The following is a 57,671-nucleotide window of genomic DNA, read 5'->3' as shown; positions in this document are numbered from 1 at the left end:
TCCTTGGCCAATTCAATGGCGTGCCGGCGCCCAAGCTCGCTGCCGCCGCTATCGAGGGCGCGCTGGCGCAATCAGGGATCGCATCAGCCGACATTTCAGAAGTCATCGTCGGCTGCGTGCTGCCGGCCAACCTCGGCCAAGCGCCTGCACGTCAGGCCGCGATTGCAGCAGGCATTCCCACTTCCACCGGCGCCACCACCATCAACAAGGTGTGCGGCTCGGGCATGAAGGCGATCATGTTCGGACACGATCTGATCAAGGCCGGCTCGGCCAGCATCGTGGTCGCCGGCGGCATGGAGTCGATGAGCAACGCGCCGCATCTGCTGCCCAACTCGCGCACCGGCAATCGCTACGGCAACTTCCAGGCAGTCGATCACATGGCCTGGGATGGTCTGACCAATCCGTACGACGGCCAGGCGATGGGCGTGTTCGGCGAAGCCACTGCGGAGAAGTTCGATTTCAGCCGCGCCGATCAGGATGCCTTCGCGATCGCCTCGGTCGAGCGTGCGCAGGCGGCGCAGCGCAGCGGCGCGTTCGTCGATGAAATCGTTCCGGTCACCGTGGCAACGCGCAAGGGCGAGGTCGTCGTGGACAGCGACGAGCAGCCCGGCAAATCCGATGTGGCCAAGATCCCGACCCTGAAGCCGGCCTTCAAGAAGGACGGCACCGTCACCGCCGCCAGTTCGTCGAGCATTTCCGACGGGGCGGCAATCACCATCCTGATGCGCGCAGACGATGCGCAACGTCGCGGCATCACGCCGCTGGCGCGCATCGTGGGACATGTCACCCACTCGCAGGAACCTGAGTGGTTCACCACCGCGCCGGTGGCCGCGATCCAGACCCTGGTCGGCAAGATCGGCTGGCATCTGGACCAGGTGGATCTGTTCGAAATCAACGAAGCGTTCGCGGTGGTACCGATGGTGCCGATCAAGGAACTGGGCATCGCGCACGACAAGGTCAACGTGCATGGCGGCGCCTGCGCACTCGGTCATCCGATCGGCGCATCCGGTGCGCGCTTGGTGGTGACATTGGTGAACGCGTTGCGCACGCGCGGCGGCAAGCGCGGGATCGCGACGCTGTGCATCGGCGGCGGCGAAGCGACTGCCATCGCTATCGAATTGATTTGATTGTTTTTAACGGCGATTTTGCAAAACTGAATGCGCGCACGCTTGACACTAGTCTTGTGGCCGTCATCATGTCGGGGGCGCGCAATAGCGCGTTGCCTAATCTAACGACGAGGATTGAAACAATGACCATTAACAAGCTGCTGATCGCAATGGCTCTGGGCCTGGCCCTGACCGCTTGCTCGAAGCCGGAACAGGCTCAGGACGCTGCTGCTTCGGCTAACGAAGCTGCTGCCGACGCTCAGACCGCTGCTGACCAGGCTGCTGCCTCGGGCTCGCAGTCGGCTGACGCCGCTCAGGCTGCTGCCAACACCGCTGCTGCTTCGGCTGACACCGCTGCTGACGCTGCCCAGGCTGCTTCCGGCGCCGCGACCGACGCTGCTGCTGATCAGGCTGCCGACGCTGCCAAGACGGCTGAAAACACCGCCGAAGCTGCTAAGGACACCGCCGAAGAAGCCAAGAAGTAATCACTTCTTAGCTCCAAGCGAGTTCGGAGAAAGCCGCTGGTTTCCAGCGGCTTTTTCTTTGCCTGAAATTTCTCCCGGAATCCGCCCCTGATCCGCCTGCACTGGATGCATCACGCGTCGCCCTTAGACAAATGACTCGCCATCGCGTAGCGGCATGCCCGCCCGGCGGCTGAATGGCCAGTACGGCATTGACGCGCACTGCATTGGCTCCTGCATAAGCTCCGCGTTCCAACACCGGAACAGGAACAGGACCCACCCATGAAGACGATCCGTATGCTGTCGTTGAGCGCCATTGCCGCCCTCTCGCTCGCCGCCTGCCAAGGCCCTGATGCAGAGCAGGCGCGCCGCGATGCCGCATCCGCCGCCAAGCACGCTGCCGCTGCCACCGAGCAGGCCGCCGATCGCGCTGCCGTGCAGGCCAAGGCTGCCACTGCCGACGCACGCGTTGCCGCTCGCGAACTGGCGGCCGATGCCAGCCGCGCAACCGCCAATGCCGCCGACGCCACCGCAGACAAGACCCGCGAGATGGCCAACAAGGCCGAGCAGAACGCCGACAAGCACGACGCAGAGCATCCGGAACACTAAGAGCGCCTGTCACAACGACTGCGCTCCCCGTTAGGCGGCCACGGTCGGTGCTCGGAAGGCCATGTATCACGTACACGCCGGCTCCTCTGCGCCGTTCGTACCACCAAGGACCGCTCGCCGCGCTTGTCAGCCACTCTGAAACACCGCGTGACCCCGTTTGCACTTTGCGCACGCGCCGGCTTTATCGAGCCGGCGCGTGAGTTTGTCGGCGGCAGAAAGCGCATGTTGTCGAGCACGGCAGGCTAGCATCGGCGCATGCCCTCCTCATTTTACCTCGCGCCGCAGTAATCAGCTTGCACTGGCCTTTTCTGCGCTGATTTTATCGCCATCGGCATCGGCATCTTCGTCGGTGCGCGCCGCTCGCTGGCCGATGCCGCGTGGGTGGCACACACGCATGAAGTGATCGGCCGGATCGACGAGATCCAGGCGCGCATGCTGGATGCCGAATCGGCGCAGCGCGGCTTTTTGCTCACCGGCAACGATGGATATTTGCTCGACTATCAGACCAGCGTCGAACGCCTGCCGATTCTGCTCGGCAACCTGCGAAGGCTGATTACCGACAACACCACCCAGGAACAGCATCTGGACCGCTTGCAGCAGTTGGTGGAGACGCGCCTGCAACAGATCCAGCATACGCTCGACCTCTATACGCAAAGCGGTCTGGAACCGGCGCGCGCAAGCATCCGGCAAAGCGCTTTCTGCACCACCAGTGCGATCCGCGAGCAGTCGCTGAGCATGGTGCAGCGCGAACAGGAACTGTTGGTGGAGCGCGCCGACAGCAGCCGGCAAAGTGCGACCTTGCTGCTGGTGCTGGCGCTGGCCGGCATTCCATTCGGGCTGGTCGTCGTCGGCACCGTCTACGGGTTGTTGATGCGCGAATTGCGCCATCGCGCGCAGGCCGAGCGGCTGGCAGCGCAGGCCAATCGCGAGCTGGGCGACAGTGTAGACGCGTTGCAACGCAGTACCGCCGATCTCAATCTGCTCAGCCGTTATACCGGCCTGCTGCAGAGTTGCATCAGCGCCGAAGAGGCATTGGTGGTGACCAGCCGCACCCTGGCCGGCCTGCTGCCCGGCGTGGCCGGAAGCGTGTATCTGCTGCGCGCGTCGCAGGATCGCGCCGAAGCGATCAGCCACTGGGGCGAACCGCTGCTGCAAAGCGCGCCGCATCTGCTGCCGGAAGAGTGCTGGGCGCTGCGCCGGGGTCAGCCGCACATCATCGAAGACCTGCACCGGGATGCGCTGTGTGCGCATATCGCCGTGCCCGACACCACCGCGCCGATCACTACCGCCTGCCTACCGATGTCGGCGCAAGGCACACAACTCGGCTTTCTGTTTCTGTCCTCGCCCGGCCCTGGCCCGATGCCGCGCCTGGAAATCGCCGAGGCCGCGGCCGAGCAGTTGTCGTTGGCGCTGAGCAATCTGCGTCTGCGCGAATCGCTGCGGCGGCAATCCATTCGCGATGCGCTGACCGGGCTGTACAACCGGCGCTATCTGGAAGAATCGCTCAGCCATGAGCTGGCGCGTTGCGCACGGCGTGACCTGCCGTTGTCGGTGTTGATGCTGGATGTGGACCACTTCAAACAGTTCAACGACAGCCAGGGCCATGCCGGCGGCGATCTGCTGCTGGCAGCGGTGGGCGAGCTGCTGCTGACCCGCCTGCGCGCCGAAGATGTGGCCTGCCGTTATGGTGGCGAAGAATTCACTGTGATCCTGCCCGAGACCGATGTCGCCGAAGCCATGCGCGTGGCCGAGCAGATCCGTGGCTTTATCGCCGCATTGGCGGTCACCGATGGGCAGCGCTCGTTGCCGCGCGTGACCGCCTCGATCGGCGTGGCCAGCTTCCCGGTCGATGGCGAATTGGGATCGAGCCTGATCCAGAAAGCCGATGCGGCGCTGTATATCGCCAAACATCGCGGACGTAACCGGGTCGAGCAGCACGGCGCCGCCACGCTCCCACTGGATTGAGCACGCACGCCGTCGATGTTGGATTGCGCAATTCGTCACACAAAAGATCCATCGACGCGGCGATAGTCGGCCTTGACCCCCAAGCGAGGCAATCCGATGTCGATGTGGCGCGATCAAGGTCCCAACAAGAAAGACGGCGTTCCGGCCGCACCCGAAGTTCCCCCCGCCGCCGATGGCCGGTTGTTCACCGCCGAGGCCAGCCCCGCTCCGCCGGTGCCTGCTACCGCCCCGACCAGTGTTGCGCCGGTGACGCCGGCAACCAGCACTGCGGCCCCGCAGCGCCAAAGTGATGCAAAAGAATCGCTGATCGCCGCCGACATCAGCATCGAAGGCAAGATCGAAGGTGCCGGGCACGTGCGTCTGGCCGGCCGCTTCAAGGGCGACGTCAACGTCAAGGGCGATCTCACCATCGAACGTGGCGCCAAGCTCAATGGCGGCGTGCGCGCCAACAAGGTGATCATCGCCGGCGAACTGGAGGGCAATATCGAATCCGCCGCGCAAGTGGAATTGCAGACCTCCGGCGTGCTGGTTGGCGACGTCAAAGCCGGTAGCCTCACCGTGGCGTCGGGCGCCCGCATGCGCGGCCAGGCCGATTTCGGCTGGGGCGAAGACACCGGCAAGCCTGTTGGCACGAGCAAGGCAATCGTGAGCGGAGACAGCGACGCCACATGAGTGCACCCCGCCCGGGCACGCCCGGTGCCACACGCAGCTGCCCGCACTGCAAGGCGACGATTCTGGAAAGCGCCAGCGTCTGCCCTGCGTGCAAGCACCACCTGCGCTTCGACTCGGCAGCTGTGCAACATGCGCAGCCCGCCCCGATCGTGCCGCTCAAGGTCGACGGCACCATCCGTCATCCTGCCGATGGCGATCCATGGGAATACACCGTGGTGGTGTCGGTGCGTAACGGCAAGGGCGAAGAGATTCGCCGCCAGGTCGTGGATGTCGGCGCAATGCAGGGCGGCGAAGAGCGTGGATTTACGCTGGCCGTGGAAGCGACTGCGGTGCGCTCACCCGGGCGGCGTACCCGGCATTAGGCCGTAAGACGGCAAGCGCCAGGAAGACATGCGGGAGATCGGGCGTGCTGGGCATCATGATCGGAGCGGGATCAACGCGGAGGATGCCGATCACTCCTCGCTTTTGATGTTCGTTTGTCAGGCTTTATTTGCGTTCTCGATGCAGTAAAAGGCAACGTCCTAGCGTCCCAGCGACGTTGAAGGCGCACGTCTTGCCACACGAAACGCTCGACCGCGTCGCGCTAGAGGCTTTCACTCCCCCGCTCGAACCTCGCCGTGCAAGCACGTGTCGAGGCGCCACGCCGATGCATGCCATTCCCATTCTCAGGATCTGCACACCGGCTTGGCCAGAGTTGCCGCATGCGCAACGGCAACGATAAACCTGGCGATCTGGTGGTGCTTGGGCCCGAGGGTCTGTATTGCCCGCAGGGCGACTTCCATATCGATCCCTGGCGGCCAGTGCCGCGTGCGGTGATCACCCACGGGCATGGCGACCACGCGCGCAGTGGCATGGGCGAATATCACTGCACGCACGAGAGCCTGCCGATCCTGCAGTGGCGCCTCGGCGAGCAGGTCTATCACACGCATGCCGATGGTGAAGCGTTTTGCCTGGGACGCGCGCGGGTGTCTTTGCATCCGGCCGGCCACGTGCTCGGCTCGGCGCAGGTGCGCATCGAAGTCGATGGCGAGGTCTGGGTCGCCTCCGGCGATTACAAACGCCAGCACGATCCCACCTGCAAGCCGTTCGAAGTGGTGCCGTGCGACACCTTCATCACCGAAGCGACCTTCGGGCTGCCGGTGTATCGCTGGCCGGATACTTCAGACGTCGCAGCCGATATCGTCGCCTGGCGCCACGAATGCGCCGAGCGCGGCGAAGCGGCCATTCTGTATTGCTATGCATTGGGCAAGGCGCAACGGGTGTTGGCGGAACTGCGCGCCTGGGACACGCAACCGGCGTTGTTGCATGGCGCGATCGCGGTGGGCGTGGAGGTGTATCGCCAGGCCGGCATCGCGATGCTGGACACCCAACCGGTCAGCGAACATGCGCGCGGCGCCGACTATGCCGGGCAATTGGTGTTGGCGCCGCCCTCGGCGGCCGGCAGCGCCTGGATCCGTCGCTTCCGGCATGCGCAACAGGGCTTTGCATCGGGCTGGATGCGCATTCGCGGCAATCGCCGTCGGCGCAATTACGACCGCGGTTTTGTGGTGTCCGATCATGCCGATTGGCCGGACCTGTTGCGCACCATCGAAGAGACCGGCGCGCGCCGCGTGATCGCCACCCACGGCAACACCGATGCCTTGATCCAGCATCTGCTGGAACGCGGCGTCGCAGCCGAAGCCTTCCGCACCGATTTCGGAGCCGAGGAATGAACCCACTGCCCGCACGTCGTTATGTTCGCGCACGTCCCCGCATTCGCCTGAGCGGCGCGCTTGCGTTTCGTCGGCACGCCTTGGCGTTTCGCATTCATCGCGCTGCGCCCGCCGCCATTGTCGGACCGCCGCAGCCGCAGCGTCGCGTACGCAGCTTGAGTGCGTTTACGCAACGCGCAATGAAACTGCGCGCCGCAGACAAATGCGCAACTGCGCAGGCACTGCTGTGAAGCGTTTTGCCGCGTTGTACCGCACCCTGGATCGCAGTACCGGCACGCTCGACAAGCGTGCCGCGTTGGTGCGTTATTTCGGCAGCGCGCCGCCGCTTGATGCGGCGTGGGCGTTGTATTTACTGGCCGGCGGCAAGGTGGCCAGCACACGCATGCGCATCGCCAGCAGCGGCGAGCTGCGCGAATGGATCACCGAAACCGCCGGCATTGCCGATTGGTTGGTTGCAGATAGCTACGACCACGTCGGCGATCTGGCTGAAACGCTGGCCTTGCTATTGGATGATCCGGCCACCGAATCGGCCGATTTACCGCTTGCAGAATGGATCGAACAGCGGCTGCTGCAGATCGCCAATCAAGACGTCGATGTACGCAAGGCCTGCATCGTGCAGGCGTGGCGCAGCCTGGCCTTCGACGAGCGTCTGGTATTCAACAAGCTGCTGACCGGCGCGCTGCGCGTCGGCGTGTCGCAGCGACTGGTGCAACAGGCCTTGGCCGAGATGTCCGGGATAGAGATCGCGCGCATCGCGCAGCGCATGCTGGGCAGCTGGCGGCCGCATCCGACCTATCTGGCCAACTTGCTGACCGCCGAAGAATTGCCTGGCGATCGGCAGCAGCCCTACCCGTTCTTTCTCGCCTCGCCACTGGAAGCCGAGGTCGAAACGCTAGGCGCGGTCGATGCCTGGCTGCTGGAATGGAAGTGGGACGGCATTCGGCTGCAGCTGATTCGACGCGCTGGCGAAGCGGCGTTGTGGTCGCGCGGCGAAGAACGTCTGGATGGCCGTTTTCCGGAAATCGAACAAGCTGCGATGCAGTTGCCCGAGGGAACCGTGATCGATGGCGAGCTGCTGGCCTGGCAAGCCGAGCAGCCATTGCCGATGCCGTTCACCGCCTTGCAGACGCGCATCCAGCGGCTCAAGCCCGGGCCAAAGACGTTGGCGGCAGCGCCAGCACGTGTGGTCGCCTACGATCTGCTTGAGCTGGACGGCGAGGATTTACGCGAACGTCCATTGCAGGAGCGTCGCGCGCTGCTGGAAGGCGTGCTGGCCACACTCGCCGATCCACGCATCGTTGCCTCGCCATTGGTGAAGGTGAGCGATTGGCAGGCCGCCGCGCAAGTACGCCTGGATGCACGCGAGCGCGGCGTGGAAGGGCTGATGCTCAAGCGCGCCAACTCGATCTACCAGTCCGGTCGCCGACGCGGCGATTGGTGGAAATGGAAGATCGACCCGCTCACCATCGATGCGGTGCTGCTGTATGCGCAAGCCGGTCATGGCCGGCGCAGCACGCTGTACACCGACTACACGTTCGGGCTGTGGCACGAGGGCCAGTTGGTGCCGATCGCCAAGGCCTACTCCGGTCTGGACGACAAGGAAATTCTGCAACTGGATCGCTGGATCCGCGCCAACACCACCGAGCGCTTCGGCCCGGTGCGTGCGGTCACCGCGCATCATGTGTTCGAGCTGGGATTCGAAGCGGTCAATCGCAGCGCGCGGCACAAGTCCGGCATTGCGGTGCGTTTTCCACGGATTTTGCGCTGGCGCCAGGACAAACCGATGGCCGAGGCCGATCACCTGAGCAGCTTGCAGGCGCTGGCACGGTGAGCGACGCGCAGCAGACACGCGGCACGCCGTTGCAGCAATGGCGTGCCTGGTTCGCGCAGCGCGGTTGGGCGCCGTTACCGTTTCAACGCGATGTGTGGAAGCGCTATCTCGATGGCGAATCCGGCTTGTTGCATACGCCAACCGGTAGCGGCAAGACGCTCGCAGCCTTCGGCGGGCCGCTGCTGGAGGCCTTGTCCACACGTGGACGCAAGCCGGCGACCAAACCCGCCACGACTGCACGACGCCAACAGCAACGCACGTTGCAGGTGCTATGGATCACGCCCTTGCGCGCACTCGCCGCCGATACCGCACGCGCCCTGCGTGAGCCGGTGGAAGCACTGGGGCTGGATTGGCAGGTGGGCTTGCGTACCGGCGATGCCAGTGCGCGCGACAAGCGGCTCGCGCGCAGCGGCAAGCTCGATGTGCTGGTCACCACGCCCGAATCGTTGGCCTTGTTGCTGTCGTACCCCGACACCGCGCCGCAGTTGTCGGCGCTGCGCTGCGTGATCGTCGACGAATGGCATGAGCTACTAGGCAACAAGCGCGGCGTGCTGCTGCAACTGTGCTTGGCGCGCCTGCGCGGCTGGGCGCCGGCACTACGCATCTGGGGCTTGTCGGCGACGCTGGGTAACCTGGCGCAGGCACGCGATGTGCTGTTGCCGCATCGCCCGGAGGCTGCGCTGGTCTCAGGCGTCAAACCACGCGTAATGACGTTGGAGACCTTGTTGCCAGAGAGCGGCGAACGCTTTCCGTGGGCCGGGCATCTCGGCCTGGCGCAGCTGGCGCGCGTGCTGCAGAAGATCATGCAGCAACGTACCAGCCTGGTGTTTACCAACACGCGCGCGCAGGCCGAGTTGTGGCATCAGGCATTGAACGCGGTATGGCCGGACGATCCGGCCACGCTCGCGTTGCATCACGGCTCGCTGGACCCCTCCCTGCGCGCAGCGGCCGAACTCGGCCTGCGCGACGGCAGCCTGCGTTGCGTGGTGGCAACCTCCAGTCTGGATCTGGGCGTGGATTTTCCGGCGGTGGATCAGGTGCTGCAGGTCGGCAGCCCGAAAGGCATTGCCCGCTTGCTGCAGCGTGCGGGCCGCGCGCGTCATCGCCCGGGCGAATCCGGACACGTGGTGTGCGTGCCCTCGCATGCGCTGGAACTGGTGGAATACGCCGCTGCGCGGCGCGCGATCGTGCATGGCCATATCGAAGCGCGCCCACCGCCACGCCTGTCGCTGGATGTGTTGGCGCAGCACTGCGTCACGCTCGCACTCGGCGGCGGTTTCCACGCCGATGCAGTGTTTGAAGAAGTGCGCGGCACCGATGCATTTGCGGCACTAGACCACGCCACCTGGCAGGCGGTACTCGACTTCATCGTGCAAGGCGGCAGCGCGCTGGCGCATTACCCGGATTTCCATAAAGTCGTGCGCGACGAAGAGGGCGTATATCGCGTCATCGATCGGCGCGTCGCGCTACGGCATCGCTTGTCCATCGGCACCATCACCAGCGATGGCAGCGTGCGCGTGCAGTTTTTGCGCGGCGGGCGCCTGGGTGCGGTGGAAGAACAATTCGTCGGCCGTCTGCGCCGTGGCGATCGTTTTCAATTCGCCGGCCGTTTGCTGGAGCTGGTGCGGCTGGAAGACATGACCGCTTATGTGCGCGTGGCCAAGGGCGGCAGTGGCGTGGTACCGAAATGGATGGGCGGGCGCATGCCGTTGTCGTCGGCATTGGGCCGTGAAGTGGAAGCGGTGTTTGCCGATCCCGGCGATGCGCCGGAAATGCAGGCGCTTGCACCGTTATTGCGCCTGCAGTCGTCGCTGTCCTCGCTGCCCGGCCCGGACCATCTGCTGGTGGAAAGCATCAAAGCGCGCGATGGCCGGCATGTATTCGTGTATCCGTTCGCCGGGCGTCAGGTCAATGAAGGGCTGGCTGCACTGCTTGCCGCACGCTGGGGTCGGCGTCAGCGCAACACCTTCAGTTTTGCCGCCAACGATTATGGCTTTGTGCTGTCGCCCGCGCAGGATGTGGAACTCGATGCGAGCGTGCTGCAGAGCTTGCTGTCGCCAGCCGGGTTGCTCGACGATCTGCGCGACAGCCTCAATCTGGGCGAACTGGCACGCCGGCAATTCCGCGAGATCGCCCGCGTTGCCGGGTTGCTGTCGCCAGCGCTGCCTGGCCGTGCACCACGCAGCCTGCGTCAGCTGCAGGCCTCCAGCGGCTTGCTCTACGACGTGTTGCAGCGCTTCGATCCCGAGCATCTGCTGCTGGCCCAGGCCGAGCGCGAGGTGTTCGAAGGCCAACTCGAACTGGCGCGGCTTGCGCATGCATTGGAAGATTGCGCACGCCGCGAACTACGCCTGTGCAAACCGCGCAGTCTGACTCCCCTGTCGTTTCCGTTATGGGCCGAACGCGTGCGCGGCCAACTGAGTACCGAAGACTGGAAGGCCCGCGTGCTGCGCGCTGCCGAACAACTGGAGCGTAAACATGGGCGATAGCGTGCAACTGCAGCTGGCCGGCGAAACAGTGGAATTGCTCGGCGAGCGTGCGCTGTATCGGCCGGCGCAACGCGCCTTGTTGATCGCTGACCTGCACCTGGGCAAGGCCGATGTGTTCCGTCGCGCCGGCATCGGGATGCCGGCCGGCGGCACTGCGCACGATCTGGATCGGCTGGATGCGTTGCTGGAACAACGCGACGTGGGTGCGCTATGGATCCTCGGCGATCTGCTGCACGGGCCTGCTCCGCGCGCGGCCTGGCATCGCCGCTGGAGCGCATGGCGCGAGCGTCATTGCGCGTTGCGCGTGATCGCCATCCGCGGCAACCACGACCGCGCCCTGGCCGGTGCGGATCTGCATATCGAAGCGGCCGGCGAGCAGGTCGAAGACGGCCCGTTCGTGCTGCGCCACGATCCTTTGCCGCATCCTACCGGGCACGTGCTGTGCGGGCATCTGCATCCGCTGGCCGCGCTGCCTGGCATGTCGCGTCGCTGGCCGGCATTCTGGCTGCGCGAGCGCGTCACCATCCTGCCGGCGTTCTCGCATTTCACCGCCGGCATCGTGCCAACGCTGATCGAAGGCGAGCGCCTGGTCGCCTGTGTGGAAGGCGATGCGGTGGCATTGCCGGTGCGCTAGCGACACAGCAGTGCGACTGCGATCACGCCAGTACGCCAGTACGCATCAGATAGATCACGCGTGTGGCCGACAACAACCCACACGCGCTACATCACGGCTCTAACGCCATCGTCCTCAGCAGGTGTTTGCAGCTGCGGCGACAGCTGCGGTTGCGGCACTGGTTGCGACAACGCCTCCACAAACTCCGGCGCCAACGCCAGCTTGCCGAACCAACCCTGCTGGGTGCCACTGAGCACGCGCAGCATATGTCCGCGCCCGCCAGGCACGCGTCCCATCGGGCGCATCAGCAAGTCGCGTCCGTGCGCCCATAGGTCGCGCTCGGACTGGAACAGCGGCGTCAACCAACGGCTCCAGCGGTGGTAGATCGCCACATGCGCCTGGCGTTCGCGCTGATAGTGCTGCAAGGCGGCATCCAGATCGGTGCCAACCCGCAACGCATCGCGCATCGCCAACGCGTCCAGCAATGCCATATTGACGCCCTGCCCCAGCTGCGGACTCATCGCATGCGCGGCATCGCCGGCCAGCACAAAACGGCCGCGATGCCAGCGCGTCACCACCGCGTCGCGGTAACTGGCACGCGCCAGTGCGCCATGCACTTGCACGGTTTCCAGGCGGGCGTGTGCATCCGGCCACATCTGCGCCACTTCATCGCGCCATGCCGTGATGCCGCGCTGTTCCCACGCGGCAAAATCGCTGCACGGCAGGCTCCAGAAAAAACTCAGCCGCGGCGTGTCGTCGCCGGGCCGCGTGCCCACCGGCAGCAGGCCGATCATCTTGCGCGCACCGATATACCGCTGCCGCAGCTCATCGACGAACGGCCAATCCTCGCGTGGCAACAGGCACCACAGCGCGCCCCACGGATAGACCCGATCCAGCTGCGTGCCCTGCGCCTGCGCGCGTAGCGTGGAGGCCGAGCCATCGGCGGCGATGATCAGATCGTACGGACCATGCCAGTGCCCGCGCTGGTCCTGCACACGCACGCCGTCGTGATCGATCGCGGTGATCTGCGTATCCACATGCAGCTGCGCCTGCTCCGGCCATGCATCGCGCAACAGCGCGAACAAGGCGCCGCGCTGCATGCCCAAGCCCATCAACCCCGTATCCAGATCGCGATACTGCATATCCATCACCGCGCGCCCGCACGGCGTCTCGCCATACAGCCGCCGCACCGGCGCGCCATGCGCAAGCGCCTGCGGCAGCAATCCCATCTTCCACAACACCTGCAGGCCGCTGGGCTGCAGCAGAAATCCTGCGCCCACCGGCCCGGGCGCGGCGGCGCGCTCGAACACGTCCAGTCGATGCCCATCGGCGCCCAGCAGCACGGCCAGTGCCTGCCCCGCCGTGCCATAGCCCACTACCGCAATCCGTAATGCTCGTTGCATCGTCCCTGCTCTGTTTCGCTAACACCGATCCCGCATGGACCGGTGCAAAAAAAACCCCGCCGTGGCGGGGTTCTTCAACCGCACAATCGAGTCACATCACTCGACCGGCGTGATGTTCGAAGCCTGGGCACCCTTGGGGCCCTGGGTCACGTCATAACTGACGCGCTGGCCTTCCTGCAGGCTGCGAAAGCCCTTGGAGTTGATCGCGGAGAAGTGCGCGAAGACATCGGCGCTGCCGTCCTCCGGTGAGATGAAGCCAAATCCCTTGGCGTCGTTGAACCACTTGACGGTACCGTTCGGCATGGTGATGCGAGACCTTTGCAATAATTAATGGGTGGTGTACGGCGATGCGTACGCGCCGAGTATGCAAAGCTTATGCCCCAATGACAATCACCCGCGTGCAAGTTCGCCAATCAGCTCCGGCAATCCGGACGAGGCCGCATCGACGTTACTCAGCACCTCGGCCATGGTGATTTCCTGCGCGTCGCCGCAGCCGGCCGCCCAGTTCGCAACGATCGCCAAACAGGCATATTCCAGGCCTTTTTCGCGTGCAAGCCCCGCTTCGGGCATGCCGGTCATGCCGACCAGATCGCAGCCGTCGCGACGCATGCGGGCGATCTCTGCAATCGTTTCCAGTCGTGGTCCTTGCGTAGTTCCGTAACATCCGTCGGCAACCAGCGTGACACCCGTCACCTTGGCTGCGGCAATGACCTTGCTGCGAAACATCGGCGAATACGGATGACCGAAATCCACGTGCTGCACCTCGCTTCCCGGCTCTTCGCAGAAGGTGGACACGCGGCCCCAGGTGTAATCGATCAACTGATCCGGGCACGCCAATACGCGCGGGCCGAAGCGCTCGGTGATGCCGCCCACGGTGTTGAGTGCCAGTACGCGCGAAGCGCCGATTTGCTGCAGCGCAGCGATGTTTGCGCGGTAATTCACCTTGTGCGGCGGCAGCGAATGGCCTTCACCATGACGCGCCAGAAACGCCACGCGGTGACCCAGCAACATGCCGACGCGAATCGGCCCGGAGGGCGCGCCGTACGGTGTTTCGATCTGGTGCGTCTGCACCTCGTCCAGCTGCGCGAGCTTGTAGACACCAGTGCCGCCGATAACGGCCAATGCGATGGAATTTGGGGACACAACCGACCTCTGCTACAAAAAGACATGACGGCGCGCGCATGCGTGCGCGCCTGGCTGCCCGCAGCGATGCGGGCACACTGCGGGACTTACTGCTTCATCGCATAGATGGCGGGAATGCCGCGCAGCTGCTCGTTGACGTCCATGCCGAAGCCGAACACGTAGCGGTCGGCCACTTCCACGCCCACATAATCGGCAGCCACGCCGGGCACGCAGCGGTCGTGACGCTTGACGGTCAACACCGCCACACGCACGTCGGTAGCGCCCTGCTCCAGGCACCACTGGCGCACGCCCTGCAGCGTGTAACCCTCATCGAGAATGTCGTCGACCAGAATCACCCGGCGGCCGAACAACGCGGTGGCCGGGCGGTGCTTCCACACCAGCTCGCCGCCGGTGGTTTCGCCGCGATAACGGGTGGCATGCAGATAATCGAACTGCAGGTCCTGGCCGCGTGCGCCCAGCTCCAGCGCGAGCTGGCCGGAGAACGGCAGCGCGCCATGCATGATGGTGAGATACACCGGCACTTCGCCGGCATAGTCGCGCGCGATCGCATCGGCAATGGTGCCGACGGCCGCGTCGATGGCGGGGCGGTCGACCAGCAGATCGGCTTGGGCCAGGGCCTGGGAAATGGTGAGCGTGGACATCAGGCAGTTGTTCCGAAAGGGGCGGAAGGGGAAGTGGTGAACGAGGCGTCGGTGCCGGCGAGCAGGCCATCCCAGCCCAGCGCGCCGCGGCCGATCAGGCCGATCAATGCTGCGGTATTGAGGCTGCGGCCTTGCACGGCGTGCAGCGATTCGTCGACCAGTTCCGGGTGGCAGACCAGCACCACGTCGCAGCCGGCATCCAGGTGCGCATGCACCCGGCCCGCCACGCCGCCGGCACTGAACGAGGCCGCCATACCGATGTCGTCGGAGAACACCACACCGCGGAAGCCCAGTTGCCCGCGCAGGATCTGCTCGATCCAGCGCTGCGAATAACCGGCCGGTTCCGGCGCAACCTGCGGGTAGACCACGTGCGCCATCATCACCGCATCGGCGCCGGCCTCGATGCCGGCCACGAATGGCACCAGGTCCTCGGCCAGCAGCACCTCGAACGGCCGTGGGTCGCTGGCGTGATCGACATGGGTGTCTTCCAGCACGGTGCCATGGCCGGGGAAATGCTTGAGCGTGGCGGCCATGCCGGCGCCGTGCAGCGCCTGCACGTAGGCGCGGGTGAAGCTGGCCACGATCTGCGGGTCGTCGCTGAAGGCGCGATCGCCGATGGCGCGGTTGCCGCGGCCCAGATCCACCACCGGCGCAAAGCTCAGATCCACGCCGCTGGCACGTACTTCGCTGGCCATCAGCTGCGCATGCGCGCGAGCCGCAGCAAGGGCGGCCTCGGGGTCCTGCGCATACTGCGCGCCGAAGCTCTGCAGGGGCGCCAGGGCGCTGTAACCGTCGCGAAACCGCTGCACGCGCCCACCTTCCTGGTCCACGCAGATCAACACCGGGCGCGGTGCCGCGGCGCGGATGGACGCGGACAGCTCGGCCACTTGCGTGCGCGAGGCGAAGTTGCGTTTGAACAGCACCACGCCGGCGACCGCGTCGTGCTGCAGCCAGTCGCGCTCCTGTGCACTGAGTTCGGTACCGGCAACGCCGATCAGAAGCATGTTGGGGGACTCCCGGGCCAGGCGCCACGTTGGCGCAGCGCGGCATTGTCGCAGATGCGCGTTGCAGCGTCAGATCGCGCATTCAGGCAGGGGCCGGACCTGTACGTCTACGCGCCTGATTACCCGGGCGATGTTCTGCACTCACCAACGTCGGCTGGCTGGTTTCGCCCAAGGCCCGCAGCCGCCCTGCCCCTGCGGACTGAGCCGTGTCCAGGCCGCTCGGGACGTCATTAGAGCCGCCCTGATCCAGCGCACGTCAGAGCACCTCAAGATTCGCCCGCCAATGCGCTGCCTGCGCCTGCACCTGGGCCAGTATCTCCGGCGCCATGTCGTCGAGCTGCCGGTACGGCATCGCCAGCCGCTCGTTGGCGTGCAGCAGCGTGCGCTGCCGCGCCAGGAAATCCCAGTACAGCGCGTTGTACGGGCAGGCCTGCGCGCCCACCCGCGCCTTGCGCTGGTACTTGCAGCCGCCGCAGTAATCGCTCATGCGATCGATATAGGCCGCGCCACTGATATACGGCTTGCTGCCGAGCAGGCCGCCGTCGGCGAACTGGCTCATGCCGATCGTATTGGGCAACTCCACCCACTCGAAGGCGTCGATGTAGACGCCCAGGTACCAGCGATGCAGTGCCTGCGGATCCAGCCCCGCCAGCAGCGCGAAATTGCCGATCACCATCAGCCGCTGGATATGGTGCGCATGCGCGTTGGCCAGCGAATTGCCGATGGCATCGGCCAGGCAACGCATGCCGATCTGCCCGTCCCAGAACCAGTGCGGTAGCGGCGCATGCTGTGCCAGCTGATTGGACTGCGCATAGCCCGGCATCTGTGACCAATACACCCCGCGCACGTATTCGCGCCAGCCCAGAATCTGCCGGATGAAACCTTCCACCGATGCCAGCGGCGCATGTCCGTCATGCAAGGCCGCCTCCGCGCGCGCGATCACCTCGCGTGGATGCAGCAGCTTGACGTTGAGCGCGAACGACAACAGCGAATGAAACAGCCGCGGGCTGCGCGTGCTCATTGCATCTTCATAGCGACCGAAGTGCGGCAGCGCGTGCGTTATGAACGCATCCAGATGTTGCAGCGCTTCGTCGCGGTCCAGCGGCCATGGCAGCGCGTCGGCATTCGGCGCACCGAAGCTGCGCACGCCGGCCGCTTCGATGCAGCTCCACAGCGCGCGGTGATCGTGCGCTGTGCGCCACTCCTGCGGTGCCGGCGGGTCGCCCGGCCACGGCGCGCGGTTGTCGTGATCGAAATTCCAGCGCCCACCTTCCGGCTCGCCGGATGCATCGAGCAGGACCCGATGGCGACGGCGCATCTTTCGATAGAACACTTCCATGCGCCATTGGCTGCCGGGGCGGAAACACGCGGCCACCTCATCGCGTTCGGTCAGAAAATGCTCGCTGTCGACCATGCGTGTGGCGAATGGCTGGCGCGCGCACCAGTCTCGCAACGCTTCATCCAGCCGCCATTCGTCCGGCGCCTGATAGTCCAGATGGGTAGCGTGGTAATGCGCCATCAACGCGCCCAGATTGGCGGGAATCGACTGCCGATTGCTGGGGTTGTCGATGGCCACGTAACGCACACGATGACCGGCCTGCCGCAAGCGCGCAGCGAACGCGCGCATCGCCGTGAAGATCGCCAGAATCTTCTGCGCGTGATGCAGCACGTAGTCGGTTTCTTCGCGCACTTCCATCAGCACGTAGACCACGCCCGCATCGGTCGCATCGAACCAGCTGTGTTGCGGATTGAGCTGATCGCCCAGAATCAGGCGCAGCGTGTGTGCGGATGCCTGTGGGTTGAGGTCGGCTACGTGTGCCACGGCATTAATCGCGATCGCTGCGTACGGCATCGCTGGCGCGCACACGCTCCGCCAGCGCCACGCCGCTTTGCCAGGCGCCTTCCACCTTGCCGCCGGCCAACCAGTCGCCACACAGACCGATACGCAATTGCGCGTCCCAGGCACAGCCGATCTGCAAGGGCGGATCGGTGCTGGCCGCAGTCCAGCGATAGGCATCGCAGGACTGCGGTAATGGCAAACCGAGCGCAGCCAACGTTGGCATCACCGTGGCGATCACTTCTTCAGGTGTTGCATCAAGATGCGCTTGGCTCCAGTCGGCAGTGGCATGCAGCAGCCAGGTTTCAGCGCCATTACGTCCAGGCTTGCCGGAGTTGCGCGCCACCCAGCGCAGGGGGCCGGCGTTGACGAACAAGGCGTCGTAACCAGGGTCGACCGGCGTGTCGAAGTGCAACACTACTGCCCAGGCCGGCTGCATGTTTGCGCCAGCGGCAATGGTCGCGAGCGTGGGCGCGATGTGCTCCAGTAATGCAGCTGCTACCGGCGCCGGCACCGCCAGCAACACCATGTCGAAGGCGTGTTTCGTATCGTCTCCCGACACAGCCAGACACCATGTGTCGCCGTCGCGCTGCAGAGATCGCACAGCGGTGCCTGATCGAACATCCAGGTCTGCCGCAAGCGCACGCGCCGGTGCGGCCATGTCCGGCACACCGACAAAGCGCGCCACAACGCTCTGCGAGGGACGAAATTCGATGCCATCCCAGCTCGCCACGCGCGCAGGCCAGGCCGCCGCGACGCCGGCCGCAATCCACTCGTCCACCACGGCTGCAAACGCCCGATCGCGTGCGGTGAAATACTGCGCGCCGTGGTCGCACTGCCAGCCATCGCCTGCGCAACTGCGCATGCGCCCGCCGGGCACATCGCCCTGCTCGAACAGCGTTACCGTCCATCCCGCCGCCTGCAGCCGTTGCGCACAGGCAGGCCCAGCCAATCCGGCGCCGATCACCGCAACCGTCTTCGGGCGGGCGGGCTGTGTCATCTCGTCAGCTGTTGGAAGTTGCAAGATGCCGCCGGCAGTTCACACCGCACAGCCGTCCGGCCCGCAGGCATCGGGACCACCGATCGGCGCCGATTCGGCCGCCAGCTGCAACAGTGCTTGCGCAAAACTCTCCGGCGGCTGCGCGCCCTGGATCAGGCTGCGTCCATCAATCACGAAACTGGGCACCGCACGGATTCCCAGTGCGGTGGCTTGCGCCAATTGCGCCTCCACCGCAACGATGCCTTCGTCGGAGTCCAACAGTGCGCGCACGCGCGCCTCATCCAAACCACCAGCGGCGCCGGCATGCACCAGCGTTTCGGTCGCGCCCAGGTTGTGGCCTTCGGCAAAATGCGCATGAAACAGCGCTTCGATCACGGCCTCGACATCGCCCTCATGGCTCGCCAGCCAGATCAGCCGATGCGCGCGCAATGTACTGACCTGCACCTGCCCACGCCCGAAATCGAACGGCAAACCTTCGGCACGCGCAGTGGCCTGCGTCTGCGCCAGCATCTGATCAACGCGCGCAGCACCGCCGAACTTTTGCGCCAGCGCATCACGCAACGGTGTCGGTTCCAGTCCGGCGTCGGGGTCCAGCTGAAACGCGTGGTAATGGATGTCCAGCGCAGGTGCCTGCGCACCAAGCGAGGCCACCGCCTGCTCGAAACGGCGCTTGCCGATCCAGCACCAGGGACAGACAACGTCAGACCAGATATCGATGCGCATGGGTGGGGATTGGAGATTCGTCATTGGGGATTGGCAGAGCATAAGCCCAATTCCAAGGCAGGGATTGGGGAGTCGTGATTAGGAATTCGCAACGCATCAGCCCAAGTCCGACGCATCACCTCAGCTTTTACGAATCCCGACTGCCCAATCCCGAATCCCGGCTCTCCACCCACTGCGAGAACGGATGCGAGGCCAGCGCCAGGTTGTAATAGCGCACATCGTCGGTGACTTCCGCACCGATCCACGCGGGCTTGGCGAACGCCTCATCGGCACTCCCGAGTTCGATCTCGGCCACCACCAGCCCGGCGTTATCGCCGAGAAATTCATCCACCTCCCACACATGACCCTGGCACTCGACCAGATGCCGGCGCTTGTCGATCAGACCGCCGACACACAGCGCCAGCAGCGCACGCGCATCGACCACCGGAATCGGGTAGTCGAACTCCTGCCGCGTATGCCCCACCTCACGCGATTTCAAATTGAGAAATGCGCTCTCGCCCTGGATGCGCACACGCACCGACGCGTTCTGCGCGCCACTGCGCATCGCTGCCTGGTCGTTGATATAGCCCTGCGCCATCGGGATCACCGCATGCGCGGCGCTACGCCAACCGTCGCCGGTCACGAGAAACTTGCGTTCGATTTCAATGCCCATGTCCACAAGTATGGCGGGACCTGCACAAAAATGCCTGGCCGACGCAGCCTCGCGACCTCTACACTCCGCCCCCCTCTCATTCAAGGACAGAACGCCATGACAGTCAGCCGATACTCCACCATGCACATTGCGGCGCTCACTGCCGCATTGGTGTGCGCAACTGCCACAGCTGGCGCTGCTGCAGCCACGGTCTCGCTGGCCCAGGCGCAACAGGCACTGGATGCGGCCATCGCCGATGACATGGCAGCCAACCCGCAGGAGCAGGGCGACGCGCTCATGTCCGCCATGTTCCGTCCGCGCTTGACCGCGTTGACCGGCTGCCTGCCGGCTGTCGACGCCAAACCGGAGACGCTCGATTGCATCGTCACCGGCCAGGCCGGGCCCAGCGAAAGACACATGACGCTGCGGTTTGTCCCGAACGATAACGCGTGGGTTTTGCAGCACAGCAAGAACGAAATGGAAGTCGCCGCGCCGGTACCGCCGCAGGATCGCGTGCAGGTGCTCCTGCGCGAGGCCATCAGCCAGATGCTTGCGCAGGAGAACGACGCGGCGATGCGCACGCGCATTCAAGACGCCGCGCGTACCGCGCAAGTCTCCGGTGTCGAGCGCTGCAAACTCGGCAGTGAGGCGCCAGTGGTCGAGTGCGACGTCATCGTTGAAGCCGAGGGCAAACGCGGCACGCGGCCGATGACCTTCGCGCTGGTCGACGGGCAGTGGCAGAACGCCGTCGACAAGAAAGACTAAGAGCAGCTGACAAACTACTGCGCAGCCGCGAGGCGGGCGACGGGTAACCGACGCCCGGAACATCAAGGCCTAGCGCCGCTCGAACACCGCGATGCTTTCCACGTGCGCCGTATGCGGAAACATGTCCATCGCACCGGCGGCCTTGAGCGTAAAGCCCTGCTCGTTGACCAGATAGCCGGCGTCGCGCGCCAGCGAGCCTGGATGGCAGCTCACGTAGACGATGCGCTCGAACTTTTTCAACGGCAGCTGCTGCAACACTTCCAACGCGCCCGACCGTGGCGGGTCCAGCAGCAGCTTGTCGAAGCCCTGCCGCATCCACGCGGTATGGCGCTGATCCTGGGTCAGGTCGGCCGCATAAAATTGCGCGTTGTCCAGACCATTGCGCTGGGCATTCTCGCGCGCACGCGCCACCAGCCCGGCATCGCCCTCCACGCCGACCACTTCGCGCACGCCGCGTGCCAGCGGCAGGGTGAAATTGCCCAGACCACAGAACAGATCCAGCACGCGGTCGTCGGGCCTGGCATCGAGCAATGCCAGTGCATGCGCAATCATTTTCTGGTTGAGCGAGGCGTTGACCTGGATGAAATCCAGCGGCCGGAACGCCAGCTCCACGTCCCACTGCGGCAGCCGGAACGACAGCGGCACCTGTTGCGGCCACAGCGGATGCACGCTCTCCACGCCGCCCGGCTGCAGGAAGATCGCAAACGCGTGCGCCTGCGCAAATTCCGTCAGCACCTGTAGATCGCGCTCGCTGAGCGGCTGCATATGGCGGATGGTCAGCACCACCGCGTCGTCGCCGGCAATGAATTCGATCTGCGGGATGTCGCGCTTGCCGTCCAGACCTTCGACCAGCGCGGCCAGCAACGGAATCTTCTCGCCGATCTGCGGGATCACCGTGTAACAGACCGACAGATCGGCCACGAAGCGCGGATCGAGCTCGCGGAAACCGACCAGCGTCTTGTCCTTCTTCTCCACCCGCCGCACCGAGAAGCGACCCTTGCGGCGGTAGCCCCAGTTGTCGCCCACCAACGCCGGCAGGATCGCCTGCGGGGTGACGTGGCCGATGCGCTCCAGGTTATCCATCAGCACGCGCTGTTTGGCCACGATCTGCTGCGACTCGTCCAGATGCTGCAGCACGCAGCCGGCACAGACGCCGAAATGCGGGCAGCGCGGGGTCACCCGTTGCGGCGATGCCTCCAGCACCTCCACCGTCTTGGCCTCATCGAAATGCCGGCTGCGCGCCGTGGGTTCGGCACGCACCACCTCACCGGGCAGGGCGCCGCTGATGAAGGTGACCTTGCCGCCCTCGCCCTCCCGGCGCGCAACACCGCGGCCGTCGTGACTGAGGTCGATGATGGCGGTCTGGAACGGGGTACGGTCGAAACGGTTTCTGGTTCTGGCCACGTGGCGACGAGCTGCGGGCAAAAAGGGTGCGTATTGTCGCAGATGCGATCGATGGAGGCCGCTTGACGCGATGGGACAATTGTCGCGCGCCGCAAACACAGGCAAACTCCGGCTGCGCGCGGCGGTCACGACGCGGCATCGCTGACAAGGAGGCAGCATGAATATGGCGACACGTCAGGAACCCCACCCACGACTCTTGCTGGTGGAAGACGACCCGATCAGCCGCGGGTTTCTTCAGGCTGTCCTGGAAGACCTGCCCGCCCGGGTGGATTGCGCCGATTCGCTGTCTTCGGCGCTCGACCGCGCCCGCGAACATCGTCACGACCTTTGGCTGATCGACGTCAATCTTCCCGATGGCACCGGCAGCGAGCTACTGCGCGCACTGCGCCTGTTGCATCCCGACGTCCCCGCACTTGCCCACACCGCCGACGGCACCATGACCATGCAACGCAGCCTGCAGTCCGATGGGTTTCTGGAAATGCTGGTCAAGCCGCTGAGCTCCGAACGTCTGCTGCAGGCGGTGCGTCGCGGCCTGGCGCGCGGCCGTTACAGCGTGGCGCCGGTCGGCGTGGTCGACATCGCCGCCAGCGATTGGGACGAAGCGGCCGCACTCAGCGCGCTCAACGGCCAGCAGCACCATCTGAATGCGCTGCGCGAATTGTTCCTGGCCGAGTTGCCGGGCACGCGCGACGCGGTGGCTTCGGCCCTGCAAATCAGCGACGAGCCGGCACTGCGCAACCATCTGCACCGGCTGCAGGCCAGTTGCGGCTTTGTCGGCGCAGCGCGACTTGCCGGCGCGGTCCGTTTACTGCGCGGCGACCCGCAATCGAGCACGGCGCAGACGCAGTTTCATGCGGCGGTGGCGGCGTTGTTGCACTGAGCTGAGCGCCGGTCACTTCGCGGCGTTGCGCTCAGGCTAGGACTCGGCATTGAGAGAGTGCGTACACAGCTCGATTGCATGACGTGTCCGGCTGCGTAGCACGCGCCCGCCTTGCCGCTCAGCGACGACGCGCCAGATCCTCAAGCATTTCCCAAGATTTCAGACCGCGTCCGCCCAGGTGATGCAGCAGCACGCCACGCATGCTGCGACGCAATCCCGGCATGTCGTCGGCCGCCGGCATGACGTCTTCGCCCAGCGCCAATAGCGCCGCACCGGTCACGGTCTCGCGCCGGTCCTGCGCCAGCCGCTCGCTCAACACGCGCAATGCGCCTTCCTGCGGATCGAGGCGGTAACGTGCCGCCGGGTCGATCGGTTGGCCATCGTTGTCGTGTTGCAGATCGAAGGCAAACCCGAGCCCATCGAGCACATCGCGCTCGAATTGGCGCAGCCCCCAGGCCAACGGCAGATTGGAGGCCAGATGCGCACGCGCCCGCGCATAGCAATCGAACAGCTCGGGCACCGGGTCGTTGCGTGGAGCCAGCCGCAGCAGCAACTCGCTGATATAGAAACCGGCCAACATGGTTTCGCCGGCCAGGCGCGGCGCAGTGTCCAAGGCCTCGGCCTGGCGCAGTTGCGCAAGCTCGCCGCGCTGCATTGCCGTGAACTGGATCAGTTGCAAGGGCTGCAATGCGGCGCGCAAGGCCTGTTTGCGCGGCGCGTGCACACCACGCGCCAGCAATCCCACCCGCCCCTGCTGCTCGGTGAGCACTTCCACCAGCAGACTGGTCTCGCGCCAGGGGCGCACATGCAGGACGAAACCGCGCTCGTTGTCGATCAGCATGGCGGCAGGCGGGACCGGGTCCCGGTCTTACTCGTACCCGAACGCCTTCAATGCCGCTTCGTCGTCCGACCAGCCCTCGCGCACGCGCACCCAGGTTTCCAAGAAGACCTTGGCGCCGAACAGCCGCTCCATCTGCAGGCGCGCCTTGCCGCCGATTTCTTTCAGGCGGGTGCCGCCCTTACCGATCACGATCGCCTTCTGGCCTTCGCGCTCGACCCAGATCACCGCGCCGATGCGCAGCAATGCGCCGTCTTCGGCGAAGCGCTCGATCTCCACGGTGGTGGCATACGGCAGTTCTTCGCCGAGCTGGCGCATCAACTGCTCGCGCACCAGTTCGCCGGCCAGAAAGCGCTGGCTGCGATCGGTGATCTCGTCCTCGCCGAACATCGCCTCGGCCTCGGGCACCAGCTTGAGCAGATCGCCGACCAGCGCTTCCAGGCCTTTGCGCTTGAGCGCAGACACCGGATGCACTGCAGCGAATGTGCGCCCTTCACTGACCTGCGCCAGGAACGGGAATAGGGCCGTCTTGTCCTTGAGCCGGTCGACCTTGTTGACCACCAGCACCACCGGCACTTTGGAGTCGCTCAGTACCTTGAAGGCCAGCGTGTCTTCTTCGTCCCACCGGCCGGCCTCGATCACCAGCACTGCGGCATCAACGCCTTCCAGCGAGCCGCGCGCGGCGCGATTCATCACCCGGTTCATGGCGCGCTTCTGCTCGCGATGCAATCCGGGCGTATCCACCAATGCCAGCTGCCCCTCGGGGAAGGTGGCGATGCCCAGCAAGCGATGCCGCGTGGTCTGCGGCCGGTTGGACACGATGCTGACCTTTGCGCCGACCAGCGCATTGGTCAGGGTGGACTTGCCGACATTGGGACGGCCGATCACGGCGACGCTGCCGCTACGGTGGGGGGAAGAGGTTTCGCTCACGTGTTTGAATCCAGTTGTGCGATGACGAGGGTGGCCGCCTGTTGCTCGGCGAGGCGACGCGAGGTGCCCTGGCCTTCGGCGCGGGCGACGGGCTGTTCCAGAATGCAGGCGACATGGAACTGCTTGGCATGTTCGTCGCCGCTTTCACTGATCAGCGCGTAATTGGGCAGCGGGAGTTGCCGCGCCTGCAACCATTCCTGCAGCCGGGTCTTGGGATCTTTTTCAGCCTTACCCACCGGCAGCGCAGCCAATGAAGGCTCGAACCAGGGCAGCACCACCTCACGGCAACGCTCGAAGCCACAGTCCAGATAGATCGCCGCGACGATCGCTTCGACCGCATCGGCCAGGATCGAATCGCGCCGGTGGCCACCGGATTTCAGCTCACCCGGACCGAGCGTCAGCCGCTCGCCCAGATTCAGCGTGCGGCCGATGACGGCCAGCGCGCCTTCGCGTACGAGTTCGGCGCGCGCACGGGTCAATGCGCCTTCGTCGGCCTTGGGCCAGCGCTGATACAGCGCCTCGGCGATCAGCAGATTGACGATGCCGTCGCCGAGAAATTCCAGCCGCTCGTTATGCGGGGTCCCGGCGCTGCGATGCCGCAGCGCCTGGGCGAGCAGACCCGGATCGGCAAACGCGTGCCCGATCGGATCGCCACGCTGGAATGTCCTATTCGCCACCACGTCTCGTCAGATCCTGCGTAGTATCGAACTTACCGACCACATCCAGATTGCCAATCATTTCGCGACGCACTTCGTAATTGACTTTCATGCGCCACCCACCTTCGATGCGCTCGAATTTGACGTTTGCAGGTTTGACGCTCTCAGAGGCATTGATATCGAGGCGCTTAAAGAACATCTCTTGCAACTTGGACGGATCCATATCCGCACTGCCGATTTCATTCGCCAAGCCCTTCATCGACGTACGTACCGCGTAGTACTCCTGATACATCGGAAACAGCTTCATTCCCAAGTACAGGCCAAACCCCACCACCGCCAGCACCACCACGAACGACGTCAACGTCATACCGCTCTGCTTGCGCTTCATTGTGCTTCCCCTGGCACGCCGTGCGTGCATTTACTGGATTCCGGTCCCGATCCGGGACGGATCGAAACTCCCCTTGCAGAACCACCCTTCGCAATTGAGCCAGATCAGGAACGCCTTGCCGCGCAGATTGGCTTCCGGCAGAAAGTGCGTCTGGGTCCAGAATCGGCTGTCTTCGCTGTTGTCGCGATTATCCCCCATCACGAAATAGCTGGCGGCCGGCACGGTCCAGTCGCCCTGCCCGGCTGGCATGTTGCGATCCACCCATTCCAGCACGGTGTGCGTGCGGCCGGGCAAATCCTCGACCAGCAGCGTGGTGCCGGTCATCTCGGCGCCCTTGCCCTTGCCGATGTACTCGCCCTTGACCGTGTAGCGCATCGGCTTGTCGTTGATGTACAGCGTATCGCCGTGGAAACCGATCTTGTCGCCGGGCAAACCAACGACGCGCTTGATCCAGTTCTGGTCGGGCGCATGCGGCGGCTTGAATACCACCACATCGCCACGCTTGGGCTCGCCGGTGGGGATGAACTTGGTATTGGTGATCGGCAGACGGAAGCCGTAAGCGAACTTGTTGACCAGGATGAAGTCGCCGATCAGCAGATTGGGCATCATCGAACTGGACGGAATCTTGTACGGCTCGGCCACGAAGCTGCGCAGGATCAGCACCACCGCCAGGACCGGAAAGAACGCGCGCGAGTAATCGATGATCGCCGGCTCGCTGTCCAGCAGCCCGGCACGTGCGGCGCGGCGCTTGGCCAGAAACAACTTGTCCAGCAGCCAGATGAAGCCGGTGCCCAGCGTCAGCACGACCAGGGCGATTTCAAACCATTTCATTTGGGTTCCTTCGGAACAGGATTCGGGATTGGAGATTGGGGATTCGCAAAAGCTCAGGGCTGGCGCGTCGTTGCCAATCCCGAATCACGCATCCCAAATCCCTGCTACTTATCCATCTGCAAGACAGCCAGGAAGGCCTCCTGCGGAATCTCCACGCGGCCGACCTGCTTCATGCGCTTCTTGCCTTCTTTCTGCTTTTCCAGCAGCTTTTTCTTGCGCGAAACGTCGCCACCATAGCACTTGGCCAACACGTTCTTGCGCATCGCCTTGACCGTGGAGCGCGAGATGATCTGCGCGCCGACGGCGGCTTGAATTGCCACGTCGAACATCTGCCGCGGGATCAATTCCTTCATCTTCTCGCACAGTTCGCGGCCGCGCCGATCGGCGTAGCTGCGGTGCACGATGATGCTCAGCGCGTCGACCTTGTCGCCGTTGATCAGCGTGTCCACACGTACGAACGGGCCGGCATCGAAACGCAGGAAGTGATAATCCAGCGAGGCATAACCGCGCGAGACCGACTTGAGCTTGTCGAAGAAATCCAGCACCACTTCGGCCATCGGCAACTCGTAGCTGATCTGCACCTGGCTACCCAGGTAGTTGATGCCGATCTGGCTACCGCGCTTTTCTTCGCACAAGGTGATGATGTTGCCGACGTAATCGGGCGGGGTGAGGATATTGGCGCGAATGATCGGCTCGCGGATCTCCTCCACATGGTTCAACGGCGGCAGCTTGGACGGGTTGTCCATCGGGATCACGCTGCCGTCGGTCTTGAGCACTTCATAGACCACGGTCGGCGCGGTCGAAATCAGATTGAGGTTGTACTCGCGTTCCAGCCGCTCCTGCACGATTTCCATGTGCAGCATGCCCAGGAAGCCGCAGCGGAAGCCGAAGCCCATCGCCTCGGAACTTTCCGGCTCGAAACGCAGCGCCGCATCGTTCAGACGCAGCTTGTCCAGCGCTTCGCGCAGGTCCGGATAATCCTCGGCATCGACCGGGAACAAGCCGGCGAACACGCGCGGCTGCATTTCCTGGAAACCGGGCAGCGCATGCGGTGCCGGGTCGGCCGCCAGGGTCAAGGTATCGCCGACCGGCGCGCCGTGCACATCCTTGATCGAGGCGTTGATCCAGCCCACTTCGCCGGCGCCCAACGCGGGCAATTCCTTACGCTTGGGGGTGAACACGCCGACCTTGTCGACCAGATGGGTGCGGCCGGTGGACATCACCAGGATCTTGCTGCCCGGCTTGATCTCGCCCTGCATCACGCGTACCAGCGACACCACGCCCAGGTAGTTGTCGAACCAGGAATCGATGATCAGCGCCTGCAGCTTGTCGGTATCGCGCGGTTTGGGCGGCGGAATGCGCTGCACGATCGCTTCCAGCACTAGATCGACGTTGAAGCCGGTCTTGGCGCTGACCGCCACGGCGTCTTCGGCATCGATGCCGATCACCGCTTCGATCTCGGCCTTGGCGCGCTCGATATCGGCGGTGGGCAGGTCGATCTTGTTGAGCACCGGCACCACTTCCAGGCCCTGCTCCACCGCGGTGTAGCAATTGGCGACCGATTGCGCTTCCACGCCCTGGGCCGCATCCACCACCAGCAACGCGCCTTCGCACGCGGCCAGCGAGCGGCTGACTTCATAGGAGAAGTCCACATGCCCGGGGGTGTCGATGAAGTTCAGTTGGTAGACCTGCCCGTCCTTGGCCGTGTACGGCAAGGACACCGACTGCGCCTTGATCGTGATGCCACGCTCGCGCTCGATCGGGTTGGAGTCGAGCACCTGGGCTTCCATCTCGCGCGCCTGAAGGCCGCCGCACAGCTGGATGATCCGGTCGGCCAGGGTGGATTTCCCGTGGTCAACGTGGGCAATGATGGAGAAGTTGCGGATATTCCGCATTGAATCTGAGGACATTGAGGTGGGCGCCGGCGGAGCCGTCGTCAGGGTAACGCAGCATTATCGCACGCTACGGCCCCGCAGGGCCGAGAATCGGGAATCGGGAGTGGGGAATCGGAAAAGCCAGGCGAGCTATCGCCTCGCGGAGCCGCTCTTGCCAATCCCGATTCCCGATTCTCCATTCCCTCCCTCAGCCGCCAGCCTTCAAAGCGACATAGCTGGTCGCCTTGCCGTCGGTGACCAGCAGCATGACCACATCGCCCTTCTTGACACTGGCCAGCGCGCGGTTGATGTCGGCGACGCTGCCGACCTTGGTGCGACCGACACGCGCGATGATCAGGCCCGGCGACAACGGCGGCTGGGTGCTGCGTGCCGCCGCACCGGTGACCGAAGCGATGCGCACGCCCTCGCCCGCTTCTAGGCCCAGGCGACTGCGCTCGGCGGCGGTCAGATCGGCGAGCTGCAGCCCGAGCAGTTCCACACTGGCCGGTGCGCTGGGCTTGCTGTCGTCGGCAGCGGTGCGCGGTGCGGCGTTGCCGGCCGGGTTGTCCAGCGTCGCCAGGGTGACCGTCACCTTGCGCGGCTTGCCGTCGCGCAAGACATCCAGCGTGACCTTGGTGCCCGGCGCCATCAGGCCGATCATCGGCGGCAGATCGCTGGCCGCCTCGATCGGCTTGCCGTTGACGGCGGTGATCACATCGCCCACTTCGATCCCGGCCTTGGCGGCCGGGCTGCCGGCGGGAATGTCGTTGACCAGCGCGCCGCGCGTATCCGGCAGGCTAAGGCCCTGTGCCTTGAGCGAATCGATCGGGCCGACCGCCACACCCAGCATGCCGCGACTCACATGGCCGGTGGCCTTGATCTGTTCGGCGGCACTGAAAGCCAGATCGATCGGGATCGCAAAACTGATACCCATGTAGCCGCCCGAGGCGGAGAAGATCTGCGAGTTGATGCCGACCACTTCGCCACGCGTGTTGAGCAGCGGGCCACCGGAGTTGCCCTGATTGATCGCCACGTCGGTCTGGATGAAGGGCACGTAGCGCTGATCCGCATACGGATTGCTGCGACCGGTCGCACTGACGATACCGGCGGTGACCGAGTGATCCAGACCGAACGGCGAGCCGATCGCCACCACCCACTGGCCCGGCTTGAGCGAATTGGAATCGCCCAGGCGCACCGTTGGCAGGCCCTTGGCCTCGATCTTGAGCAGCGCCACATCGAACTGCTCGTCGCTGCCGACCACCTTGGCCTTGAACTCGCGCCGGTCGGTCAGCTTGACGGTCACTTCGCTGGCGCCATCGACCACGTGATGATTGGTCAGCACATAGCCATCGGCCGAAATGATGAAGCCCGAGCCCATCGACTTGCCGGCGATGCCGCCATCGTCATCGCCCTGCCCTGGGCCACCCGGCCCCTGGCGCGGCCCGCCCGGCATCTGGAAATCCGGCCCGAAGAAGCGGCGGAAGAACTCCGGCATCTGCTCATCGCCCGGCATCGCGCCGCCGTCCTGCCCGCCCGGCCCACCGCGCCGCTGGCGCGCCATGGCGTCCTTGCGGGTGATGGTGGTTTCGATATTGACCACGCCCGGGCCGACCTGTTCGACCAGATTGGTGAAGTCCGGCAGGCCCGCCACCAGCTGCGGCGCCGGCGTGGCGCTGCGGTTGGCGGCAATCGGTGCGGCGTCCTTGGCGGCGGGCGCGGGCTGCTGCGCGCAGGCGGCCAACGGCAGGGTCATGGCGATCAGGCCGAACATCTGGGTGCGGATGCGATGGTTCATCAAGTTGCCTCCGATGGCAGGGCGACAGGGGCCAAAGCCCCTGCCTTTGCAGGGGTCCGGCACGATAACGGAAGGGAGGACGCCGAACCGATGAAGGTCGGCGGCGGGATCAGTCTTGCGGCGGCTGCACCGGCAGCGGCCGGCTCGCTGCCGGGCTGGCAATCGCTTGCGGCGCAGGCTCGAACGGATAGAACGCCGGGCCCTGGCGGCTTTGACTGAAGCTGGCATTGAGCGGACTTTCACCAGCACCGGACAAGGCCGCGCGCGGCCAGGGCCGCGCCTGCAAAGTCATCTCGGAATGCGTGAACGGGTTCGACGGCGCGGCCGGACGCACTGCCGGGGCAACCGGTGCCGGCGTGGCAGCGGCCACCATGCGGGTCGGCGCCTGCTGCTGGCGGGAAGCGACACTGCGGGCCGCCTGCTGATTGCGCGTGGCCGCACCGCGACGGGTGGAAGCCAGCGCAGCGGCAGGCACCGCTGCAGCGAGCGCGACACCCTCGTCGGGCGTGGCCGGATCCGGTGTCGCCGGCGCTTTCGGCGCTGCCGGCGGCTGCACTGCGGCGGGCATCTGCGCGGCCGAGGCGAACACCGGCACCTGGGCGGCAGGCGGCGCCGTCTCGGGCAAACGCTCGCGCGCCATGAACAAGGCGATCGCCGCGACCGATGCCGCAATCGCCGCGCCACCACCCCAACGCCAGCGCGTCGCCGGGCGCGTAGAGGGTTGCGCCTGTGGAGCGGGCTCCTCGGCAATAGCCGTGCGCACACGCGCTGCGAAGTCCAGCGGTGCAGGCGCACTGGCTGCGCCGCGCAGCACGTCGCCGCACAGCTGCCAACGTTCGTGGCAACCGGCCAGCTCGTCGTCGTGCGCCAGACGGCGCAACAAGAAGCGCGACTCGTCGGCGTTCAATTCGCCATCCACCAGCGCAGACAGCTGCTGGCGATAGTGAAGCTCGAACTTGTCGGTGGTGGACATCACAGGGGTATGGCTCATACGCGGTGTCGCTCACGGGTAGCGCTTTCGGTCTCCAGCAGAGGCCGCAGCTCGATGTCGATGGCCTCGCGCGCCCGGAAGATGCGCGAGCGCACCGTTCCGATCGGGCAATCCATTTTTCGCGCGATTTCGTCGTAGCTCAGCCCATCCACCTCGCGCAGGGTGATGGCCGACCGGAGTTCTTCCGGCAGGGCTTGGACCGCACGCATCACCGTTTGTTCCAGCTCCTGTCGCATCAATTCGCGCTCCGGGGTATCGGTGTCGCGCAAGCGGGTCGCCCCATCGAACTGCTCGGCATCGCTGATCTCGATGTCGTCGGTGGGCGGACGGCGGTTGTGCGCAACCAGATGGTTCTTGGCAGTATTCACGGCAATGCGGTGCAACCATGTATAGAACTGCGAATCGCCGCGGAAACTGTTGATCGCGCGGTAGGCGCGCACAAACGTATCCTGGGCCACGTCCTGACATTCGCTCCAATCGGCGATGTAGCGCCCGATCAACGCAACGATGCGGTGCTGGTATTTGCGCACCAGCACATCGAACGCTGCGCTCTCGCCGCGCTGCACACGCCGGACCAGTTCCAGGTCCAGCTCCTGAGGTGTATCGACTTCGGCCATGTCGGGCCGCACTCCTGTCAGCCCACCGAAGTCGGGCAATGAGACCGCCATTGAAAAGAAAAGTTCATACCGATCCGTACGACCGTCACGCATCAGGGTAGCGGCACCGATGCGCCGCTGGCGACGCTTCGCACCAAGCGCACGCCGCCTTGTCGACAGGTATGGGTATTTGACGTGAAGGAAACAACCTCTGGATGATAACGATCTTTCCTTATATCTCCGGACGGCCAGACGCATGCTTCCAGGTTTCGACGGGCTCCGATTCAGCCATTGGCAGGCCGACCTGCGCGAGGACGGCGTGGTCGTGCTCAGCCTTGATCGCCAAGGTGCACCGGTCAACGCGTTTTCGCAGGAGGTGCTGCTCGAACTGGGCGCACTGATCGAACGACTGGCACTGGAGCCGCCCAAGGGCGTGGTGCTGCGCTCGGCCAAGGCCAACGGCTTCATCGCCGGCGCCGACCTGAAGGAATTTCAGGAATTCGACCGCAAGGGCACCGTCAACGACGCGATCCAGCGCGGCCAGAGCGTGTTTCAGAAGCTGGCCGAACTGCCCTGCCCCACGGTCGCGGCGATCCACGGCTTCTGCATGGGTGGCGGTACCGAGATCGCGCTGGCGTGCCGTTATCGGGTGGCCTCCGACGATGGCAGCACGCGCATCGGCCTGCCGGAAACCAAGCTCGGCATCTTTCCAGGCTGGGGCGGCAGCGCCCGCTTGCCGCGTCTGATCGGTGCGCCAGCGGCGATGGATCTGATGCTGACCGGCCGCACCGTGTCGGCCAAGGCCGCGCGCGCGATGGGCCTGGTCGACAAGGTCGCCGCGCCTGCGGTGCTGGTGGATGTCGCCGCCGCACTGGCGCTCACCGGCAGCAAACGCCCGTTCAAACAACGCGCCACCGCGTGGGCCACCAACACCTTGATTGCGCGCAAGCTGCTGGCGCCACAGATGCGCAAACAGGTCGCACGCAAGGCGCGCAAGGAGCATTACCCGGCGCCGTATGCGTTGATCAACGTGTGGGAACGCGCCGGTGGCAGCGGCATCCAGGCGCGCCTGGCCGCCGAGCGCAAGGCGGTGGTGAAACTCGCCAGCACACCGACCGCGCGCAATCTGATCCGCATCTTCTTCCTCACCGAGCGCTTGAAAGCGCTGGGCGGCAAGGACGCTGGCGCTGCGGCGCTGGCCCCTATCCGCCATGTGCATGTGATCGGTGCCGGCGTGATGGGCGGCGATATCGCGGCCTGGGCCGCCTACAAGGGCTTCGAGGTCACGCTGCAGGATCGCGAGCAGCGCTTCATCGATACCGCGCTGACGCGCGGCGGCGAGTTGTTCGACAAGCGCGTGAAAGACGAGGCCAAGCGGCCGGCAGTGGCGGCGCGCCTGCGTGGCGACCTGCCCGGTGCGGGCGTGGCGCAGGCGGACCTGGTGATCGAAGCGATCATCGAACATCCGCAAGCCAAGCGCGATCTGTATCAGTCCATCGAGCCGCAACTCAAGCCCGACGCGTTGCTGACCACCAACACCTCGTCGATTCCGTTGACCGAGTTGCGTGGACACATCCAGCGCCCGACGCAGTTTGCCGGCCTGCACTACTTCAATCCGGTGTCGATGATGCCGCTGGTGGAAATTGTGCAGCACGACGGCCTGGATCCAGCCAACGTCGCGCGCCTGGCGGCGTTCTGCAAGGCGCTGGACAAGTTCCCGGTGCCGGTGGCGGGCACGCCGGGCTTCCTGGTCAATCGCGTGCTGTTTCCGTATCTGCTCGAGGCGGCCACCGCGTATGCCGAAGGCGTGCCGGGCCCGGCGCTGGACAAGACCGCAGTGAAGTTCGGCATGCCGATGGGGCCGATCGAACTGATCGATACGGTGGGGCTGGATGTCGCCGCCGGCGTGGGTGCGGAACTCGCGCCCTTTCTGCACCTGCCGATTCCTGCGGCGCTGGCCACCGTGGAGCCAGGCAAGCGTGGCAAGAAGGACGGCCAGGGTCTGTACAAGTGGGAGAACGGGCGCGCGGTCAAACCCGAGGTCGCCAGTGGCTACACGGTGCCGGCGGATCTGGAGGACCGCCTGATCCTGCCGCTGCTCAACGAAGCGGTCGCCTGCCTGCACGACGGCGTGGTGGCCGATGCGGACCTGCTCGATGCGGGCGTCATCTTCGGCACCGGCTTTGCCCCGTTCCGTGGCGGCCCGATCCAGCACATCCGCAGCGTCGGCGCCGACGCGCTACTGGAACGTTTGCAGGCACTGCATGCGCGTTACGGCGATCGTTTTGCGCCGCGCCCAGGTTGGGAGTCGCCGTTGTTGCGTGAAGCGGTGGCGTGACACGCTGACTTCAGCTGCGACTTTGAGCAAACGCGCAGCCGAGCCGTTAGCGGCGATCACATGGCATGAGGTCGTGGAGTAGCGCGTCATCGGCGGCGCATGTCGCAAGCAACAAAAAAGAACGGCGAGCTAAAGCTCGCCGTTCTTTTTTACACAGTCACGAAGCGACTTAGAAACGCAGACCCACACTGGTGAAGAAGTAGCGGCCGGCCTGGTCGTAACCACCGAGCGAGTTGCCGTTGTAGGTCAGGCTGCCACCCACCAGCGGCGGTTCCTTGTCGGCGATGTTGTTGACGCCCAGCGTCCAGGTGACGTAATCGCCCAACTGCATCGAACCGGAAAGGTCGAAGTAGTTATAAGCCGAGACCTTGTTGTCCTGGTTGACCAGGCGCACGTCGGTGGTCCCTGCTGTGCCATCTGTGTTCTGGTAGTCCAGTTCACCGATATAGCGCCAACGCAGACTGACGGTGTAGCGGTCGAAGTTGTAGCGCGTACTCAGCACATGCCGCCACTCGGCACTGTTGCACGCCACGTTGACCACGCCAGCACAGTCGTAGGTCACTTCCTGCACACCCGGAACCGGCTCGTATTCCTGCTTGAGGGCATAGCTGCCCATCATCGAGGCGGTCAGGCGGCCCGGGCCGACACTCCATGCATACGACGCAGTCAGATCGATACCCTGGAAGTGCAATGAGCCGAAATTGTCCTGGGAATTGAAGATCAGACCGGAGATGTCCGCATCGCTGCCGCGGAACAGATCGCCTGTTGTGGCATTGCGGCGGACGCGGCTGCAGATATCCGCATTGCCGGTCACACCGCAGGCGGTCAGGATGTTGGATGAACCGATCGAACGGATCGCATCGTCGATCTTGATGTCGTAGTAATCCACGCTCAGATCGAGCCCCTTGATCGGGCTGGCAGCAAAGCCGACCGTCCAGGTGTTGGCCGTTTCCGGCTGCAGTGAAGCATTACCGCCGCCGATTTCGTTGTACTGCCCCGCCGGGTTTGCTGCAACGCGGCCGTACTGCGCCGCCGTCACGCCCGTGTTGGCGCATTGGGCCTGGGTAAATGTCGGATTGGCGCCAGCGCAGGGGTCGCTCCCGCTCCACAAATTGATTGTATTTTCGTTGTACAGCTCGGTGACGTTCGGAGCGCGGATCGCACGGTTCCAGCCTGCACGCAGATGGTATTTACCGTCGACAAACGTCGCACCCAGACCGACCTTGTAGGTACTGACGCCCCCGGAGATGTCGTAGTCCGAGTAACGATAGCCAAGCTGCATGTCGAGGTTGTCCAGGCTGCCTGCCTTCGCCAACAACGGCACCGCGCCTTCCAGAAACAGTTCCTTGACGCTGATGTCGCCGGACACGTTGGAGGTGGGACCGCCCAGACCGGTGAAATTGCCGGTCTGCATATTGCTGTCGGCCACCCGCTTGAAGGTTTCGGTGCGGGTTTCCACACCACCGACGACGCTGATCGGGTTATCGCCGGCCCACGGCAGGCTATAGCCAAAGTTGCCGGTCACATAGGCGTTGAACACGCGCATCGAGGTTTCGTAGTTGACGATACCCACGCCCTGCAGGGCTTCTGCCTCGGCTGCGGTGACGCTATCGTTCCACACGCTGTACGGCACGCAGCCGTCGAACGAGCCTGGCTGGCAGCCCAGCAGTGCATCGCGTACGCGGGTGGTCACGAAGTCGTTGATGTTCTCGGACTTGGTGGTGCTGCGGTTGTAGGTGAACGATGCGTCGTAGGACCAGTTGTCGTTGATATCGCCCTGCGCACCGCTGGTGATGCTGAAACTGTTGCTGTCCGAATTGGTGATACGCGGGCCGCCTTCGACATTGCGCTTGGCGACATACACAGTGAATTCGTCATCGGTGATGCCGACATCGTTACACAGGCTGCCAAGCACCGACGTGCCGCAATTGACATTGAGATCGGTAAAGAACGCACCCGATGGCGCAATCTGCGTTGAACTCTTGCGGTTGACGAACAAGGTTTCGAGGTAGGGCTTGAAGTGCTCGTTCACTTCGTACTTGAAGCTGCTGCCGGCGGTATAGCGCGTATCCGGGCGCTGGTAGTAATTCACCGGCGCAAAGTTGTAGAGATTCGGAGATGCGACCTGCGACCAGGTGCCGCCTGCGGAAGGCTGCACGTAGAACGCACCCGCAGACGGCGCGACAACATAGAAATTGGCCGGGTCTGCAGTAGCCGAGCCGCCGCAAGCAGTGCCGCGATTGCTCAATGCGCACGCAGAGTAATCGCGCTGCCCCTGCAGCAACGGATCGTTTTCGCGCCAGGTTGCCCATGCGGTGGCGTGACCCGATTCGCCGAAGCTGCCGCCGATGGCAAGGTCTACATTGCGCGAGATACCGTCGAAGCCGGAATTGCCGGTCGGATAATCGTATCCCGCATCATCCATCAGGCCGCGCATCAGCTTGTTGCCATTGTCGTGCTGGTAAGCGTTGTAGCCCATGTCGACGCTGACACCTTCGAACTCGTCGTCCAGCACGAAGTTGACCACACCGGCGACGGCATCCGAGCCGTACACCGCAGAGGCGCCGCCGGTCAGAATATCCACACGCCGCACCAATGATGCGGGAATGATGCTGATATCCGGGCTTTCGCCGATGCCCTTGGGAATGCGCCGGCCATTGACCAGGGTCAACGTGCGCTGCGCGCCGAGGCCGCGCAGATCGACCGTTGCATAGCCGTCCGACCCATTGTTGGCGAAGTTATCGAACGTCGCAGCGAGTTGCGGATATTGATTGATCAGATCTTCGACCTTGGTCGAGCCGGAGTATTGGAATTCTTCCTTGTTGATTTCTGCCACCGGACTGGAGGCGGTCATTGTCTGGCTCTTGATACGCGTGCCGGTGACATTGACCGTGTCCAGGCTCTTGGCATCCAACGACGGCTGCTCCTGTGCCATGACGGTTCCCGACAAGGCCAGCGCAGCAGCGCCAACCGTGAGCGACACCCTGATGGCATCGCGCAACTTGGTGGTCTTCAATCTCATCTTTCTCTCCGAAAGTCCGAACGGGGGAAAGCAGCGCAATGCGTCGGCATCTGAAGTGATGCGAGCGCGGATCGACTGCGACATCGTTGGCGAACGCATCAAACTGCGCAGCCACACTGGCAAACGGCCGGGCGAAGAGCGCTCCGAAAAACGTTGCCAACCCGATGTTAAGACGATGTTGACGAAAGTTAAAGCGCCATTCAGAAATGCTCTGAATAGGTGCGTTGAAGCCCCAAAAGAGTGCGCCCGTCACGGAAAAACTGTCTTGACGCACCTCTACGACCTGTAGAGGCTGGTCTCCGCAATCGTGGTTATGTCTACTCCATACAAGCTAAAGCTCGCTTCCCTGTGCCAGTTGGGCTTGTTGGTAATTGAGAGCGAATCCCTAGAAACTGAAACTCAAGACACGCGCACACCCGCCGCTTGAAGCCGCGTCACTAACGGAGCGAGCTCGTTCAAATGCCGCCGAGAACTGTGCACCGACCGTTGATGGACCTCGCCACGCACCTGCGCAGCGCTGGCAGTGACAAACGCCACGTCCTTCAATTCGGACGTATTTTCGTTCGATGAAAGTCCACACCACGTCATCACCCGCGTGATCTGATGCTCGGTATCGCGCACCAGATCTTCGTAATGCACATCGAGAATTTTCTCGGGCAGCACCGTGTGCCAGTGGCGCATGGTCTGCTTGTATGCGAGGTAATAGTCGCCAAGCTCATCGAGCGCGTATGAAAACGGATAGGCGTTGTAGAACAGGGTCTTGTACATCGCATAGCACGTGTCCAGCGGATCGCGCACCAGATGGATGATGCGCGCCCGCGGCAGCGCGGCCGCAATCATGCCGCAGTAAAGATAATTGACCGGCATTTTGTCGATGAGTACCGGATGGTCATGCACCACTTCGCGAGCGCCGCGCAGATACTCTTTGCCGACTGCTGCGAAATCGATCTTCAGCGACGCCTGCGCCGCTGTCAGGCCGGGATTGCTCGCCATCACGCCAGAGGTGGCGCTTCCAAGAACTGCTCCGAAATCCATCAATTCGCCTGCAGAGCGCGCGCCGCCGCGTTGTATGAGCAGTCGTTCCAACAAGGTGGTGCCTGACCGCGGCAGGCCGACGATGAAGATCACGCCCTCACCGTCGTGACCCGGCCGCAACGTGCGTAGGGCATCCGCAGCATAGGCTTGGCGCACCGCAGCGATATGCGCACACTCGGCGGTTACGTCGTACTGCAAGGTCTTGCGCTTGCATGCCGCTGCTGCGGTCAATGTTTCGAAGGATTGTGCATGTTGCCCAAGATCTTCCAGTTCCTTGGCCAAGGCGTACAGGCCTGCGGCCCTGGCAGATGGCTCCGATAGCGTGGTTGCCAGCCGGTGGCGCAGGTCGTCCAGATGGTTGTGCTGCCCGTTCTGCCGCCGGAGCGTTGCGCGCAGGTACAGCGCATCGCCAGCATTTGGGGCAAGTTGCAATAGCCGCTCCACGGTGACCTCAGCGGCATCGAATTCGCCACCGAAGAACTGCATGGTCGCCAGGTCGTACAGCAAGGCGGGCTGGTCCCCCAGCAACGTCAGCGCTTGCTGATAGGCATCACGGGCTGCAGCCACGTCCTGGCAGCCACTGTACAGCGCGCCGATCCGCCACCACGCGTTGCCATCCGCTGCTGCAAGCGCCTGCGCTTGATGCGCGATCAACGTCGCCTCCCGGCGACGGCGCAGCTGTATCAGCAGGCTGGCATATTTGATCAATAAGGGAAGTGGCGACGATGCCACCGCTGCAGCGTTGGCGATGCACTCGGCTGCAGCGTGTGGATCACCGTTGGCCAACCGTGCTTCGCTTGCGAATTCGAGCAGGTGCGCGTTGTCAGGCTGGTCTGCGCAGGCGCGATCGGCCAGAGCAATTGCGTCGGCATAACGGCCTTGACGCAGCAATTGATATCCGTCGCGCAAGAGTGCGCGCAGCTGTGTCTCAGTCAATCCATTCTCCCTGTTTGGTGCACTGTGGCCGGTAATCTGGCTAGTCGATACGACGCGCGCGCAGCGCCACGCCGGCAGCGGTCACCAGCATGTAGCTGCCCATTGCCGCCTTGCGAAGCACTATCACATCACCTTCGGCCAAATGGCCGCGGCTGCTTGCTTCTGTCAATGCCCAGCGCTGGTGCGTATCAAGAGACACCGTGCGGGTGCCATCTGCCTGATAGGTCACTGCAAGCACTGTTGCGCTCAGTTGCGCAGGCGAGGACCGTCTCGCCGCCGAAGCAGCAGATACTTCATCAGCGCTATGACCAAACTCGCGCACGCCCCTGCTGGCTTCTGCGGCCCGTACGGCCTGCGCTGGCGGGAAGCTGGCGTCGTAGCAGGCCAGCCGCGGCAATGGCTCAAGTACCGACGCGCATCGATGCGTTGGAGTCTCCTGAGCCACCACACCCCATGTGCAGCACATGATTGCCAGCCCACACAGTCTCCGCTTGTGCATTTGCGCATCTTCAATCGTCGGTTGCGCCTGAGCATACAAGGCAACCGGACGGCGGTGGAGAGACAGGCCGGCGCTGTGTTGCCTGGCATCGATTGAACAGGCTGCAAGCGCCCTCTAAGCTGCGGGTCTGAACTGACGCACCGCCTCCCAGGATTACGCCTTGAACATGTCTTTGCAGCAGGCCGCACAACTACTGCAGCAGGGCCAGTTGCAGCAGGCGATCGTGGCGTATCAGCGCGTGCTGCAGACGCAGCCGCGCTCGGCCGATGCCTGGTACAACCTGGGGTACTTGTTACGCCGGACCGGCAATGCGTCCGGTGCGCTGGACGCTTATGCGCAGGCATTGGTCTGTGGCGCGACAGCGCCCGAGCAGATCCACCTCAATCGCGCCGCTCTTTATAGCGACCATCTGCATCAGGAGGCGGCGGCGTTGCGCGAACTCGACCTGGCGCTGCGCTGCCGGCCCGACTACGCTCCGGCGCTGCTCAATCTGGGCAATCTGCACGAGGAACTGGGCGCACGCGATCAGGCGATTGCGGCCTATTGCCGACTTGTCGCTCTTGTCGATAGCGACGCCGCTACGCACGCGCTGCAACTGCAAGCCACTGCACGCCTGCTGCATCTGGATCCCCCTACCCACGCCGAGGACATGCGCCTGCTCATACTCGGGCAGGCAGTCTCGGCACCCGACCAGGATCCGGAGCTTGTCGCCAGCTTGCTGCATGCGCTGGCCCACGCCTACGACTGTCTAGGTCTGCACGCACGCGCCTTCGACGCAGCAAGCGCCGGCAATCGTCATGCTCATGCACAGGCAAGGCGCTACGACCCGCTCCGGACACAACAGCATTTCGACCACATCGCGCAGGTATTTGCCGCAGCCGATGGCGCGACCACCCCGCTGCCGCAGGTTGCTGAGCATGACACGGTGTCTCCGCTGTTTATCTGCGGCATGTTCCGCTCCGGCTCCACCTTGGTCGAACAGGCCTTATCGCGCCATCCCTGCATTGCGGCGGGCGGTGAACTGGATGCGCTGCCACGACTGGTGGCACAGTCGCTGTCGCCGTTTCCGCAAGCCGCACATGCGCTGCCCGCTCAAACCCTGGCGCAGTTGGCAACACGCTATCGGAAACGTGTGGCAGCTGCCGTTCCCGAGCAGGCACGCCTGCGCTATATCACCGACAAGCGACCGGATAATTTTCAGCTGATCGGTTTGATCAAGCAGCTGTTTCCTGCCGCCAGGATCGTGCACACGCGTCGCCATCCGCTGGACAACGGACTGTCGATCTTCCTGCAGCAGCTCAATCCGCACAGGTTTGGCTATGCGGGTCGGTTGGAGGATATCGGCCATTTCTATGCGCACTATCGACGGTTGATGGGGCACTGGCTATCGCTGTATCCAGACAGCATCCACACTTTCGACTACGACGCATTCGTCGCCGCGCCAGAACCGACCTTGCGCGCCTTGTTGGACTTTCTGCAGTTGCCGTGGGAACCGGGCTGCCTGGACTTTCACCTTGCAGGTGGGGCAGTGAGAACCGCCAGCTACTGGCAGGTGCGTCGCCCCTTGCATGCGGATGCGTCTGGGCGCTGGCGACACTACGCTGCGCAACTTGCTCCTCTGCGCACCGCGCTTGCCCAAGCCGGCATGACGCTTGCCGATTGAACCTAGCCGTCTTCAACCAGCGCGGTGGCGCGCGATGGCGGTTTCCATGGCATTGACCATGCCGCGCTCTTCCTGAGTCAGCAGCGGGTTCCAGATATCGAAGATCAGTACCACGCGTACCTGCGCACTATCGTTGCGCGCCTCATGCTCGATCGAGTCGTCGAACACCAGCACCTTGCCGACCTCCCAGCGCCGCCAGTCATAACCCACGCGAAAACTGCAGCCCTCCGGCACGATCAACGGCAGATGCGCCACCAGACGCGCATTGGTTTCGCCATGGTGCGGCGGAATGACGGTCTGCGGCGCCAGGACCGAAAACATCGCGTTGGGACACACGCCGTCGATCTGCGCGGCATCGACCAATGACAATGCGGCTGCAGTGGCGGGACACCCCACTAGATGCTCCTGCACCGGCTTGCCATGGGCCCAGAGTGGATAGGAACTCCACGCAGGCGAATGATTGAGGTCTTTCCATTGATTGACCGGCTGATCAGGCGCGTAGGCGATATAAGGGGCGAATCCGCGTTGATCGTCGTGCATGACCGCATGCAACTCCTGGGCGATTGCGTCGGTCTGGTCCTGCACCGCATCGATCCACGGGAAGGCTTCCGTTGCATGAAACGGCAAGGCCGGCAATCGCGGTACATACAGGCGGTTGGATTGGGAATGGAAGGGGCGACTGCGCCCGCAGGCGATCGCTGCGGCCTCGTCCCAGCGTCCCCGTAGCGCTGCATCCACCGCTGCACTTGGGCTCGCAAGCAAGGTCCGCAACTGGGTTTCCAGTTCCAGCGTGTCCTGTTCCACCGCTTGCTTGGCAAGGGCTAGCTTGCGACGTAACACCGCCGGCCATTGCGGTTCTGGCGGTGCCACTTTCAAAGCATCGCGATAGACCGCGGCGGCTGCACGTGGGCGACCACGCGCTTCCAAAAACGCCGCCTTGGCCAGCAGGCCGGGCAGGAAGTAGGCATCCAGCGCCAAGGCGGTACTGATGGCCTGCCACTCGCCATCCAGATCGCCCTGCGCCTGCTTCACCACCGCAATGGTCAGGACGATCATCGGGTCGCCTGGGCTGCTTGCGCGTGCGCCGCTCAGGTACTCCAACGCTGCCGTTGTGTCGCCCCGTTGGTAGGCGTGCACGCCCAGGCTATACAAGGCTTGTGGATGCGCAGGCGCCAATCGACGCACCTGTGCCCATAACTGCTCGGCCTGTTGCCATTGCCCCGCCGATGCCGCGGCACCTGCCTCGGCGATCAGCGCGGCGATCTGTTCGTTGGTCTGTTCGATCTGTACCGCCATGGCACTCGCAGCCTGTCAGCCTTCCCCGGCTCGATCATACGGCTTGAGCGGCATCGCAACAGCCAGGCTGCTACGTAGCACGTTGCCTGTGCGCGACCTGCACACGCTGCTGTGAGCGACGACCTGCCAGCGGCGCCGCTTCAGGATGCTAACGCCCCGCAAAAAAAAATCAGTGCGAGTGGCCGCCGTGAGAGTGCGCGTGCCCCTGGTGATCGTGCTCCGCAGCGCCTTTCGACACGCTTGGCGTCCCGCACGGCTCGGTGCCGCAGTCGCCGCTTTCCACCTGCAGGGTGACGTGGGTGATCTCGAAGCGCTCGTGCAGGAGTTCGCCGAGCGCCTCGCGCAGGCGGTCGCGGTCGGTGGTTTCGCTGACCACCACGTGTGCGGTGAGTGCGGGCGTGCTGGAGGCCAGCGCCCAGACGTGCAGATCGTGGACGTCTTCGACGCCGGGATAACTGCTCAGCGCTTGCTGCACCTGAGGCAGGTCGATGCCTTTGGGCACGCCTTCGAGCAATACGTTGATCGCTTCGCGCAACAGCACCCAGGTGCGCGGCAGCACCCACAGGCCGATCAGCACGGCCAGCACCGGGTCGATCCACTGCCAGCCGGTCCAGCGGATCAGCAGCGCGCCGATGATCACCGCCACCGAGCCGAGCATGTCGCTCCAGACTTCCAGATAGGCACCCTTGACGTTGAGACTCTCGCCGCTGCCGGCGTGCAACAGCTTCATCGCGATCAAGTTGATCACCAGGCCGAAGCCGGCGATCCACAGCATGCCGCTGGAGGAAATATCCTGCGGCGCGCGAAAGCGTTGCGCCGCTTCCCACAGGATGTAGGCGCCGACCGCGAACAACAGCGCGCCATTGGCCAGCGCGCCTAGCGCCTCCAGACGCACATAGCCATAGGTGCGACGCGCGTCGGCAGGGCGTCGGCTCAACCGCACCGCGACCAGCGCGATCATCAGGCCGACGGTGTCGGTGGCCATATGCGCGGCGTCGGACAGCAGCGCCAGGCTGTTGGTGATGAACGCGCCGATGACCTCCGCCAACAGGAAGGTGGCGGTCAGTGCGAGCGCCCACCACAACGGTTTCTCGTGGCGGATGTCGCTGGGTGCGTGGTTGTGGTCGTGTCCCATGGATGCAGTGGCCTCGTGCGATCCGCGCACCTTAGGCGCACGCGATGGCGGAGACTATTACACCTAGGCGTGATGACATCACATCACGTGGGCACGGTGATGTGCCTTATTGCCCACAGGCCGGGTGGCAACTTGGAGCGGCTAACAAAAGCTCTCGAACTCCGCAGCGATGGCGGCAACGTGCTAGCCACACTGCCTTCGTTGACGAGTGGAGTGATGTCGGTAGTGGCAGTGACATCGCTCGGATCGAGAAGAGCCGATCAGACCGCACATCATCGGACGGCCGCACTACTTGCCCTGCTTGCCCTGCTTGCAACCATGCACACCGACACTCTCGACTGGTCCTTGCCCGCTCACCGTCGCGGGACCTTACGCGGCATGGATGCCGCGTAAGAGCCTACATGGACGTACTTGCGGCGTGTCCCGCGAGGGTGGGCGGGCAAGGGCCCTGCAGCAAACCCACAGATCAGCCGCTCTGCCTTGCGGCGTGTCCCGCGACGCTGGGCAGGCAAGGGCCCCGCAGACAAGCCACAGATCAGCCGCTCTGCCTTGCGGCGTGTCCCGCGACGCTGGGCAGGCAAGGGCCCCGCAGACAAGCCACAGATCAGCCGCTCTGCCTTGCGGCGTGTCCCGCGATGGTGGCCGGGCAAGGGCCTCGCAGCCAAGCCGCAAATCATCCGCTCTGCACCCGACGCATACCCGTTCGATCACCTATCAAAACGGATGCGAGTTACATCAAGACGGATACGAGTTACAACGCCGGCGACGCCCACCTGGTGGTGGGCGTAGTAGCTCTATTAGCCACTCTCAGACCTTGGCAACCAACTTGATCACGCTGGAAAAATCCAGCGCACCGTTACCGGCCTGGCTGTTCATCGCGTACAGATTGCGCGCCAGCTCGCCGAGCGGAATCGACACACCCGCCTGCACTGCGGACTCAGTGACCAGCCCCAGATCCTTGAGCATCAGATCGTTGCCGAAACCGCCGCTGTAGCCGCGCGAAGCCGGTGCGTTGGGCAGCACGCCCGGCCAGGGATTGCAGACTTCGGTGGCCCAGCTGCGCCCGGTGCTGACCGCCATCATCTGCGACAGCACCGCCGGGTCCAGCCCCTGCGCGACGCCCAGCGCCAGCGCCTCGCCGGTGGCCGCCATGATCACGCCCAGCGCCATGTTGTTGCACAGTTTGGCGACCTGGCCGGCGCCGCTGGCGCCAACGTGGAAGATGTTCTTGCCCATGGCCTGCAGCACTGGGCGGGCGCGCTCAAGCGTCTCGGCTGCACCGCCGACGATGAAGGTCAGCGTGCCGGCCGCCGCGCCCGCGGTACCGCCAGAAACCGGCGCGTCCAGCATCGCCAAGCCACGCGCCTGCGCTGCGGCGGCGACCTTGCGCGCGGTAACCGGTGCAATGGTGCTGCAGTCGATCACCAAGGCACCTTCTGGAATCTGCGCCAGAATGCCGGCCTCGCCGAAGTACAGGCCTTCTACATGGCGGCTGGCCGGCAGCATCGAGATCACGATCTCGGCATCGGCCAACGTGTCGTGCGCCGACCCGGCGGCATGCGCACCGGCTGCGGCGGCGGCGTCCAGTGCGGCAGGCACCAGATCGAAGACGCGTAGCTGGTGCCCGGCCTTGATCAGGTTGGCAGCCATCGGCCCGCCCATATTGCCCAGGCCGATAAAGGCGATCTTGCTCATGGTGTCGGTTTCCAGGTTAGAACGATCATCAATCGTTAGTGCGGGTCATGGATTGGCGGCTGCATCGCAAGGCGACCCTCGCAAACTTCGGGCTTGTCGGCGCCAATGCGAACCTTGCGAATCCCCCGCCGCGTGCGCGTTGCGCTGGCGATCAACCGCATTTGCCAGCCACTCAGCGTTCACCGACTTCACGTGCAGCAAGATCGGCAAGCGGGTGCTCTGCGGCGGGCCAGGGCGATTGAAAGAATGCAGCAGCCCACTGCGCATCCGCTTCTTCCAGCGAAGCCGGTTGCCATTGCGGCTGGCGGTCCTTGTCGATCAGCAGCGCGCGGATGCCTTCGGCAAAGTCGCCATGTGCGGCGACGTGCAGCGCCGCCACGTATTCGGTGCGGAAGGTATCGGCCAGGGTGCTTGTAGCCGGATGACGTTGCAGCTCCCAGGCCAGTCGCGCGGAACTGGGCGCGCCAGCTGCGAGCGTTGCGCGCGCCGCCTGCAACCAGGCGTCTTCGCTTTGCAGTGCCAGGATCGCAGCGACCACCTCTTCCAGCGTGTCGCCCGCCACCAGTTGCTCGATCAAGGCCGCATGCACTTGCAAGGGGCCGGGCTCCAGAGCTTGCGCAATGCCGTGCAAAAACGCACTGAGTTGGGCGCGATCGTCCTGCACATTGCCCGTCCAGGCGTGCGCGCTCAAGGCATCCAGCACCGCTGCGTATTGCGCATGTTCCAGACGCACATCCGCCAGCCCCGCGTAGATTGCGTCGCTCGCATCCAACGGCGCACCGGTCAATGCCAGAAATAATCCGGCGCCGTGCGGCACGCGGCGCAACAACCAGCTGCCACCGACATCGGGAAACAAGCCGACGCTGATCTCCGGCATCGCCAGACGCGAGCGCTCGGTGACCACGCGGTGGCTGGCGCCGGACATCAGGCCGATGCCGCCGCCCATGACGATACCGTGGCCCCAACACAGCAGCGGCTTGGGATAGGTATGGATGCGATGGTCGAGCCGATATTCTTCTTCGAAGAACGCTGCGGCATGTGCATTGCCTTGCGGTTGCGCGACGCGTTCCTGAGCATTCGGCACCGCATCGCGATGCGCACGCATGCTCTGGTACAGACCATGCAGATCGCCGCCAGCGCAGAACGCCTTCTCGCCTGCGCCACGCAACACCACGCAGGCAATCTGCGCATCGTCGGCCCAGACGCGCAGCTGCGCATCCAGCAGGCGCGTCATCTGCAACGACAAGCCGTTGAGCGTCTTGGGCGAATTCAAGGTGGCGATGCCGATGCGATGCCCGTCCGCGCAATCGCGTCGTTCGAACAGCACCGGTGCCTCTTCAGTTGCGTTGGCATCCACCATCAGCCATTGCTCCACTGCGGCGCGCGCTTCTCGAGGAATGCCGCGACGCCCTCGACCTGATCGGCTTGCTCGAATAGGTCGACGAAGGCCTCGCGCTCGGCAACCAAGGCCGCAGCGTGCGTGCCATGGCGGGTGGATTGCACCAGGCGTTTGCAGGCCGCCACGCTCACCGGACTCTGCTTGCCGGCACGCTGCGCCCATGCAACTGCCAGCGCGCGCGACTCGCCCTTGCCCACCACCTCTTCCACCAGGCCGATCCGGTGCGCGGTGGCGGCATCGATACGCTCGCCCAGCAGGATCATGCGCTTGGCCCAGCCCTCGCCGACCAGACGCGGCAGGTTCTGCGTGCCACCAGCGCAGGGCAACAGGCCGACGCTGGCTTCCGGCAAGGCCAGTTGCGCGTGTTGCTCGGCAATGCGCAGATCGCAGGCCAGCGCACACTCCAGGCCACCGCCCATCGCATAGCCGTTGATGACCGCGATGGAGACGCCGCGAAATGCGCTCAAGGCCTCGAAGGCTTCGCCGAAGCGACGCGCGGCCTCGCGCGCATTGGCCTTGTCACCATCGGCAAACTGCTTGAGGTCGGCACCGGCGCTGAAGAACTTTTCGCCCTCGCCGGTGATCACCAACGCATACACGCTGCGGTCGGCATCCAATGCATGCACCAGGTCGCGCAAGGCAGTCAGACTCTGCACGGTCCAGGTATTGGCCGGCGGGTTGCTCAACGTGACGATGGCGACATGCCCATCGCGCTCGACCTGCAGGCCGGTATGCGCGTGCCCTTCCAAATCGCTCATCGCAGTTCCTCCTCGCCGTTGAGCAGGTGCCGCGCAATGATCATGCGCATCACTTCGTTGGTGCCCTCCAGGATGCGATGCACGCGGCTGTCGCGCAGCAGGCGTTCGATCGGGTACTCGCGGATATAGCCGTAACCGCCGTGGATCTGCAGTGCGTCGTCGCAGATGGCAAAGCCTGCGTCGGTGGCGAAGCGCTTGGCCATTGCGCACCACACGGTGGCATCGTGGCTGCCGGCATCGAGCTTGCGCGCGGCGGTGTGCACCATCTGCCGCGCGGCCACCAGTTGGGTGGCCATATCGGCCAGCTTGAATTGCAGCGCCTGGAAATCGGCTAATTTTTTGCCGAACTGGCGGCGCTCGCCCATGTAACGCCGCGCCGCATCCAGTGCGCCCTGCGCCGCGCCCAGCGAACACGCCGCGATATTGATGCGGCCGCCGTCGAGCGCCTTCATCGCCATCTTGAAGCCCTCGCCTTCCTTGCCGAGCAGATTGCCGGCCGGGATGCGTACATCGGTAAAGGTCACCCCGCGCGTGGGCTGGCTGTTCCAGCCCATCTTTTCTTCCTTGCGGCCGTAGCTGATGCCGGGCGCGTCGGCCGGCACCACGAAGGCGCTGATGCCGCGTGCGCCATCGTCGCCGGTGCGGGCCATCACTACCAGCACATCGGTGGCGCCGGCACCGGAAATGAAGGCCTTGCTGCCGTTGAGCACATACGCATCGCCATCGCGCTGGGCGCGGGTTTTCAACGATGCCGCGTCCGAGCCGGCACCCGGCTCGGTCAGGCAATACGAGCCCAGCTTGGCACCGCTGGTCATCGCTTCGCCCCATTGCGCACGCACGCCGTCGTTGCCGTAGCTGGCGATCAACCAAGTGGCCATATTGTGGATGCTGATGAAGGCCGAGGTGGACGGGTCGACCGTGGCCAGTTCCTCGAACACCACTGCTGCATCGAGCCGGCGCATGCCCAGGCCGCCCACGCCTTCGTCGGTGTACAAGCCGCAGAAACCGAGCTCGGCGGCCTTGGCGATCGCCTCGCGCGGGAAGTGGCTTTCTGCGTCCCACTGCGCGGCATGTGGGGCGAGTTCCTTATCGGCGAAGTCGCGCGCGGCGGCGCGGAAGGCCTCCTGCTCGTCGTTCAAATCGGCCGCGTTGGGGTGTAGCTGGATGGCTGCATTCATGGCGATCGGATCACTTGAGAGAGATGGTGGTGTTGACGCCATGGCCCAGCGTCTGGTCGTCGAACCAGCGCGCGGTCACGGTCTTGGTCTGGGTGTAGAACATCACCACCTGCTTGCCGTACGGGCCCAGGTCGCCGAGCTTGGAGGCGCGTGAGCCGGTGAACGAAAACAGCGGTACCGGCACCGGGATCGGCACGTTGATGCCGACCTGGCCCACGTCGATGTCTTCCTGGAAACGGCGCGCAGCAGCACCGGACTGGGTGAACAACGCGGTGCCGTTGCCGTTGGGATTGGCGTTGACCAGCGCGATGGCGTCGTCCAGCGTGTCTGCGCCCAGGATCACCAGCACGGGCCCGAAGATTTCTTCGTCGTAGATGCGCATGCCCGGCGTCACACCGGAGAAGATCGTCGGGCCGACGAAGTTGCCTTGCTCGAACCCCGGCACGCTCGGGCTGCGACCGTCCAGTTCCAGCGTGGCGCCCTGCTCTACGCCGGAGGCGATCAGGCTCTCCACACGCTCGCGTGCGGCGCAGGAAATTAGCGGGCCCACGTCCGTGCCCTGCGCATTGCCCGCACCCAGCTTCAAGGTCTTGGCCTTGGCAACCAGCGCCGGAATCCATTGCTGGGCCTCGCCCACCAGCACCAGCGTGGATGCCGCCATGCAACGCTGGCCGGCGGCACCAAAGGCGGCACCAACCATCGCGTTGAGGGTCTGTTCCTGATTGGCGTCCGGCAGCACCACCGCGTGATTCTTGGCGCCCATCATGCATTGCACGCGCTTGCCGGCCAGCGCTGCGCGTTGGTACACGTGCGTGCCGACCTTGGTCGAGCCGACGAACGACAGCGCCTTGATCTCGGGGTGGTCGCACAGCGCGTTGACCACCTCTTCGCCGCCGTGCACCACGTTGAGCACGCCCTTGGGAATGCCGGCTTCCAGCGCGAGTTCCACCAGGCGCATGGTCACCATCGGGTCCTGCTCGGACGGCTTGAGCACGAAGGTGTTGCCGGTGGCGATGGCCATCGGAAACATCCACAGCGGGATCATCGCCGGGAAGTTGAACGGGGTGATGCCGGCGCACACGCCCAGCGGCTGCAGCAGGCTGTAGGTGTCCACGCCGTTGGCGACGTTGTTGGCCAGCTCGCCCAGCTGCAGGTTGCCGATCGCCGCGGCGTGCTCCACCACCTCCAGCCCGCGGAACACATCGCCTTCGGCATCGGCCAGGGTCTTGCCCTGCTCGGCACTGAGCAGCGCGGCCAGCTCGGGCATGTGTTCGCGGATCAGCTGCTGGTACTTGAGGAAGACGCGCGCGCGGGTGCCGATTGGCGTCTTGCGCCAGTTGACAAAGGCACGGCTGGCGGCGGCCACTGCGGCGTCGACTTCGGCCGTGGTGGCGAACGGGACCTGCGCCAGCACCGACTGGTCGGCCGGGTTGACCACGTCCTGCCAGTGCGAACTGTCGGAAACCACAAATTCGCCATCGATCAACAGGGACACGCGGGGGACGGATTCGCTCATTGCAGGTTCGCTCGCAGAAGGGTCGATGCAGATGCTTCGCATTGTTCGCACCCCTCGCCGGCATTCCCAGCCGCCAATTGCTTAATCGCGCTAAGCTGGTGGCACAATTTTGCGAATCTTGCGAATGCCACACACGCAGCCACCTCTGCGCCACCAGCTCGGCCTGCGCCTGCAGCGGCTGCGCCAGCGCCATGGCCTTACCCAGGCCGAACTGGCGCGCCGGCTGGCATTGTCGCCGAGCTATCTCAACCAGATCGAGCGCAACCAGCGCCCGTTGACGCTGGCGATCCAGCAGCGGCTCAAGGCCACCCTGGGCGACCTCGAAGGCCTGCTGGACCTGGACGACCCCGCCGCGCTGGTGGAACCCTTGGACGAATCGCTGCGCAGCCTGGGCCACAGCCTCTCGGCGGCCGAGCTGCGCGTGCTCATTGGCAATCTGCCGCAGGTGGCGCAGGCACTGCTGGATCTGCATCGCGCCCACAAGCGTCTGCAGGAGCGCAATGCCGCGCTGGAACTGCAGATCGGTGCCGACCACGCCGCACTGCCCTCGCTGTCGCCCGGCGAGCAGGTACGCGATTACTTCAATCGCGCGCACAACTACCTGCCCGAACTGGATGAGCGCGCCGAAGCGCTGTATGCCGAACTCGGGCTGACCCCGGACAACCTTGCGCTGCGGCTGCGCCAACGCCTGGCCGATCGCCATGGCTTGTTGGTGCAGGACGCCACCGACCTGCTCAGCGACAAACGCAGCGTGGATGCGCAGGCGCGCGTGCTGTGGCTGCCTGCGCATCTGCGCCCCGGCCAACAGGCCTTCCAGATGGCGGCGCAGTTGGCGTTGCTGGAGTGTGCGCCGCTGCTGGAGGCGCGCATTGCCGATGCCGGATTCGAAGATGCCGAGCGCATCGCGTTGTCGCGCATTGGTTTGTCGAACTATTTCGCCGGCGCCCTGGTGATGCCGTATGGCGAATTTCTGCACAGCGCGCAGACCTGCCGCTACGACATCGAATGGCTGGCCGATCGTTTCGATGTGGGCTTCGAGGCGGTCTGCCACCGGCTCAGCACCTTGCAGCGGCGCGGTGCGGCCGGCTTGCCGATCTTCTTCATGCGGGTGGACCGCGCCGGCAATGTGTCCAAACGTCACTCGGCCACCGACTTCCACTTCTCGCATGTCGGCGGCGCCTGCCCGTTGTGGATCGTCTACGAAGCCTTCAATCAGCCCGACCGCATCCTGACCCAGATCGCGCGCATGCCCGATGGCCGGCGCTATTTCTGGCTTGCGCGGCAGGTCAGCAGCGGCGCGCCCGGTTATGGCCGCCCGCGCAAGACCTTTGCATTGGCGATGGGCTGCGACCTGCGCCATGCCGATCAACTGGTGTATGCGCGCGGCTGGGACCTGGATGCGGTGGACGATGCGGTGCCGATCGGCCCGGGCTGCCTGACCTGCGAGCGCAGCGACTGCGTGCAGCGCGCGTTCCCGGCATTGCCTCGATTGCCGGCCAGCGCGCGCTAGGCAGCAGACAAGGCTGCGCATGCGTTCAAGTGCAACCTTTGGTGGCCGTGTCGCCACTTACGCCGCAACTGTGACGGGCCATTCGCTATCGCTGCACTGCAGCATTCCAACGTGAGATAGCTCACGCAAAATGCTTCATTGGAATGGAATGGCTTGCGCTTCTACCCTGAAGCGGACACATGCAGGACAGGGGGACGCCAACGCGATCGACTCGATGATTGTTGCAGCGTCGCGCAACCGCACACTTGGCTTCAACCGCAGCAACGCACCACCTCAGTCATGCCCGCGCGGATGCGCCAGAAGCGCCCTGCGCCAGACGGCCGCAGCAACGGCCACCATCTCCATTCGGTAACTTTGTCCTGGGAGGGATCAAACGATGCCCGTTCACCACACCGGCCACTCGGCCAGCCGGCGCCTGCGCCGCACCCCTGCGCGCGACGTCCTCTGCACCACCATCGCCTTCGTTCTGGCCAGCGCGTTCAGTGCGCACGCACAGGACAGCGCGCCTGCGCCTGCCGCAGCGCCGGCCAGCGACAGCAGCGCCGCCGCTGCGCCGCCACCGGTCACGCTCGACAACATCACCGTGATCGGCCAGCGCGCCAGCCTGAATCAGGCGGTGCAGGCCAAACAGATGTCCGATCACGTCATGGAAGTGATCTCCGCCGACAACATGGGCCAGATGCCCAATGTCACCGTGGCCGAAGCGCTGGTGCGCCTGCCCGGCGTCAACGGCACCCGCGACCGCGGCAACGAAAGCCTGGCCACCGTGCGCGGCCTTGGCCCGCGCATGACCATGGGCACCGTCAACGGGCGCGAAATCGCCTCCTCCGAACCCAACCGTGCAGTGCGCTGGGAAGTGTTCCCCACCGAGATCGTCTCCACCGTCAAGGTCTACAAGACCCAGTCGGCGGATCTGGTGGCCGGTGGCCTTGCCGCAACGGTGGACATCTCCACCATCAGCCCGCTGGACTACACCGGCCCGGGCTTTGTCGGCACCGCCGGCCCGGTGTTCTACGACCACGCCAAGGACGTGGACGGCTACACCCCGTGGGGCAACCGCTTCGGCGCCAGCTGGGTGCACAAGATCAACGACAACCTGGCGGTTGCGCTGGGCGCCACCTATCAGAAGCAGAAGAACTCCAACTCCTCGATCGGCAGCTGGGGCTACACCGATGCCACCACCTCGCGCGATGTGGATGGCGACGGCACCGTGGACCCCACGCCATTCGGCGCAGCCGACCAGCTCAAGCTGACCGACCAGACCCGCACCGGTGCAATGGGGACGGTGCAGTGGCGCTCGGGCAACTTCGAGTTGAAGTTCGACGGCCTGTATTCGCGGATCGAAATCGACGAAGACCAGTTGCAGAACTGGTTCAACGGGCTGGCTTTCAGCACCTTTTCGACCGGTGCCAATCCGTACACCACGCCGGGCTCGTCCTACACCATCGTCGATGGCGATGTGGTCGCCGGTACGCTGGCCAATTCGAACCTGCAGGTCGACCATGTGGTCAGCCACTACAACGAGGTCAAGACGCTCACCGCCGGTGGTTTGAACGCCAAGTGGAGCGGCGATGTGTGGACGTTGGGCAGCGACCTGTCGTTCTCGCAGGCAAAGCGCGACAACACTTGGCAGGCGGTGCGCTTCGGCAGCAATCCGGACACCGTCTCGTTCGATTTCCGCCGCAGCGTCACCCCCACCATCAGCACCAGCTCGGACACGCCCGAATACGGCATCGCCGGCCAGACCGAGCCGCAGGGGCTGCGCGACAAGATCGCCGCGCTCGCGCTCAACGCCAGCCGCGCGGTCGATGCCGGCCCGTTCACCTCGCTGGAATTCGGCGCACGCGCCGCGCGTCGCGAAAAGCAGAACCGCCGCTTCATCAGCAATCAATCCGGCTACGACCAACCGATTTCGGCGTATCAGGGCCTGATCTATCCGGTGACCATGCCGGACTTGAACGTGCCCACGCTGACCGGCGGCAACATGGACGCCATCGCCGAGATCGGCTTCGGCGGTTTCGATCCGGCCACGCTCGACGAGCAGCTGCTCGACCACTGGAACGTCAAGGAAGACGTGCGCGAAGCCTTCGCCAAAGCGGTGTTCAGCTCGCAGGTGTTCGGCACCGATGTCACCGGCAATATCGGCGTGCGCCTGGTCAATACCAAGACCACCAGCGACGGCTTCGATTCGGTCGGCAACACCGTGCAGGCGAGCACCGACAGCAAGGAATACACCGACGTCCTGCCCAGCGCCACCGTCAACTTCCTGATCGACGATCAACGCATCCTGCGCTTTGCAGTGGCCAAGGTCATCGCGCGTCCGCCGCTTGACGAGCTGCGCACCGGCCGTCGCCTGGACGACCCCAATGTCACCGTCGGCCAGCTCACCGGCAGCGGCGGCAACCCGCAGCTGGATCCGTTCAAGGCCACCCAGGTCGATGTGTCGTACGAGTGGTACTTCCACAAGGAAGCGCTGGCGGCGATTGCGGTCTACCGCAAGGAAGTGGATTCCAGCATCGGCTACCGCACCGACCGCGAAGTGATCAACGGCCTGGATTACCTGGTCAGCGCGCCATTCAATGGCGGCGGCGGGCATATCAACGGTGTGGAGCTCACCTTCCAGACGCCGTTCTACTTCATCCCGCACATGGAAAACTTCGGCGTCTATTCCAACTTCTCGCTGGTCGATTCCAACCTCAAGGAATTCTCGCCGGTCGACAACCCGTTGCCGCTGAGCGGCCTGGCGCGCAAGACTGGCACCTTCGATCTTTGGTACAGCAACGGCAGCTTCGAGGCGCGTGTGGGTTACAAGTACCACAGCCCCTACACCGTGGTGTACGGCTGGAATGCGGCGCGTCTTGCGCGCTTGCAGAGCGAAGGCACGGTGGATCTGAGCCTGAACTGGCAGTACAGCAAGCAGCTCAGCTTCCGCTTCCAGGCCGGCAATCTCACCAACGAACCGCTGCGCGCCTACACCGACAACAAGCCCAACCGCCTTGCCAATCAGGACGACGGTGGCTATCAGGTGTTCGGCCGTCGTTATGCGCTGGAAGCCAGCTACAAGTTCTAAGCGCAGCTGATACCCCTGCTGCGCGACCGCGACACCGGTGCGGTTGGCGCGTGGAATCGGATCTGTCATCGACGTTCCGATTCCGCGCACCGTCCGTACGACAGCACCGCTGCGTGCGGCATGCTGTCACCCGTTCCACGTTTTTCTGTCGAGGAATTGCATGCGCTCTACACGCCGTCTCTGGACGCCCGCGCTACTGGCGCTGGCCATCTCCACCTTCGCACACGCCGCCCCGGCCCCCGCCACGTTGTATCTCGGTGCGGACCTGTCCTACGTCAACGAGATGGAAGAGTGCGGTGTGCAATACCGCGAGAACGGCGTGGTCAAAGACCCGTTCGAACTCTTCCACGCGCACGGTGCCAATCTGGTGCGCGTGCGCTTGTGGAACGACGCACGCTGGACCCGCTACAGCGACTTGTCCGACGTCAAAAAGACCATCGCGCGTGCACGCGCGCAAGGCATGCAGGTCTTGCTGGACCTGCACTACTCCGACGATTGGGCCGATGGCGAAAAACAGCTGATCCCCAAGGCCTGGGCCAGCATCACCGACACCGATGAGCTGGCGCGCACGTTGTATGGCTTCACCTACGACACGCTGAGCGCGCTCGACCGTGCCGGCCTGATGCCCGAGCTGGTGCAGGTGGGCAACGAAAGCAATTCCGATCTGATGGACAGCATTCCCTGGGACAAGAAGCGCCCCATCGACTGGCAGCGCAACGCCAAACTGTTCAATGCCGGCATCAAGGCGGTGCGTGACATCAGCGCACGCTCCACCATCAAGCCACGGGTGATGCTGCATATCGCCCAGCCGGAAAATGTGGAGCCGTGGTTTGCCGCCGCCACCAAGGCCGGCGTCACCGACTACGATCTGATCGGCATCAGCTACTACCGCAAATGGTCGACTCAATCGATGGCCGAGCTGGGCAAGACCATCAAGCGCCTGCGCGGCCGCTACGACGCCGATGTGGTGGTGGTGGAAACCGCGTATCCGTGGACGCTGGAGTCCGGAGACACCTCGCACAATCTGCTCGGCCAAGACTCGCTGATTCCCGGTTACCCGGCCACACCGCAAGGCCAGTCCAAGTACATGATCGATCTCACCCAACTGGTGATCGATACCGGCGGCGCCGGCGTGGTGTATTGGGAACCGGCATGGACCAGCAGCAGCTGCAAGACGCGCTGGGGCACCGGCTCGTCGTGGGAAAACGCCAGTTTCTTCGATTTCAAGCATGACAACGAGGTGTTGCCGGCGATCGATTTCATGCGCCACCCGTATACGGGCGTGCCTGCATCGCGCAAGCCAGCAACAGGCAACCCTGCTTCGACCAAACAAGACCAAGCTGCCGACGCCAGCAAGAGGACGCAGCCATGACCGGCATCAATCGCCGCGAGCTGCTGCGCGGCATGCTGGCAAGCGGTGTGAGCGCCGCTCTCCCCGTCGGCGCAGCCGGCGCGTTAGTGCCCGCCATCGCCGGTGCAGCGCCAGCCGTAGGCAAGAACGCAACGCCGCTTGCCGCGCTCGGCGATGCAACGCTGGCACCGCGCGAACGCCTGCTATTCGACTTCGGTTGGCGCTTCCATCTCGGTCACGCCAGCGACCCATCGCGTGACTTCGAGTTCGGCACTTTCCAGCGCACCTTTGCCAAGGCTGGCAAGGACACCGCGACCGCCGCGCAACTCGCGTTCGACGACAGCAGCTGGCAGCAGGTCGATCTTCCGCACGATTGGGCCGTTACCCTGCCCTTCCGGCAGGAACCCATCTCGGCCACGATCACCGAAGAAGACCCCGCCGCCGCGCACGGCTACAAACCGCTGGGCACGAGCTTTCCGGAACACAGCGTGGGTTGGTATCGCCGCACGCTGCAGATTCCCGCAGGCGATTTGGGCAAGCGCATCAGCCTGGTGTTCGACGGCGTGTTCCGCGATTGCATCGTGTTCTGCAACGGCCACATCGTCGGGCGCAATGCCAGCGGCTATTGCGGCTTCGAGGTCGACCTCAGCGAAGTGCTCGACTACGGCAAGCCCAACCTCATTGCCGTGCGTGTGGATGCCACGCTGGGCGAAGGCTGGTTCTACGAAGGTGCCGGCATCTATCGGCATCTGTGGCTGCAAAAGACCGACCCGCTGCATCTGCCGCAAGACGGCGTGTTCGTGCGCAGCACCGTACAAGGCGACAACGCAACCGCGCAGGTGTCCACCGAAGTCCGCAACGACGGCATCGCCCCGCGCCAGTGCGCCGTGCAAGCACGTGTCACTGCACCGGATGGACGCGTCGTCGCACAGGCGGTCAGTGCAGCGGTCACCGTTGCACCGGGCCAGGTGCAGGTTGTCGAACAGACGTTGCCGCTCGGCCAGGCCGCGCTATGGTCGATCGACAACCCGCAGCTCTACAGCCTCACCATCAGCGTGCACAGCGACGGCAACGCGGTCGATGCGCTAGTGACGCCGTTCGGCGTACGCAGCATTGCCTTCGATGCGCAGCGCGGCTTTCTATTGAATGGTGCACCGGTCAAGCTGCACGGCACCAACAATCACCAGGATCACGCCGGCGTTGGCACCGCCATCCCGGACAGCCTGCACGAGTGGCGCCTGCGCCAACTCAAGTCAATGGGCTGCAACGCCTATCGCAGCTCGCACAATCCAGCCACGCCCGAACTGCTCGCGCTATGCGATCGCCTGGGCATGTTCGTGATCGAAGAAACCCGGCGAATGTCCACCGACCCGGAAGCCATGGGCGAACTGGAGACGATGGTGCGGCGCGGGCGCAATCATCCCAGCGTGATCCTGTGGTCGCTCGGCAACGAAGAACCGCAACAGGTCACCGAGCGCGGTG

At 64.5% G+C, this 57,671-nt stretch carries 48 protein-coding genes, 1 other RNA gene and 1 pseudogene (2 of these 50 only partly in view); 21 read left to right on the top strand and 29 right to left on the bottom strand.

Features of this window, described 5'->3' with window-relative positions:
* The 12 genes and pseudogenes from ABS769_RS02635 to pdeM form a co-directional block, all read left to right on the top strand.
* Nucleotides 1-1,127, top strand: the 3' portion of a protein-coding gene (locus tag ABS769_RS02635; RefSeq protein ID WP_317060133.1) for a thiolase family protein. 49 nt of this gene lie to the left of the window's left edge; only the last 1,127 of its 1,176 coding nucleotides appear in the window; its start codon lies beyond the left edge, outside the window; its stop codon occupies nt 1,125-1,127.
* 122 nt (nt 1,128-1,249) lie between these two features.
* A complete protein-coding gene (locus tag ABS769_RS02630) occupies nt 1,250-1,591 on the top strand; it encodes a hypothetical protein (RefSeq protein ID WP_039528386.1) in 342 nt (113 codons plus the stop codon).
* Nucleotides 1,592-1,849: 258 nt separating this feature from the next.
* Nucleotides 1,850-2,176, top strand: a complete 327-nt coding sequence (locus ABS769_RS02625; protein WP_104549885.1) for a hypothetical protein — start codon at nt 1,850-1,852, stop codon at nt 2,174-2,176.
* 61 nt (nt 2,177-2,237) lie between these two features.
* A non-coding RNA gene (locus ABS769_RS02620) (sX9 sRNA) lies at nt 2,238-2,308 on the top strand.
* A gap of 115 nt (nt 2,309-2,423) precedes the next feature.
* Nucleotides 2,424-4,141: pseudogene (locus ABS769_RS02615) on the top strand (diguanylate cyclase).
* Between the two features lie 96 nt (nt 4,142-4,237).
* Nucleotides 4,238-4,813 (top strand): bactofilin family protein, encoded by a 576-nt coding sequence (locus ABS769_RS02610; protein WP_317060137.1) that lies wholly within the window; start codon nt 4,238-4,240, stop codon nt 4,811-4,813.
* A complete protein-coding gene (locus ABS769_RS02605; protein WP_043908094.1) occupies nt 4,810-5,175 on the top strand; it encodes a hypothetical protein in 366 nt (121 codons plus the stop codon). The genes ABS769_RS02610 and ABS769_RS02605 overlap by 4 nt, the downstream gene beginning before the upstream one ends.
* A gap of 339 nt (nt 5,176-5,514) precedes the next feature.
* Nucleotides 5,515-6,525: a ligase-associated DNA damage response exonuclease gene (locus ABS769_RS02600; protein WP_317060139.1), complete on the top strand. Its 1,011-nt coding sequence runs from the start codon at nt 5,515-5,517 to the stop codon at nt 6,523-6,525.
* A complete protein-coding gene (locus tag ABS769_RS02595; RefSeq protein WP_168958335.1) occupies nt 6,522-6,755 on the top strand; it encodes a hypothetical protein in 234 nt (77 codons plus the stop codon). The genes ABS769_RS02600 and ABS769_RS02595 overlap by 4 nt, the downstream gene beginning before the upstream one ends.
* On the top strand, nt 6,752-8,356 hold the full coding sequence (locus ABS769_RS02590; RefSeq protein ID WP_317060141.1) for an ATP-dependent DNA ligase: 1,605 nt from the start codon (nt 6,752-6,754) through the stop codon (nt 8,354-8,356). The genes ABS769_RS02595 and ABS769_RS02590 overlap by 4 nt, the downstream gene beginning before the upstream one ends.
* Complete coding sequence (locus ABS769_RS02585) at nt 8,353-10,845, top strand: ligase-associated DNA damage response DEXH box helicase (protein WP_317060143.1); 2,493 nt, start codon at nt 8,353-8,355, stop codon at nt 10,843-10,845. Before ABS769_RS02590 ends, ABS769_RS02585 begins: the two co-directional genes overlap by 4 nt.
* Nucleotides 10,835-11,479: a ligase-associated DNA damage response endonuclease PdeM gene (pdeM, locus tag ABS769_RS02580; protein WP_317060145.1), complete on the top strand. Its 645-nt coding sequence runs from the start codon at nt 10,835-10,837 to the stop codon at nt 11,477-11,479. Before ABS769_RS02585 ends, pdeM begins: the two co-directional genes overlap by 11 nt.
* Before the next feature lie 86 nt (nt 11,480-11,565).
* On the opposite strand, the gene ABS769_RS02575 is transcribed toward pdeM, so the two are convergent.
* The 9 genes from ABS769_RS02575 to ABS769_RS02535 form a co-directional block, all read right to left on the bottom strand.
* Complete coding sequence (locus tag ABS769_RS02575) at nt 11,566-12,861, bottom strand: FAD-dependent oxidoreductase (protein ID WP_350498059.1); 1,296 nt, start codon at nt 12,859-12,861, stop codon at nt 11,566-11,568.
* 96 nt (nt 12,862-12,957) lie between these two features.
* On the bottom strand, nt 12,958-13,164 hold the full coding sequence (gene cspE / locus ABS769_RS02570) for a transcription antiterminator/RNA stability regulator CspE (RefSeq protein ID WP_003488188.1): 207 nt from the start codon (nt 13,162-13,164) through the stop codon (nt 12,958-12,960).
* A gap of 87 nt (nt 13,165-13,251) precedes the next feature.
* Nucleotides 13,252-14,004 carry an S-methyl-5'-thioinosine phosphorylase gene (locus tag ABS769_RS02565; RefSeq protein ID WP_055820018.1) on the bottom strand — a complete coding sequence of 251 codons (753 nt, stop codon included), beginning with the start codon at nt 14,002-14,004 and terminating at the stop codon, nt 13,252-13,254.
* A gap of 86 nt (nt 14,005-14,090) precedes the next feature.
* The gene (locus ABS769_RS02560) at nt 14,091-14,645 is read right to left on the bottom strand and encodes a hypoxanthine-guanine phosphoribosyltransferase (protein ID WP_006449878.1); all 555 of its coding nucleotides are present in this window, start codon (nt 14,643-14,645) and stop codon (nt 14,091-14,093) included.
* Complete coding sequence (nagZ, locus tag ABS769_RS02555) at nt 14,645-15,649, bottom strand: beta-N-acetylhexosaminidase (RefSeq protein WP_317060148.1); 1,005 nt, start codon at nt 15,647-15,649, stop codon at nt 14,645-14,647. Before nagZ ends, ABS769_RS02560 begins: the two co-directional genes overlap by 1 nt.
* A 256-nt stretch (nt 15,650-15,905) precedes the next feature.
* Nucleotides 15,906-17,501 (bottom strand): cryptochrome/photolyase family protein, encoded by a 1,596-nt coding sequence (locus tag ABS769_RS02550; protein ID WP_317060149.1) that lies wholly within the window; start codon nt 17,499-17,501, stop codon nt 15,906-15,908.
* On the bottom strand, nt 17,476-18,486 hold the full coding sequence (locus tag ABS769_RS02545) for an NAD(P)/FAD-dependent oxidoreductase (RefSeq protein WP_317060150.1): 1,011 nt from the start codon (nt 18,484-18,486) through the stop codon (nt 17,476-17,478). Before ABS769_RS02545 ends, ABS769_RS02550 begins: the two co-directional genes overlap by 26 nt.
* Before the next feature lie 39 nt (nt 18,487-18,525).
* The gene (locus ABS769_RS02540) at nt 18,526-19,209 is read right to left on the bottom strand and encodes a DsbA family oxidoreductase (protein WP_176340637.1); all 684 of its coding nucleotides are present in this window, start codon (nt 19,207-19,209) and stop codon (nt 18,526-18,528) included.
* A 127-nt stretch (nt 19,210-19,336) separates the two neighbouring features.
* On the bottom strand, nt 19,337-19,861 hold the full coding sequence (locus ABS769_RS02535) for a CYTH domain-containing protein (protein WP_317060151.1): 525 nt from the start codon (nt 19,859-19,861) through the stop codon (nt 19,337-19,339).
* Between ABS769_RS02535 and ABS769_RS02530 the strand changes: the two genes are divergently transcribed.
* On the top strand, nt 19,799-20,605 hold the full coding sequence (locus tag ABS769_RS02530) for a hypothetical protein (protein ID WP_317060152.1): 807 nt from the start codon (nt 19,799-19,801) through the stop codon (nt 20,603-20,605). The two genes, ABS769_RS02535 and ABS769_RS02530, sit on opposite strands and share 63 nt — an antisense overlap.
* Nucleotides 20,606-20,674: 69 nt before the next feature.
* On the opposite strand, the gene rlmD is transcribed toward ABS769_RS02530, so the two are convergent.
* Nucleotides 20,675-22,009, bottom strand: coding sequence for a 23S rRNA (uracil(1939)-C(5))-methyltransferase RlmD (gene rlmD / locus ABS769_RS02525; RefSeq protein WP_317060153.1), 1,335 nt, complete (start codon nt 22,007-22,009; stop codon nt 20,675-20,677).
* Nucleotides 22,010-22,166: 157 nt separating this feature from the next.
* Here rlmD and ABS769_RS02520 point away from each other — a divergent pair, with 157 nt between their 5' ends.
* Nucleotides 22,167-22,889: a response regulator gene (locus ABS769_RS02520; RefSeq protein ID WP_317060154.1), complete on the top strand. Its 723-nt coding sequence runs from the start codon at nt 22,167-22,169 to the stop codon at nt 22,887-22,889.
* Between the two features lie 118 nt (nt 22,890-23,007).
* Here ABS769_RS02520 and recO read toward each other — a convergent pair whose 3' ends face one another.
* The 9 genes from recO to rpoE all read right to left on the bottom strand — a co-directional run bounded on the left by recO (nt 23,008) and on the right by rpoE (nt 31,809).
* Entirely contained in the window at nt 23,008-23,730 is a 723-nt protein-coding gene (gene recO / locus ABS769_RS02515) for a DNA repair protein RecO (RefSeq protein ID WP_006449887.1), read from the bottom strand.
* Between the two features lie 27 nt (nt 23,731-23,757).
* A complete protein-coding gene (era, locus tag ABS769_RS02510; RefSeq protein WP_023903250.1) occupies nt 23,758-24,657 on the bottom strand; it encodes a GTPase Era in 900 nt (299 codons plus the stop codon).
* A complete protein-coding gene (rnc, locus tag ABS769_RS02505; protein WP_317060156.1) occupies nt 24,654-25,334 on the bottom strand; it encodes a ribonuclease III in 681 nt (226 codons plus the stop codon). The genes era and rnc overlap by 4 nt, the downstream gene beginning before the upstream one ends.
* Entirely contained in the window at nt 25,324-25,731 is a 408-nt protein-coding gene (locus ABS769_RS02500) for a DUF4845 domain-containing protein (protein ID WP_317060158.1), read from the bottom strand. Before ABS769_RS02500 ends, rnc begins: the two co-directional genes overlap by 11 nt.
* Nucleotides 25,732-26,532 carry a signal peptidase I gene (gene lepB / locus ABS769_RS02495; RefSeq protein WP_016903795.1) on the bottom strand — a complete coding sequence of 267 codons (801 nt, stop codon included), beginning with the start codon at nt 26,530-26,532 and terminating at the stop codon, nt 25,732-25,734.
* A 104-nt stretch (nt 26,533-26,636) separates the two neighbouring features.
* Nucleotides 26,637-28,427, bottom strand: coding sequence for a translation elongation factor 4 (gene lepA / locus ABS769_RS02490; RefSeq protein WP_006449892.1), 1,791 nt, complete (start codon nt 28,425-28,427; stop codon nt 26,637-26,639).
* Nucleotides 28,428-28,614: 187 nt separating this feature from the next.
* The gene (locus tag ABS769_RS02485) at nt 28,615-30,201 is read right to left on the bottom strand and encodes a DegQ family serine endoprotease (RefSeq protein ID WP_317060159.1); all 1,587 of its coding nucleotides are present in this window, start codon (nt 30,199-30,201) and stop codon (nt 28,615-28,617) included.
* A gap of 109 nt (nt 30,202-30,310) precedes the next feature.
* Nucleotides 30,311-31,192 (bottom strand): sigma-E factor negative regulatory protein, encoded by an 882-nt coding sequence (locus ABS769_RS02480; protein ID WP_317060160.1) that lies wholly within the window; start codon nt 31,190-31,192, stop codon nt 30,311-30,313.
* Complete coding sequence (rpoE, locus tag ABS769_RS02475; protein WP_043908138.1) at nt 31,189-31,809, bottom strand: RNA polymerase sigma factor RpoE; 621 nt, start codon at nt 31,807-31,809, stop codon at nt 31,189-31,191. The genes ABS769_RS02480 and rpoE overlap by 4 nt, the downstream gene beginning before the upstream one ends.
* A gap of 235 nt (nt 31,810-32,044) precedes the next feature.
* On the opposite strand from rpoE, the gene ABS769_RS02470 reads away from it, so the two are divergent.
* Entirely contained in the window at nt 32,045-34,126 is a 2,082-nt protein-coding gene (locus ABS769_RS02470; protein ID WP_317060161.1) for a 3-hydroxyacyl-CoA dehydrogenase NAD-binding domain-containing protein, read from the top strand.
* 169 nt (nt 34,127-34,295) lie between these two features.
* On the opposite strand, the gene ABS769_RS02465 is transcribed toward ABS769_RS02470, so the two are convergent.
* Complete coding sequence (locus ABS769_RS02465) at nt 34,296-37,148, bottom strand: TonB-dependent receptor (RefSeq protein WP_317060162.1); 2,853 nt, start codon at nt 37,146-37,148, stop codon at nt 34,296-34,298.
* On the opposite strand from ABS769_RS02465, the gene ABS769_RS02460 reads away from it, so the two are divergent.
* Nucleotides 37,099-37,437 (top strand): hypothetical protein, encoded by a 339-nt coding sequence (locus tag ABS769_RS02460; RefSeq protein WP_317060163.1) that lies wholly within the window; start codon nt 37,099-37,101, stop codon nt 37,435-37,437. The genes ABS769_RS02465 and ABS769_RS02460 overlap by 50 nt on opposite strands.
* Nucleotides 37,438-37,547: 110 nt before the next feature.
* On the opposite strand, the gene ABS769_RS02455 is transcribed toward ABS769_RS02460, so the two are convergent.
* Nucleotides 37,548-39,119 carry a tetratricopeptide repeat-containing sulfotransferase family protein gene (locus tag ABS769_RS02455; RefSeq protein ID WP_317060164.1) on the bottom strand — a complete coding sequence of 524 codons (1,572 nt, stop codon included), beginning with the start codon at nt 39,117-39,119 and terminating at the stop codon, nt 37,548-37,550.
* 40 nt (nt 39,120-39,159) lie between these two features.
* A complete protein-coding gene (locus tag ABS769_RS02450; RefSeq protein ID WP_430544120.1) occupies nt 39,160-39,618 on the bottom strand; it encodes a hypothetical protein in 459 nt (152 codons plus the stop codon).
* Nucleotides 39,619-39,778: 160 nt separating this feature from the next.
* Here ABS769_RS02450 and ABS769_RS02445 point away from each other — a divergent pair, with 160 nt between their 5' ends.
* Nucleotides 39,779-41,281 carry a tetratricopeptide repeat-containing sulfotransferase family protein gene (locus ABS769_RS02445; protein WP_317060165.1) on the top strand — a complete coding sequence of 501 codons (1,503 nt, stop codon included), beginning with the start codon at nt 39,779-39,781 and terminating at the stop codon, nt 41,279-41,281.
* 12 nt (nt 41,282-41,293) lie between these two features.
* On the opposite strand, the gene ABS769_RS02440 is transcribed toward ABS769_RS02445, so the two are convergent.
* The 7 genes from ABS769_RS02440 to ABS769_RS02410 form a co-directional block, all read right to left on the bottom strand.
* Nucleotides 41,294-42,577, bottom strand: a complete 1,284-nt coding sequence (locus ABS769_RS02440) for an aspartyl/asparaginyl beta-hydroxylase domain-containing protein (protein ID WP_317060167.1) — start codon at nt 42,575-42,577, stop codon at nt 41,294-41,296.
* A 169-nt stretch (nt 42,578-42,746) separates the two neighbouring features.
* Nucleotides 42,747-43,712 carry a cation diffusion facilitator family transporter gene (locus ABS769_RS02435; RefSeq protein WP_317060168.1) on the bottom strand — a complete coding sequence of 322 codons (966 nt, stop codon included), beginning with the start codon at nt 43,710-43,712 and terminating at the stop codon, nt 42,747-42,749.
* Nucleotides 43,713-44,519: 807 nt separating this feature from the next.
* A complete protein-coding gene (mmsB, locus tag ABS769_RS02430) occupies nt 44,520-45,422 on the bottom strand; it encodes a 3-hydroxyisobutyrate dehydrogenase (protein ID WP_317060263.1) in 903 nt (300 codons plus the stop codon).
* 157 nt (nt 45,423-45,579) lie between these two features.
* Nucleotides 45,580-46,782: an enoyl-CoA hydratase/isomerase family protein gene (locus tag ABS769_RS02425; protein ID WP_317060169.1), complete on the bottom strand. Its 1,203-nt coding sequence runs from the start codon at nt 46,780-46,782 to the stop codon at nt 45,580-45,582.
* Nucleotides 46,767-47,564, bottom strand: a complete 798-nt coding sequence (locus ABS769_RS02420; protein WP_317060170.1) for an enoyl-CoA hydratase — start codon at nt 47,562-47,564, stop codon at nt 46,767-46,769. Before ABS769_RS02420 ends, ABS769_RS02425 begins: the two co-directional genes overlap by 16 nt.
* Nucleotides 47,561-48,742 (bottom strand): acyl-CoA dehydrogenase family protein, encoded by a 1,182-nt coding sequence (locus ABS769_RS02415; protein ID WP_104549864.1) that lies wholly within the window; start codon nt 48,740-48,742, stop codon nt 47,561-47,563. The genes ABS769_RS02420 and ABS769_RS02415 overlap by 4 nt, the downstream gene beginning before the upstream one ends.
* Before the next feature lie 10 nt (nt 48,743-48,752).
* Nucleotides 48,753-50,258 carry a CoA-acylating methylmalonate-semialdehyde dehydrogenase gene (locus ABS769_RS02410; RefSeq protein ID WP_317060171.1) on the bottom strand — a complete coding sequence of 502 codons (1,506 nt, stop codon included), beginning with the start codon at nt 50,256-50,258 and terminating at the stop codon, nt 48,753-48,755.
* A gap of 124 nt (nt 50,259-50,382) precedes the next feature.
* Between ABS769_RS02410 and ABS769_RS02405 the strand changes: the two genes are divergently transcribed.
* The 4 genes from ABS769_RS02405 to galA all read left to right on the top strand — a co-directional run.
* Nucleotides 50,383-51,768, top strand: coding sequence for a helix-turn-helix domain-containing protein (locus tag ABS769_RS02405; protein ID WP_317060172.1), 1,386 nt, complete (start codon nt 50,383-50,385; stop codon nt 51,766-51,768).
* A gap of 376 nt (nt 51,769-52,144) precedes the next feature.
* Complete coding sequence (locus ABS769_RS02400) at nt 52,145-54,838, top strand: TonB-dependent receptor (protein WP_317060173.1); 2,694 nt, start codon at nt 52,145-52,147, stop codon at nt 54,836-54,838.
* Nucleotides 54,839-54,998: 160 nt separating this feature from the next.
* Nucleotides 54,999-56,210, top strand: a complete 1,212-nt coding sequence (locus ABS769_RS02395; protein WP_317060174.1) for a glycoside hydrolase family 53 protein — start codon at nt 54,999-55,001, stop codon at nt 56,208-56,210.
* On the top strand, nt 56,207-57,671 hold the 5' portion of the coding sequence (gene galA, locus ABS769_RS02390) for a beta-galactosidase GalA (protein ID WP_317060175.1). It continues 1,103 nt past the right edge of the window; the window shows 1,465 of its 2,568 coding nt (coding positions 1-1,465); its start codon is at nt 56,207-56,209; the stop codon falls past the right edge of the window. The genes ABS769_RS02395 and galA overlap by 4 nt, the downstream gene beginning before the upstream one ends.

The sequence above is a fragment of the Xanthomonas hortorum genome (assembly GCF_040279205.1).
Classification (GTDB): Bacteria; Pseudomonadota; Gammaproteobacteria; order Xanthomonadales; family Xanthomonadaceae; genus Xanthomonas; species Xanthomonas hortorum_F.
Note: the sequence above shows the minus strand (reverse complement) of the source record. Positions and strands in the feature narration are given on the sequence as shown.

Excerpts from the sequence above, each read along its gene's own strand:
- ABS769_RS02630 (WP_039528386.1), top strand. The coding sequence starts at position 1,250 with ATGACCATTAACAAGCTGCTGATCGCAATGGCTCTGGGCCTGGCCCTG.
- ABS769_RS02625 (WP_104549885.1), top strand. The coding sequence starts at position 1,850 with ATGAAGACGATCCGTATGCTGTCGTTGAGCGCCATTGCCGCCCTCTCG.
- ABS769_RS02610 (WP_317060137.1), top strand. The coding sequence starts at position 4,238 with ATGTCGATGTGGCGCGATCAAGGTCCCAACAAGAAAGACGGCGTTCCG.
- ABS769_RS02605 (WP_043908094.1), top strand. The coding sequence starts at position 4,810 with ATGAGTGCACCCCGCCCGGGCACGCCCGGTGCCACACGCAGCTGCCCG.
- ABS769_RS02600 (WP_317060139.1), top strand. The coding sequence starts at position 5,515 with ATGCGCAACGGCAACGATAAACCTGGCGATCTGGTGGTGCTTGGGCCC.
- ABS769_RS02595 (WP_168958335.1), top strand. The coding sequence starts at position 6,522 with ATGAACCCACTGCCCGCACGTCGTTATGTTCGCGCACGTCCCCGCATT.
- pdeM (WP_317060145.1), top strand. The coding sequence starts at position 10,835 with ATGGGCGATAGCGTGCAACTGCAGCTGGCCGGCGAAACAGTGGAATTG.
- ABS769_RS02575 (WP_350498059.1), bottom strand. The coding sequence starts at position 12,861 with ATGCAACGAGCATTACGGATTGCGGTAGTGGGCTATGGCACGGCGGGG.
- cspE (WP_003488188.1), bottom strand. The coding sequence starts at position 13,164 with ATGCCGAACGGTACCGTCAAGTGGTTCAACGACGCCAAGGGATTTGGC.
- ABS769_RS02560 (WP_006449878.1), bottom strand. The coding sequence starts at position 14,645 with ATGTCCACGCTCACCATTTCCCAGGCCCTGGCCCAAGCCGATCTGCTG.
- nagZ (WP_317060148.1), bottom strand. The coding sequence starts at position 15,649 with ATGCTTCTGATCGGCGTTGCCGGTACCGAACTCAGTGCACAGGAGCGC.
- ABS769_RS02550 (WP_317060149.1), bottom strand. The coding sequence starts at position 17,501 with ATGCCGTACGCAGCGATCGCGATTAATGCCGTGGCACACGTAGCCGAC.
- ABS769_RS02545 (WP_317060150.1), bottom strand. The coding sequence starts at position 18,486 with ATGACACAGCCCGCCCGCCCGAAGACGGTTGCGGTGATCGGCGCCGGA.
- ABS769_RS02540 (WP_176340637.1), bottom strand. The coding sequence starts at position 19,209 with ATGCGCATCGATATCTGGTCTGACGTTGTCTGTCCCTGGTGCTGGATC.
- ABS769_RS02530 (WP_317060152.1), top strand. The coding sequence starts at position 19,799 with ATGCGCGGCGCTACGCCAACCGTCGCCGGTCACGAGAAACTTGCGTTC.
- ABS769_RS02535 (WP_317060151.1), bottom strand. The coding sequence starts at position 19,861 with ATGGGCATTGAAATCGAACGCAAGTTTCTCGTGACCGGCGACGGTTGG.
- ABS769_RS02520 (WP_317060154.1), top strand. The coding sequence starts at position 22,167 with ATGAATATGGCGACACGTCAGGAACCCCACCCACGACTCTTGCTGGTG.
- recO (WP_006449887.1), bottom strand. The coding sequence starts at position 23,730 with ATGCTGATCGACAACGAGCGCGGTTTCGTCCTGCATGTGCGCCCCTGG.
- ABS769_RS02500 (WP_317060158.1), bottom strand. The coding sequence starts at position 25,731 with ATGCACGCACGGCGTGCCAGGGGAAGCACAATGAAGCGCAAGCAGAGC.
- lepB (WP_016903795.1), bottom strand. The coding sequence starts at position 26,532 with ATGAAATGGTTTGAAATCGCCCTGGTCGTGCTGACGCTGGGCACCGGC.
- lepA (WP_006449892.1), bottom strand. The coding sequence starts at position 28,427 with ATGCGGAATATCCGCAACTTCTCCATCATTGCCCACGTTGACCACGGG.
- ABS769_RS02485 (WP_317060159.1), bottom strand. The coding sequence starts at position 30,201 with ATGAACCATCGCATCCGCACCCAGATGTTCGGCCTGATCGCCATGACC.
- ABS769_RS02480 (WP_317060160.1), bottom strand. The coding sequence starts at position 31,192 with ATGAGCCATACCCCTGTGATGTCCACCACCGACAAGTTCGAGCTTCAC.
- rpoE (WP_043908138.1), bottom strand. The coding sequence starts at position 31,809 with ATGGCCGAAGTCGATACACCTCAGGAGCTGGACCTGGAACTGGTCCGG.
- ABS769_RS02470 (WP_317060161.1), top strand. The coding sequence starts at position 32,045 with ATGCTTCCAGGTTTCGACGGGCTCCGATTCAGCCATTGGCAGGCCGAC.
- ABS769_RS02465 (WP_317060162.1), bottom strand. The coding sequence starts at position 37,148 with ATGAGATTGAAGACCACCAAGTTGCGCGATGCCATCAGGGTGTCGCTC.
- ABS769_RS02450 (WP_430544120.1), bottom strand. The coding sequence starts at position 39,618 with ATGCACAAGCGGAGACTGTGTGGGCTGGCAATCATGTGCTGCACATGG.
- ABS769_RS02440 (WP_317060167.1), bottom strand. The coding sequence starts at position 42,577 with ATGGCGGTACAGATCGAACAGACCAACGAACAGATCGCCGCGCTGATC.
- ABS769_RS02435 (WP_317060168.1), bottom strand. The coding sequence starts at position 43,712 with ATGGGACACGACCACAACCACGCACCCAGCGACATCCGCCACGAGAAA.
- ABS769_RS02420 (WP_317060170.1), bottom strand. The coding sequence starts at position 47,564 with ATGAGCGATTTGGAAGGGCACGCGCATACCGGCCTGCAGGTCGAGCGC.
- ABS769_RS02415 (WP_104549864.1), bottom strand. The coding sequence starts at position 48,742 with ATGAATGCAGCCATCCAGCTACACCCCAACGCGGCCGATTTGAACGAC.
- ABS769_RS02410 (WP_317060171.1), bottom strand. The coding sequence starts at position 50,258 with ATGAGCGAATCCGTCCCCCGCGTGTCCCTGTTGATCGATGGCGAATTT.
- ABS769_RS02405 (WP_317060172.1), top strand. The coding sequence starts at position 50,383 with ATGCCACACACGCAGCCACCTCTGCGCCACCAGCTCGGCCTGCGCCTG.
- ABS769_RS02400 (WP_317060173.1), top strand. The coding sequence starts at position 52,145 with ATGCCCGTTCACCACACCGGCCACTCGGCCAGCCGGCGCCTGCGCCGC.
- ABS769_RS02395 (WP_317060174.1), top strand. The coding sequence starts at position 54,999 with ATGCGCTCTACACGCCGTCTCTGGACGCCCGCGCTACTGGCGCTGGCC.